The sequence below is a fragment of the Duganella sp. sic0402 genome (genome assembly GCF_019219065.1).
GTDB lineage: Bacteria > Pseudomonadota > Gammaproteobacteria > Burkholderiales > Burkholderiaceae_D > Rugamonas.
In genome coordinates, this window is record NZ_JAHUWK010000016.1 from 1 (window position 1) to 54,634 (window position 54,634).

A 54,634-nucleotide genomic window follows, 5' to 3' on the forward strand; every position below is an offset into this window, starting at 1 on the left:
AGGCAGGGGTACCAATCTGACCCACGGGCTCAATGGCCCAAATTCCGATCGGCATCACCCTGCCTGGCCGCCTCTACCACTTTATCCGATGATGGGGCGGTATGCTCAATATACGAGTTCTGCCAAATGTACATGAGTTCGTGTACGTTTGGCGGAACTGACCCCGGATTGGTATCTGATTCCAACTTGGTGCAAAGACGGTTGAAATGTTTCTAAAAGCGTCTCATTCGTGCACTAAACGCTCTGCTGCGGTGCAGCATGTTTGACGTGATACATGAAAGACACATATAATCACGCGTCTTTTGAGGTTTAATCGGTTTTTAAGGAGGCTCGCAGTGAGTAATTCGACGAGCATCTCGAAGCCGGTGTACCGCATCGTCGCCCTCCAGTTCGCCATCGCCACTGGATTCGCCTTGCTCGCCTGGAATATCGGCGGAGTAAACAAAGCTTGGTCGGCCGCCTATGGCGGAGCAATCGCAGTCATCGGGAGCCTGATGTACGCGATGATTGTTGCGGGCGGAACAAATGATGCCAAAAAAGCCTTTCGCGCGCATGTGCGCGCCGAAGTGACAAAGATTTTTATCACGGTAGTGCTGTTCATTGTCGCACTAGCGTTGTTTCAGTCGGCCGCATGGTTATGGCTGATCTTGGGTTTCGCGGTGTCGACCTTCGCTTATTGGCTGGCATTGCTCGCAGTTTAATCACCAAAATCTTATACTTTTATGACCACTGAACACGTAGGGCACGAAGCGCCCACAAATATTGAGTATATTCAGCACCACTTGAGCCACCTGAAGTCGGCCGACGGCATGTTTAACCTGGACACGTTCTGGGTTTCGGCCATTCTGGGCCTGGTTTTCCTCGGTGTGTTCTACATGGCATCGCGCCGCGCCACCGCCGGCGTACCGGGCAAGCTGCAAAACTTCGTCGAAGCCGTGATGGAACTGGTCAACGACGTGGTCAACTCGGCGTTCCACGCCAAGAGCAAGGTGATCGCCCCGCTGGCGATCACCATCTTCTGCTGGGTCTGGCTGCTGAACGCCATGGACTTCCTGCCAGTCGACCTGCTGCCTAAAATCCTGAGCTTCTTTGGCGTCCACAAGCTGCGCGTCGTCCCGACCGCCGACGTCAACCACACTTTCGGCATGTCGTTCGGCGTCATGCTGTGCATTATTGGTTTCTCGATCAAAGCCAAGGGTCTGGGCGGCTGGGGTAAAGAGCTGCTGACCGCGCCGTTCCATGCGCATGGCTTCATGGCCATCATCCTGGCGCCGGTCAACCTGGCCTTCCAGTTGATCGAGTTGCTGGCCAAGCCACTGTCGCTGTCGCTGCGTTTGTTCGGCAATATGTATGCCGGCGAACTGCTGTTCATCCTGATCGCTCTGCTGCCATGGTGGGCACAGTGGCTGCTCGGTGGTCCGTGGGTGATCTTCCACATTCTGGTGGTGACCCTGCAAGCGTTTGTATTCATGGCGCTGACGGTTGTGTATCTGGCCATTGCGGTTGAGAAGCACTAATTATTTCGTTTTTAACCTTTTAGTATCTGTAGTCTTTTTTAAATCTTAGGAGAAATTTCAATGCAAGCTCTGATCGCACAAGTACAAAGCATGACCGTTCTGGCAGCCGCTATCATCATCGGCCTGGCCGCTATCGGTACCGCTCTGGGTTTCGCCATTCTGGGCGGTAAATTCCTGGAAGCTTCGGCTCGTCAACCAGAACTGATGCCACAACTGCAAACCAAACTGTTCGTTATCGCTGGTCTGCTGGACGCGATCTCGATGATCGGCGTTGGTATCGCTCTGCTGTACACCTTCAGCAACCCATTCCTGGCCGCTCTGCAAACCGTCGCTCAGTAATCTGCTCCACCCTAGGAGAAACTTTTAGTTAGGAGCATAGGTATGGACATCAATATGTCTCTTCTCGGCCAGATGATCACCTTCGCGGTGTTGGTCTGGGTCTCGATGAAGTTCGTATTTCCATCGCTGAACGCAGCGCTGGATGAGCGTGCCAAGCGCATCGCCGATGGTCTGGCCGCTGCCGACCAGGGCCAGCAAGCCATGGTGGTCGCTGAAAAGCGCGCCGCCGAAGCGCTGTCCGGTGCACGCGAAGAAGCTTCGCAACGCGTTGCCGACGCTGAAAAGCGCGCGCAACTGGTAGCGGAAGAAATCAAAGCGAATGCACAAGCAGAAGCCGGTCGCATCATTGCGCAAGCTAAAGCTGAAGCCGAGCAGCAACTGGCGACGGCGCGCGAAGCGCTGCGCGCTCAGGTGGCTGACCTGGCTGTGAAGGGCGCCGAGCAAATCCTCAAGCGCGAAGTCAACGCCTCGGCCCACGCCGAACTGTTGTCGCGCCTGTCTGTCGAGCTGTAATCATGGCAGAAAACGCAACCGTCGCCCGTCCCTACGCGGAAGCCCTCTTCCGCGTAGCCCAAGCAGGTAAGGAATCGTTCACCCTCGCGGCGTGGTCCGAGCTGGTCGCCGAACTGGCGCAGATCGGTGCCCACCCCGAGGTGCAAGCATTTGCCCGCAACCCGAAAGCGTCGGACAGCGATATCGTCGCCGCCTTCAAGGCCCTGGTGAAAACGCCAGTCAACCAGGAAGCCAATAACTTCCTGGCGATGCTGATCGAAAACGGTCGTATCAGTTTGCTGCCGGAAATCGGCGCGCAATTCCTGGCGTTGAAAAACGCTGCGGAAGGCGCTGCGGATGCCGAGATCACCAGTGCCTTCGAGCTGGACGCTGCGCAAGTGAGCGCGCTGATCGCGACGCTGGAAAAGAAATTCAGCCGCAAGCTGAACCCGGTAGTGACCGTGGACCCAGCCCTGATCGGTGGCGTGCGCGTGGTGGTCGGCGACGAAGTGCTGGACACTTCGGTGCGCGCCAAGCTGCAGCAAATGCGTGTTGCACTGGTCGCGTAATCAGCGGCCGGCTTAGAACAGATTCTTCATCTCGCGCAAGCTGAGAGAAACCCTATTTAGGAGTTAGTTAGTATGCAACTCAACCCATCTGAAATCAGCGAGCTGATCAAGAGCCGTATTCAAGGCCTTGATGGTGGCGCTGAAGTACGTAACCAAGGCACGGTGATTTCCGTGGCCGACGGTATCGTCCGCATTCACGGCCTGTCGGAAGTGATGCAGGGCGAGATGCTGGAATTCCCAGGCAACACCTTCGGTCTGGCAATGAACCTGGAGCGCGACTCGGTCGGCGCCGTTATTCTGGGTGCTTACGAGCACATCTCGGAAGGCGACACCGTCAAAACCACCGGCCGCATCCTGGAAGTGCCAGTCGGTCCAGAACTGCGTGGCCGCGTGGTCAACGCACTGGGCCAGCCGATCGACGGCAAAGGCGCGATTGACGCCAAGCTGACCTCGCCTATCGAAAAGATCGCTCCAGGCGTTATCGCCCGTGAGTCCGTGTCGCAGCCTATGCAGACCGGCCTGAAGTCGATCGACGCGATGGTGCCAATTGGCCGTGGCCAGCGTGAGCTGATCATTGGCGACCGCCAGACTGGTAAGTCGGCGGTAGCGGTTGATGCGATCATCAACCAAAAAGGCCAGGGCATGACTTGCATCTACGTTGCAATCGGCCAAAAAGCTTCGACCATCAAGAACATCGTGCGCTCGCTGGAAGAGCACGGCGCGCTGGAGTACACCATCGTGGTGGCTGCTTCCGCGTCGGAATCGGCTGCGATGCAGTACATCTCGGCCTACTCCGGCTGCACCATGGGCGAATACTTCCGCGACCGCGGCGAAGACGCACTGATCGTCTACGATGACCTGTCGAAGCAAGCTGTTGCTTACCGTCAGATCTCGCTGCTGCTGCGCCGCCCACCAGGCCGCGAAGCTTACCCAGGCGACGTGTTCTACCTGCACAGCCGTCTGCTGGAACGCGCAGCGCGCGTGAACGCCGACTACGTGTCCGCCTTCACCAACGGCGCCGTCACCGGCAAGACCGGTTCGCTGACCGCACTGCCGATCATCGAAACCCAGGCAGGCGACGTGTCGGCATTCGTGCCAACCAACGTGATTTCGATTACCGACGGCCAGATCTTCCTGGAAACCTCGCTGTTCAACGCTGGTATCCGTCCTGCGATTAACGCCGGTATCTCGGTGTCGCGCGTTGGTGGTGCTGCTCAGACCAAGGTCATCAAAAACCTGTCCGGCGGTATCCGTACCGACTTGGCGCAGTACCGTGAGCTGGCTGCGTTCGCGCAGTTCGCATCGGACCTGGACGAATCGACCCGCAAACAGCTGGACCGCGGTGCACGCGTGACCGAACTGCTGAAACAGAAGCAGTATTCGCCACTGTCGATCTCGCTGATGGCCGCTTCGCTGTTCGCAGTGAACAAGGGCTACCTGGACGACGTCGAAGTCAAGAAAGTACTGTCGTTCGAAGCCGGCCTGCATGCGTACCTGAAGACCAAACAAGCTGACCTGCTGTCGAAGATTGAATCGTCGAAGCAACTGGACAAAGACGGCGAAGCAACGCTGTCGGCCGCCATTGCCGACTTCAAGAAATCCGGCGCATTTTAAGTTAGCTTGGCGACCTGGGGGTAACCCTGGGTCGCCTTCAGCGCAGAAGGAGTAAGGACTCATGGCAGTAGGCAAAGAGATACGTGGCAAGATCAAAAGCGTAGAAAATACGAAGAAGATCACCAAGGCGATGGAAATGGTTGCCGCATCGAAAATGCGCAAAGCGCAGGATCGCATGCGCGCCGCCCGTCCCTACAGTGAGAAGATTCGTAACATCGCTGCTAATCTGGCCAACGCAAACCCAGAGTACACGCACCCATTCCTGGCCGATGAAGCCAAGGATGCGGCCAAGGCGATTGGTTTCATCGTGGTCACGACCGATAAAGGTCTGTGCGGCGGCATGAACACCAATATCCTGCGTCTGGTGACGAACAAATCGCGCGAGCTGGAAGCAGCCGGCAACAAGATTGCTGCTGTTGCGATTGGTAACAAAGGTTTGGGTTTCCTGAATCGCGTCGGCGTTCCGGTGGTTGCGCAAGTAACCCAGATCGGCGACACCCCGCACCTGGAAAAACTGATTGGCCCCGTCAAAGTCATGCTGGAAAAATTCCAGAGCGGCGAGGTGGATGCGGTTTACCTGTGCTACACCAAGTTCATCAACACGATGAAACAGGAGCCAGTGGTTGAACAACTGCTGCCGCTGCCTGCTGCGAAGAAACAGGCTGACGCAGGTAATCACAACTGGGATTACATCTACGAGCCAGACGCAGCAACCGTGATTGACGAACTGCTGGAGCGCTATGTAGAAGCGCTGGTGTACCAGTCGGTAGCGGAAAACCTGGCGTCCGAGCAATCGGCGCGGATGGTGGCGATGAAGGCGGCAAGCGACAACGCAGGTAGTGTGATCGGTGAATTGAAACTGATCTACAACAAGACCCGCCAAGCCGCGATTACCAAAGAACTCTCCGAAATCGTCGCCGGTGCGGCAGCGGTTTAAACGAATTTAACTATATTTGAAGGAACGAACATGGCTGATGGCAAAATCGTTCAGTGTATCGGCGCGGTGGTTGACGTTGAGTTTCCACGCAACGCAATGCCCAAGGTATTTGATGCCTTGAAGATGGAAGGCTCCGAGCTGACGCTGGAAGTACAACAACAATTGGGTGACGGTATTGTGCGTACCATTGCTCTGGGTTCGTCGGACGGTCTGCGTCGCGGCATGCAAATCCAGAACACCGGCAAGCCAATTATGGTGCCAGTGGGCAAAGCTACCCTGGGCCGCATCATGGACGTGCTGGGTAACCCGATCGACGAATGCGGTCCGGTCGCTCACGACCAGATCGCTTCGATCCACCGCGCGCCACCTGCATACGACGAGCTGTCGCCATCGCAGGATCTGCTGGAAACCGGTATCAAGGTGATTGACCTGGTTTGCCCGTTCGCTAAAGGCGGTAAAGTCGGTCTGTTCGGCGGTGCAGGTGTAGGCAAGACCGTGAACATGATGGAACTGATCAACAACATCGCTAAAGCACACTCGGGTCTGTCCGTGTTTGCCGGTGTTGGTGAGCGTACCCGTGAAGGTAACGACTTCTACCACGAAATGGCTGACGCCAAAGTGGTTGACCTGGAAAACCCAGCCAACTCGAAAGTGGCGATGGTCTACGGTCAGATGAATGAACCACCAGGCAACCGTCTGCGCGTCGCGCTGACCGGTCTGACCATGGCGGAAGCGTTCCGTGATGAAGGCAAAGACGTTCTGTTCTTCGTCGACAACATCTACCGCTTCACCCTGGCCGGTACCGAAGTATCCGCACTGCTGGGCCGTATGCCTTCCGCAGTGGGTTACCAGCCTACCCTGGCCGAAGAAATGGGCCGTCTGCAAGAGCGTATCACCTCGACCAAAACCGGTTCGATCACCTCGATCCAGGCCGTTTACGTGCCAGCGGATGACTTGACCGACCCATCGCCAGCGACCACCTTCGGTCACCTGGATTCGACCGTGGTGCTGTCGCGTGACATCGCCTCGCTGGGTATCTACCCTGCGGTGGACCCGCTGGACTCGACCTCGCGTCAGCTGGACCCGCTGGTCGTTGGCCAAGAGCACTACGATACCGCGCGCGCTGTTCAGGGCACCCTGCAGCGCTACAAAGAACTGCGTGACATCATCGCGATTCTGGGTATGGACGAGCTGGCTCCGGAAGACAAACTGCTGGTCGCGCGTGCACGTAAGATGCAGCGTTTCCTGTCGCAGCCATTCCACGTTGCTGAAGTGTTCACCGGCGCGCCTGGTAAGTACGTGTCGCTGAAAGACACCATCAAGGGCTTCAAGATGATCGCCTCGGGCGAACTGGATCACCTGCCAGAGCAAGCGTTCTACATGGTCGGCACGATCGAAGAAGCTATCGAAAAAGCCAAGAAGCTCAACTAATTAGTTGAGTTGTTCGCCCCGGTCGCAAGGCCGGGGCGTTCCACCCGATAGGACACACATGGCAAACACTATTCACGTTGACGTGGTATCGGCAGAGGAGTTGATCTACTCTGGCGAAGCCGAATTCGTCGCGTTGCCGGGTGAGCAGGGCGAGCTGGGTATCTACCCTAAGCACACGCCGCTGATTACCCGTATCCGTCCGGGCGCGGTGCGCATCCAGATCCCAGGCAAGTCGGAAGAAGAGTTCGTCTTCGTCGCCGGCGGCCTGCTGGAAGTGCAGCCGGGCACGGTAACGGTGTTGGCAGATACCGCGATTCGCGGTGCGGATCTGGACGAAGCCAAAGCGGCAGCGGCCAAGAAACGCGCTGAAGAAACGCTGGCCAACAACAGCTCCGGCATCGACTACGCGAAAGCGCAAGCCGAACTGGCAGCGGCCATCGGCCAGCTGGCAGCAATCGCCAAGCTGCGCGACAAGCGCTAAGCAACGCAGCAAGCAACACAGCAAAAAAGGCAGCTTCGGCTGCCTTTTTTTATGCTCAGACGTTTTCGCACTGCTGTGACAATTGGTTAGTTTTATTGCGATGTCAATATGCAATAATTTCCGAAAATAAATTAATATCTGCCGGAAATTTTTACGGTTCATCCGAAATTTTCACTCTGCAGAGCTGTATTTCGGAGAGTTTCATTGGCCTATCGTCGCGCTGTTGTCCATCGTACCTGCCTTGCATTGCTTTTTTCCCTGACGTCGCTTCTAGCCGCACCCGTGTGGGCGCAAGCGATCACGTTTGCCGGTTTCTCGTTTGCCGGCGACTATGCCACCGTGGGCGAGCGCTTCCCTAACGCTGCTCGCATCGAGAAGGCGATGAAAGCGGCCGATCCGGCCCAGTCGCTGTCACGTATCACCATCGAGCGCGCTTACGCGGCCGAGCATCCGGCGCTGGAATACGCACCGCGCGATACGTTGATCAATCTGAAAAGCGCCGATCAGGCGCTGATGGCGGTGCTGGTGTTGACCGGAGAAACGGTCTCCACCGAGCACATTGGCAACTACTACAAGACCTTTGTCAGTTTGCGTGCCGACACGCTGATCTTTGACTACAAGAGCAAAAGCGTGGTGCGCAGCTATCCGGTCAGCGTAGTGGTCTTTGACGCCAGCGCGCAGCCACCGACGCCAGCCATGGTGGAGAACTATGTCAAAGACTTGCTGCTGCGTACCGATAATGGCGGCTTGCTGACGCAGTTTACCCGCCGTCTGGCGGCAGCGCGCCTGCCTGCGCCTGGCACCAAGACCATCCAGGTACGCCACGCGAAGCTGACGCCGGAAGCGATGAGCGTTATGCCGGCCGCGATCCGTGGCAATCCGGAACTGGCAGGACAGATGGTGTCAGATGCGTTCGGCTCGATTCTGACTGCACGCCTGGGCGTGTCGCTGCTGCCAACCGGCATGGGACATGCGCTGGGTTCGATGTCGTTCCGCCTGGATAACGGCGACGCACTGGATCTGAAAGTCGGTGAGGGCGATTACCTGTTCGATGTCGCGCTGAACAAGTTCGCCAAAATCAAAACCGGTGAAAACAATGTCGGCGCCTCGTATGTCTACGGCGTGTACGGCAATATTCGCTTCTTCGAGCCGGCGCTGAATACCGACTTTGTTCATTCCGATCTGAAAAATGGCGAGGTCAAAGTGGTGCCTGCCAATCAGCTCGACCTCGATGACTTTCCTGCTTACGAAGCCGCGTTACGTGGCCTGTTCCTGAAGTTTTCCGATGCGCTTGGACAGGGCGACCTGAAATGGATCACTACGGCGGCAGCAGCCAAGGACATCACCAAGCAAGTCGAAGCATCCCGTGCAATTTTAAAGGCTACTAAATAATGAAAAAAATTCTGCTGTTGCTGATTACCTCGCTGCTGTCATTGTCGTCGCAAGCGCAAGTTGTGAACGCAAAAGGCGTGGGCACCGTCAGTTATGCCAACGTGGTCAGCCAGGCTGACAAGGATCGCGCCTACCGCTCGGCCCAAGTGGCATCGATCGAGCGCTACTTCGCCGAAGCCGGTGAAGCCGAAGCGGAAAACTTCGATGCCATCCAGTCCAAGATTGAGGAGAACCTCGACAAATTCATCATGAGCACCACGGTGCTGAATGAACAGGATCAGCCTGGTATGCGCAAATATTCAGTGGCTGTCCGCACCGAGCTGAATGTGGCCAAGCTGCGCATCGCTTTGCGTAGCGCCAGCAAAGCTAGTCAAGCTGGTCCGGCGGGCAATTCGCCGATGGTATATGTGTTCCTGGGCCGTGAAGTGGCGGCCGTCAAATCGTTCGATGATCGCGTCGTCAAGCGTGCCGAGGTCAAGCTCGACAGTGATGTCAAAGCCAGCGGCACCACGCGTGGCAGCGAGGGTGAAAATATCCAGGGTAACAATATCTCCACCAGCGCATCGAAGCAAAAAACCAGCAAGGTGTCGGTCAATCAGAGCATCAATGTGGAAACGGGTGGCAGCACCAATCGCAAGTCGGATGAGACTTCCTACCGCATGCTGTCGATGGCGAGCCACAAGACCGCTGTGACCAGCGTGTTCTCGCAATCCGGCTTCCAGGTGGCCGATCCGGACTTCGTGCTGGCTGATGGCGACATGAAATCGGTCAACGCCGACTTTTCCAAGGGCAGCGACCTGACCCCGTCGACCATGCGCGCGCTGGTGCTGTCGTTGCGCAAGGCCGGTGTGCCATTGTTCGTGCTGGCGACCTTTGATGTTGGCGTCGCCGCACAAGACCCATCCACCGGCTTGCAACGTGTGGCAGTCACGGTAACTGGCCGTGTGCTCGATGTCAGCGGCGCGCTGCCGCGTGAAGTGGCGTCGGTGCCGCCAGTGCAGTACTTTGCCGTCGCGCCTGACAACGCCATTGCCACGACCAAGGCACTCAAAGATGCATCGCTGCTGGCTGCCAAGGAAATCGTCAGCCGCCTGAACGCCGGTGGCATTCACTAACGACGCTGTTGTTGCAGGCAGCTGACTGTCGATACGCTGCCTGCCTGTTTGATCGACCATCTCTCTAAATAAGAAAAGGCACTCTTTATGAAAAGTTCTTACGTCAAAGCCATCGCTGGCGTCACCCTGGTACTGGTCTCCGGCATCGCCTCGGCGCAACTGGGCGGTTTGGGCAAGAGTCTCGGCATTGGCGGCGGCAGTAGCGGTGGTGCGACTGCGGAGCAGATCGTCGCCAAGTACGTTGGCGGTACGCAAAGCGTGATGCGCGCTGACGCCAATATGCTGGCGGCAGTCGGCTTGAAGGATGAGGCGGAGAAAGCCTCGGTGCAAGCCAAGAATCTGACGGAAGGCGCCACGAAAAATTCGCTGGAAGAAGCCAACGCGGTACAGACTGCCAGCAGCAAAGCGCTGGAAGAAAAACTGAGTGGCAAGAAAATCGAAATGGATGCGGCCAGCAAGAAGCAGTTTGCTGACGGTCTGGTTGACCTGGCCAAGGGTTTGGTGCAATACGTCGGCATGAGCAAAGATGTCTCCGGTTTCAAGCCTAGTGTGTCGTCTATCGGTAACGCGGCCGGTTCCGCGCTGTACGTGGTTAAGGGTCTGCCGGACTCCGTCAAGAATCTCGGCCATACGCTGAAAATGGCAATCGACTTTGCCAAAGCTAACAACATTCCCGTACCTAAAGAAGCCAACGACGCAACTGCGTTGCTGTAATCGCTGGTGTTCATGGAGCAGGGCGCTTGGCGCCTTGCTCTTTTTTATTTTGAGGAAACGTACCGCCGATGAAAAAATTAGCGATGGTTAGTCTGTTGTGCCTGGGTTTGGTGGCATGTGGAAAAAAAGAAGAAGCAGCACCGGTTAAGGAAACACCTGCCGCCGGTCCTAATCTGACCCAGGTGCCGGACGTGGGCAAGGTCGAGCAGGTGGATGTCAGCGCCAGCGGCAGCGGCATGACGCCGGGTGCTGCGATTAACGATGCGCTGAAAACCGCGATCATGCAGGTCAATGGCACGACGGTCAACGCCAGCTCCGCCAACCTGAACACCTTCTCACAGGTGACCGCCAATTTGGACGTGGAAACCTCGGATGGTAGCGATAGCCTGAAGGCCACGGCTACCGTGCAGGGCAGCCACTTTGCAGAACAGATCGTTACGCAATCGAAAGGGCTGGTGTCGTCGTTCAAGGTGGTGAAGGTGACTGCGCCTGCCAGCAAAGGCGGCCTGTACACGGTGGATATCGCAGCCAAGATTGCCAAGTTTAAAGCACCGGCGGACAGCGGCAAGATCAAGATTGTCGTGGCGCCATTGCGCTCTGACCGTAGCAGTTTCAATATCGGTGGCCGCAATGTGCCTGCATCCGAGGTGTTGAATGGCCTGCGCCAGCAGATCATCGATAGCTTGTCGCAGAGCGGTCGTTTCACCGTGCTGGATCGTCAGTTTGAAGGCGAATTGCAAAGTGAACTGGACATGATCAGTTCTGGTCAGACCGTGAATACCGACTTTGCCAAGCTGGGCCAGGCGTTGAGCGCCGATCTGGTGTGGGTTGGTGTGATCAATAATCTGAGCTACGAGAAACACGCGCGCAAGTTGCAAACCTCGGATCGTGAATTGGTCAGCTACTCCGGCGGCTGGTCGGTCTCGCAGCGTATGATCAACCTGGCGACACGCCAGATTCTGCAATCGGCGACGTTGCAAGGTACTGCGCCATCGATCGCACCGACCACCTTGAGCCAAGGTATCGATGAAGGCGCAACGCTGCGCAATATGCAGGCCGAGATCGTCAAACGTTCGTCGGAAGCGATTCTGTTGCAGACTTTCCCGATTAGCGTCGTGGAACGCGACGGCATCAATGTCGTGCTGAGCCAGGGGGGTAGCTCGGTGGTGGAAGGTGCACGCTATAAGATCTATTTGCAGGGCAAGGAGATCAAGGACCCGCAGACTGGCCAGTCGCTGGGAAACATGGAATCGGTCTGCTGCGAAGTGGTGATTAATCGGGTGACGCCTAAGCTGTCCTACGGCGTGCTGGAAAACGTTGGCGCCAAACTGGATGGCGTAGCGCCCGGTGCTTTGCAGCTGCGCGAAGTAGTGACTGTTAAGCCGGTCGCAGCCAAGGTAGAAGCTGATACTCCGGCAGCAGCTGACAAGCCGAAGGCTGTAGCAAAAGCTGCTGCTGCTAAAGCTGCGCCGGCAGCCAGCAGTGAGCCGAAGAAAGAAGACTGGTAGTTCTTAATTTTGCCCCGTTGTGGAAAAGGCAGCTGCGGCTGCCTTTTTTGTGGCCCTATCCCATACTCATCAAAATAATGAAAAAATTACTCTCTTATGCAGCACTCACGCTGATATTGGCTGGTTGCGCTTCCAGCGGTCCGATTGCAACCGGCAAGGATACCTATATGTTGACGAAGACCAGTGCTGGAGGCGTATTCGTGAGCGGCGCTACCATCAAGGCCGATTTACTGAAAGAGGCAAATGAATTTTGCGATCAGAAAGGTGGCGCACTGGCTTTGCTGAGTAGTGACGCCAAGAACGCGATCCCGTTTGCCCGTATGCCATCTTCCGAAATTCATTTCGAATGTGCGAAAAAATAGCAACGTAATAGCACTACTTGAATGTGATCGCCGGCACATCTTAAGAGAGGTGGCGCTTCTATAATCTGCGTCCATTTAATCAAAACAATAAGAAGATGAATCGTGCGCTTGCCATTATTTTTGCCACCGTCGTATTGAGTGCGGTGGGGATCGGGCTGACCATGCCCATCATTCCGCAGCTGATGCGCGAGGTTGGTCATACTACCGATCTGGGCTGGAAGTTCGGTGCTTTCACCGGACTGTATGCGCTGATGCAGTTTATTTTCTCGCCGATACTCGGCGTGCTGAGTGACCGCTTTGGCCGTCGTCCGATACTGTTGCTGTCGCTTGCTGGCGCGGTGGTGGATTATCTGTTCATGGCGATGGCGCCGTCGTTGGCGTTGCTGTTTGCCGGCCGGGCGATTGCCGGCATCACCGGCGCCAGCATGGCTGTCACCTCCGCCTACATTGCCGACGTCACGCCGGAAGATCAACGCGCGCGCCGCTACGGCCAGCTGGGTGCGTGCTTTGGTATCGGCTTCATCATCGGCCCGGTGATCGGCGGACTGCTCGGCGCCTATTGGTTGCGTGCGCCATTTCTGGCCGCCGCTGCGATGAATGCGATCAATCTGCTGCTGACCTGGTGGCTGGTGAAGGAGTCGCATACGCGTAGTACGGACGCGACTCCGGCTTCTTACAACCCACTGGCTAATCTGCGCTGGGCCGCCAGCTTCAAGGCGCTGCTGCCACTACTGGGAGTCTACGTGATATTGGTGCTGGTCGGCGAAATCGGCGGGACCATCTGGGTGCTGTATGGCGAAGACAAATTCTCCTGGGATGCACTGACGATCGGCATCTCACTGGCCGGCTTCGGGGCGTTTCACGCCTTGGCGCAAGCCTTTGTCGCCGGCCCGATCGCGGAGCGTTGGGGCGAACGCCGCGCGATGTTGATCGGCATCGTCTCCGACGGCACAGCGTATGTGCTGCTGGCGCTTGCCACCAGCGGCTGGGTGGCGTTTGCCTTGATGCCTTTGTTCTGCGTTGGCGGGATTGGCCTGCCGGCCTTGCAGTCACTGGTGTCGGGCAGCGTTGGATCTGATCAACAGGGAAAATTGCAGGGTGTGCTGGCAAGCTGCGCCAGCATTGCGTCGGTGATCGGACCGGTCGGCATCAGCGCGCTGTACTTTGCCTCACGCGGTGCTTTCCCTGGCCTGGTGTGGCTGGTCGGCGCCGGCTTGTACACACTGTGCCTGCCGGTGCTGTGGCGTAAAGCGACGACCGCCCCAAACTCTGCTATTCCTGAGTAGCGCTTAGTACGACCACTGCGTCAATCCCCGGACGCCAGCGTGCCGTCGATGACCGTGACGGAGTGACCGCCTATCCACGGCTCGCCATCGAGATAGCGTACCGTCACCCGGCCATCACGGCCCAGCGCCGTGCCCTGGCGGGCGCGATAGTCTTCTGGTGGCAGCAGGCGTGCGATGCAGGCGTTGGCGCTGCCGGTGACCGGATCTTCGATCTGGATGCCGTTCTCGAGGAACAGCGCGCGGACTTCGTAGTCCGCCGGGCCGCCGGCAGGGTGTGGTGCATAGACTGCGACGCCATTGCTGGCGGTACGCCGCATCAGCTCATCCAGCGCGAGCGCGTCAGGTATCACGGCCAGGCAGTCCGCCGCCGTCTCCAGCCGCACCACCAGCCAGCAGATGCCCATGTTGGCGACCACCGGCGGATGAGCATCGTCCAAGGCGGGCGAACCCAAGGTTTTCCGCAGCAGCGGCAGCAGCTCGCTGTCCATCGCATCGAGCCGGGCTGATGGTGCGCGGAAGGCCAGGCCGCCATCGTCAGCGATCCGCACGGTGACCAGGCCGACGCCGCATTCCTGCACCAGCACGCCCGGCGTTTTCGCTTTCAGTCCCGCCTCCAGCAAGGCATGCGCGGTGCCCAAGGTTGGATGGCCGGCGAAGGGGAACTCTTCCTGCGTGGTGAAGATGCGCACGCGATAGTCGGCGTTGGTATCGGTGGCCGGCAGCACGAAGGTCGTTTCAGACAAATTGGTCCAGCGCGCGATGGCTTGCATCTGTTCTGTGCTGAGTCCTTCCGCATCCAGCACCACGGCCAAAGGATTGCCTTTGAACGGCGTGGTGGTGAAAACGTCGACTTGTTTGAAGCGGCGCATCATATCGGGTCCTTGCAGCTGCGGCGGTAGTCGGCGGGGGGCTTGCCGACCAGCTTTTCAAAGTCGGTGGTGAAGTGGGCCTGATCGTAGTAGCCCAGTTGCTGGGCCAGCGCGGCCAGGTCGATGTCGCTGCCTTTGGCCAGCAGGTCGGAGGCGTCCAGCAGGCGGTTGCGGCGGATGACCCATTTGGGCGTGGCGCCGACGTAGTCCTTGAACAGCATCTGTAGCTTGCGTACGCCGATGCCGACGTGGTCGGCCAACTGCTGCACCTGCGTGATATCGGCATTGTGCTGGATCGCGTCCAGGATGAAAGCAATGCGTTCGGTCTGCGGATCAACCGCCGGCAGGGCGGTGCGGATGATGGCGCTGGCGGCAGCCACCATGCCCGCGTCGTCAGGCGCGCCGAGCACGCGCTGTTCGGCCTCGGCGTCATCGCAATCAAAGATGGCGGACAGCGGCAGCTCGCGGTTGGTGGCGGTCTGCACCGGCTGCCGCAGGAAGCCGCGAAACGCGCCCGGCCGGAAGCGCAGGCCCAGCACACGGCCGCTGCCGCGCAGCGTGTATTCAAACGCCCCCGTCACCACGCCGAACACCGCCGTGCGGCCGGCGTCGAACACCACATGGATGCAAGGCGAGGGCAGGGTACGCTGCACATGCGTCACGCCATCCGGCAGCGTCCACGCCACCAGCCAGAAGTGCTCTACAAAAGGCGCCAGGTCAGCCTCCGGCAGATAGCGTTCCAGCCGGAATATCTTCTCCCCAGCCGCCGGATTAACCACACCGCGGGTAGGACGAGGTACACTTTGCGGCGTTGTCTGCAGGGTTGTCATAAGGCGTTCGCGTTTTTACAAGACCCCCATCTTAGCAAGAGTTATCGTGAGTTTTTCACCACCACCCAGGAGAAACGCATGAATCAGCAACTGACCTTGTTCCACTGCCCGTACTCGCGCTCGACCGGCGTGCTGACCTTGCTGGAAGAACTGCACGCGCCTTACCAGCTGCATGTGATGAACATGAAGAAAGGCGAGAACCGCGAAGCCGCTTACCTGGCCGTCAACCCGATGGGCAAGGTGCCGGCGATTCGCCACGGCGACGCTGTCGTCACTGAGCAGGTGGCGATCTATCTGTACCTGGCTGACCTGTTCCCCGAGGCGAAGCTGGCGCCGCCGCTCGGCGATCCGCTGCGCGGCCCCTACCTGCGCTGGATGGCCTTCTACGGCAGTTGTTTCGAGCCAGCTATCGTTGACCAGTGGATGAAGAATAAGCCGGCCGACAAGCAAGCCTGCCACTACGGCGATTTCGACACCATGTTCAACACGCTGGTCGAACAGCTGGGCAAAGGCCCTTATCTGCTGGGCGAACAGTTCAGCGCGCTGGACGTGTTGTGGGGCACTGCTTTCGGCTGGATGCTGATGTTCGGCATCCTTCCCAAGCTGCCGGTGATCGAACAGTACGTGGCGCGCGTGAACAGCCGGCCAGCCGCCATTGCCGCCGCCGAAAAAGACGCGGCGCTGGCCGCGCAACAGGCCGCCGCATGATCGCAGCCATCGCCGGTCTGCTGTTGGCGATGGGCTTGACGTCGCTGTTTGCCTTTCTCAAGCGTGGCCGGCCCGGCCCCATCGAACCGCGTTCGCACTTGCTCAAGGCCTGGGGCGGCTGCCTGGCCGTGCTGGCGGTGCTGCTGCTGTGGGAGCAGCGCACGCTGGCCAGCATCGGCATCGTGTGGGGGAATTATCTGGCGTGGCTGATCGGCGCGGCACTGGGGATGACGATTTTAAGCACCTCGGTGATATCGGTGATCCAGGCCAGCAAGGGCGGCAAGGCGGCTGTGCCGGCCGACTCGGAGGCGGGTCTGATGCGCTTGCTGGCCACACCTGCGTGGTTCCGCTGGGCGGTGGTCATCACCGCCGGGGTCACTGAGGAAATCATGTTCCGTGGCTATCCGATCGAACGCCTGTATGAACTGACCGGCAGCCTGTGGATCGCCGCACTGGTCCCGCTGACGGTGTTCACGCTGGCACACCTGGGCGGCTGGTCATGGGGGCATCTGATCGGCGTGATGTTCGGCGGCAGCCTGCTGACTGGCTTATATCTGTGGCAGCGCGACCTGGTCGCCTGCATGATCGCGCATGTGCTGATCGACGCGCTGATTATCTTCCTGCCTGCGCTGCTCAGGAAACTGGCGGCCCGCGCCGTGCCGTATGCACATGAGCAGACTGAGGCTGCAAAGCCTTCTTGATGATAGCGAGCGCTAACTCAGGCTGCGCGCTGCCGCACATGAAGATATCGGCCGCAGCAAAGCTGCATTCCGGCCAAGTGTGTATCGTAATGTGCGATTCGGCCAGCAGCACCACGCCGGTCACGCCCTGGCCTTCGCCAAACGCATGAAAATGACTGAACAGCACACGCGCGCCCGCAGTTTCGGCGGCGCCGCGCAGCAGGCTTTCCAGCGCCGCGCAGTCGCTTAATTTTTCGGCAGCGATGCCATTCAGGTCGGCCAGCACATGCGTGCCGGACGGCGCGTGCGCCACCGGCGCCGCCGCATCGGCCGGCAGGGATTCACGCTTCACTTGTGGCCTCCGCCGCCCGAACCGCCGCCCCAGCTGCCACCGCCACCGCCGGTGTGCGAACTCCAGGCGCTGCCGCGAAGGCCGCTGCCCGAGCTGCTGCCGCCCGCCATGCGCGTCCAGCTGCTGCCGGCGCTGAACAGCACGACGATGATGGCGTAGATAAAAAATCTATTCATGCTTGGTCATTATTATCAAGGAAGGTCGCCGGCAGGTAGATGGCCAGCGCGGCGATCGCGCTCAGGAACCAGGTATTGGAAAAATTAAACAGCAGCGGAATCGCATTCACGGCCAGCATGAACCAGATGATGTATTTGGCGGCGGTGCGATGGCGGTTGTTGGCAAATGGCTTGTTCTTTGACGGCGATTTCACGCGGCCCTTGAAGGCCGCGCCAAACCACTGCGCCAGCTGGTCGGCCGACACCGGCGCGGAGCGCGACCAGGTCATTTCCTGCGGCGTGGTTTCCGCCGCCAGGCGCAGCTGGCCGGCCTGGAATTCCTCCACCTGGGTTTTGTCGCCGACGCTGACGCGCCAGTTGAACGCCCCCACCGCGTAGGTCACCACCGCGCCGTAATCGTACAGGCGCGAAAACTGCACTTTATCCACAAGCACCGTGGCGGCGCCCGGCGTGTACGTCAATGGCCAATCCGACAGCACATTGGCGCCGGACCAGCCTTCGTCCGTCTCCACCAGCCAGGAGAAGCCGGCGCGCGGACCATACATCAGGTATTCGTTCCATTGCGTGCCCTCGTCGTCGGCACGGCGCATCATGCCGATGATGGTGAAGTCCTGGTTGTTGATTTTGGCGGTGGCGCCCAGTTCGATGGTCAACGGCACAGCGGCTACGCGCTCACCGGCGGCCACCACTTGCGCCTCCGGGCTGGCGGCGTCGATTTGCGTGGCGCAGGCGGGGCAGACCAGGTTGGCGGTCACGCCGGGCAGGTATTTGATCGGACTGCCGCAGGACGGGCAGTCGAGCGCATCGAGCTTGCCGCGATAACGGCCGGCCGCGCGCTGGATGGTGTCGTCGTCGCGCAGCAGCTGGCATTGCAGGCTGTCCAGCGTGACCGCAATGCCGGTGTAGACCACCGGCTGCGGGCCATCCGAATAATCGAGGGTGATGAATTCCGCACCACGGCGGAAATCCGCCACGCGCGCCTGATAGCCATCGCCGACCTTGAAGGGCAGCTCGCCCTGACCGCCGACGCAATCGGCCACGCGCACTTCGGCTGCCGTGTACAGGCCATTGCCGATCTGGTAGCTGCGGCCCGGCACCAGGTCGTCAAAAGGCAGGGGCTGCGGCTCGCCCTGGTATTCGGCGGTGATGGTGTACATGCCGGACGAATCGCCCAGCCACGAGGTTTTGCCGTCGTCAAAGAACAGGAACCACTCGTTCCACATGCCGGCGGAATAGCGTAGCTGGATGCGCCCGACCACTGTGAACGGCCGGCCGCCCAGCACGCCGGCGGTGCCGATCTGGATCGGCGAATAGTCCTCCAGCACGGACGACATCTTGCCCAGGTCTTTGACGGCGTCGGCGTCCTTGAGCACGCGCGTGCTGCAATACTCGCACACCGCCATGACCGAGGCGTGCGAGCGGAATTTGACTTCCGCACCGCAGCTGGGACAGGAAACGATTTGCATGCAGTGTTAGCCGATCAGTTTTTTCAGTAGTTCTGCCTTGCTGCTGTCGTAGTCGGCGGCCGAGATCAAGCCTTTGTCGAGCAGTCCTTTGAGTTTTTCCAGGCGCGCTTCGATGGAGTCCTCGGCCGCTGCTGCTGCAGGGGCGGCGGCTTGCGGCGCCAGCGTGCTGCCCAGCGTCTGACCGATCACCTGGCCGACCGTCATGCCCGCGCCCAGACCGGCGCCGATGCCTGCCAGGCCGCCTTCATTGCCGGCCGCCAGCGGAATCGAACTGGCCACCTGGTACTTGGTGAAGCCAGCCATCTTGTCCGCGCTCATGCCGCCCTTCATGCCGGCCGAGATGCGCTCGTCCAGCGCCGCTTGCAGTTCTTCCGGCAGGCTGACGCTGGCCACGTTGAATTCATCCAGCGCGATACCGTAGCGCGCGAATGCGGTGGTCAGGTCGCCCTTGACCTGCTGCGCCATCAAGGCCTGGTTGGCGGCCATATCGAGGAAGGGCACTTGCGACGCGCCCAGCGAGCTGGCCATGGTCGCCATCAGGATGCCGCGCAGCTGGTCTTCCACCTCGTCGCGGGTATAGATTTCGCGGGTGCCGCTGATTTCGGTGAAGAAGGCGCGCGCATTGGTCACGCGGTAGGAATACATGCCGAAGGCACGCACCCGCACCATGTCGAAGTCCTTGTCGCGGATGGTGATCGGCTGCGCCGTGCCCCATTTGCGGCCGGTCTGCACGCGGGTGCTGAAGAAGTAGACATCCGACTTGAACGGTGAGTCGAACAGCTTGTCCCAGTTTTTCAGGTTGGTCAGCACTGGCAGCGTGCGCGTGGTCAGCGTGTGGGTGCCGGGGCCGAACACGTCGGCCACCTGGCCTTCGTTGACGAACACCGCCACCTGCGATTCACGCACCACCAGCTGGCCGCCGTTCTGGATCTCCTGGTCCGCCATCGGATAGCGCCAGGCCAGCACGCCTTCGCTGTCCTCGTTCCATTGCAATACATCGATAAACTGCTTCTTGATAAAGCTGCCGATACCCATGATGGTCCTCGCTTAGGAAATGCAGGCGCCGTTGATCACGCCGATGGAAATGGAAATCGCGCTCAGCAGGCCGCCGAACGCCGTGTTGTTGGCTTCAATCTGGTCTTTGGACATATTTAGCACGCGCGTGGTGATCGCATACGCCAGTCCCTGTATCACCATGGCGCCGAACGCCCAGGCGAGGAACTGCTGGTAATCCAGTGTATGCATCAGCGCCGAACCGATGGTGATGGAAAAACCTATCAGCGCCCCGCCCAGCGATAGCGCCGCCGCCTGATTGCCGGCGCGGATCAGCTTTACCTCGTCGTAAGGCGTCATCCAGGTGTAGGCTTTAAAGAACACCGCCAGCAGCAAAGCAGCCAGTAACAGGTGTATCAGATAGTTTAGGATGGCGGGCACGGCGCACCTTCAGGTAAAGTTATTACTTGATAATAATGCAAACGAGCTAAATGAACAAAAAGATTCTCATCCTGTCCGTGTTTGTGGTGGCGTCCTGTGGCCTGGCGTATGAATTGATCGCCGGCGCCTTGTCCAGCTATCTGCTGGGCGACTCGGTGCTGCAGTTCTCCACCATTATCGGATGCTACCTGTTTGCGATGGGCGTGGGCGCGCATTTCTCCAAGTACGTAAAGGACGAAGACGTGCTGGCGCGCTTTGTCGATATCGAGCTGGCGGTAGGCCTGGTCGGCGGCCTGTCGGCGGCGATTTTGTTCATGACGTTCTCGTGGATGGCGGCGCCGTTCCGCACCATGCTGTACACCATGGTGTTCCTGGTTGGCGCCTTTGTCGGCATGGAAGTGCCGCTGGTGATGCGCGCGCTGAACCAGCGCCAGACCGCCTTCAATGAATTGGTCAGCAAGGTGCTGACGTTTGATTATCTGGGCGCGCTTGCGGTGTCGGTGCTGTTCCCGCTGGTGCTGGCGCCGACGCTGGGCCTGGTGCGTACCGGTTTCCTGTTCGGCATGCTGAATGTGGGCGTGGCCCTGTGGACAATCAGCGTGTTTCGCACAGAACTGAAAAATGTCACCGGCCGCATGCTGCGCGCCAGCGCGGTGCTGTGTGTGCTGGTGGTCGGTTTTTCATTTGCCGACAAGCTGACGCACTGGGGCGAGCATGGGCTGTTTGGCGATGAAATCGTCTACGCCACCACCACGCCGTATCAGCGGCTGGTGATCACTCGCTGGAAAGACGACACGCGGTTGTACATCAACGGCAATCTGCAATTCTCCTCGCGTGATGAATACCGCTATCACGAGGCGCTGGTGCATCCGGTGCTGGAGACGCTGCCGTGGGCGAAGCGGGTGCTGGTGCTGGGTGGCGGCGACGGCCTGGCGCTGCGCGAGATCCTGCGCTATCAGCATATCGAACACGTTACGCTGGTCGACCTGGACCCGGCCATGACCACCGCCTTCACGCAGCGCGAAGAATTGGTCAAGCTGAATAACGCTTCCTTCAGCGACAAGCGCGTGCGCGTGGTTAACGCCGATGCGGCGCAGTGGCTACAGCATAACGACGATATGTTCGATGCGGTCATCGTCGACTTTCCCGATCCCTCCAGCTTCGCTCTGGGCAAGCTGTACTCGGTGCCGTTCTACGGCATGGTGCGCAAGCATCTGGCGGCGAATGGCCTGATGGTGGTGCAGTCGACGTCGCCGTTCTTTGCACCGCACGCTTACTGGACTATCGATGCGACGCTGCGCGAGGTGGGCATGAAGACTTATCCTTATCACGCCTATGTGCCTTCGTTCGGCGAGTGGGGCTTTATTCTTGCCACGCCGCAGGCCACGTACACGCCGCCGGTCAGCTATCGTCTGCCAATGCGCTACCTGAATGCCGACACCACGCGCGAGATGTTCATCTTCCCGCCGGATATGAAGCCGCTGCCGATGCAGCCGAACCGGCTCAACACCCAGTCGCTCGTGCATGAATTCGAGCAGGACTGGCGCCGGGTGATACGCTGATGCTGCGCCGTTCTTTCCTGGTCTGGGCTGGCGCCACTGGCGCCACGGTGGCTGGCAGCGGGCTGGCGTTCCAGCGCTGGCAGGAGATTACGCCGACACTGCATTACGTCGGCCGTGACGAGGGCCACTTCCTGCGCGACAAGCGTGCGTTGCCGCCGCCATCGCAAGTTATCCACACCGATGTCGCGATTCTCGGCTCCGGCGTGGCCGGCCTTACCGCCGCGTGGAAGCTGAAAAAACTGGACAAGACCGATGTGCTGATGATCGATGGCCCGCAGCCATATGGCAACGCGGCTGGCGGCGCTTTTGGCGAATACGAATACCCGACCGGTGCGCACTATCTGCCGCTGCCGTCGCCCGAATCCACGCATGTGCGCGAGATTCTGGCGGACCTGGGCATCATCCAGAAGGATGCGTATGCAGAGAAGCCTTATTACGACGAGCGCTTCATCCTGCACGCGCCGGAAGAGCGTCTACTGTTCAATGGCCAATGGCAGGAAGGCTTTATTCCCACCGACGGCGTGGCGCAGTGGGAGCTGGATGAGCACAGGCGCTTCTTCGAGGAAGTGCGGCGACTGCGGCAGATGCATGGCGCGGATGGCCGTCGGGTGTTCGTATTCCCGACCGTGATGTCGTCGGAAGATCCGCAATGGCAGGCGCTGGACCGCATCACGCTGAAGCAGTGGATGGATCAAAACGGCTACAAGTCGCCAACGCTGCACTGGTATCTGAATTACTGCTGCCGTGATGATTACGGCACGCGCTATGACAAGGTGTCGGCGTGGGCCGGTCTGCATTACTACTGTAGCCGCTGGGGGCAGGCCGCGAATGCGGGCGATGGCGCCTGGCTGACCTGGCCGGGCGGCTTGCAGCCGCTGGCTGCCGGTATCGAGAAGCTGGCAGCGGTCAAGCGCATGGCGGGCACCACGGTGTCGCTGAAAAAAACGGCAGACGGTGTCGAGGCGCTGTGCTTCAAGCTGGAAAACGGCCAGCCGACCAGCTATCTGGTGCGCGCGCGCAAAGCTATCTGCGCGATGCCGGCTTATGTGGCGGCGCGGGTTGTGGATAACATCGGCGAATACGGTTTCGACGCGGCGAAGCATGCGCCGGAATATGCGCCGTGGATGGTGGCGAATTTCCTGCTCAAACGCTTTCCGGAAGAATTGCAGGGTGGCGTCAACCCGCAGCCGCTGTCGTGGGATAACGTGGTGTACAGCGAGCCGGGACTGGGCTATGTGGTGTCGACGCACCAGGATATCCGTGTGCAGCCGCCGCAGAAGACCGTGTTCAGCGCCTATGTTGCGCTGTCCGACCGCAAGGCCAGCAGCGCGCGCGGGTGGATGGCATCGGCCAAGCCGGAAGAACTGCTGGCGCTGGCCAGCGCCGATTTGAAGACCGCCTACGGAGGCCAGCTTGCGTCCTGCATCGAGCGGGTCGACATTACCTTGCGCGGTCATGCGATGGCGGTCCCGTGGCCCAATTTCCGCAGCAACGCCGGCATGAAGGCGCTGCGCGAGGTGGATGGCCCTATCCTGTTCGCGCATGCCGATCTTTCAGGCTTCTCGGTATTCGAGGAAGCCGCCTGGTGGGGCATCCGCGCGGCACAGCTGGCGGCAAAGTGATATGCTAAAACCATGACCCATAACGCCCGCGAGCGCTTCCGCGCCACCCCCAAACTCAAGCTGCGCGACAAGGATGCAGACGACACCACCTTCTCGACGCGCGCCGCCAATCCCAAGCTTGGCAAGTCGCGCGCCAAGACGCTGGACCTTGAACGTACCGCCGGCCTGATCGAACGCATCTCGGCCTTGCAGGACAAGCTGTACGCGCAGCACAAGCAGAAGGTGCTGCTGGTCCTGCAAGGCACGGATACCGCCGGCAAGGATGGCGCGGTGCGTGCACTGTTCAAGGGGATCAATCCCATGGGCTTGCGCGCGGTGGCCTTCAAGGCGCCAACCGCCAGCGACCTCGCGCATGATTACCTGTGGCGCATCCACCAGCATGTACCGATGGACGGGGAGATCGCCATCTTCAACCGCAGCCATTACGAAGACGTGCTGATCACCCGGGTACAAGGCTGGATCGATGACGAGGAATGCAAGCGCCGTTACGCGCAGATCCGCGACTTCGAACGCATGTTGGCGGAAACGGGCACGGTCATCATCAAGGTGTTCCTGCATATCTCCAAGGAAGAACAGCGCGAGCGTTTGCAGGAGCGACTGGACGACCCGGACAAGCAGTGGAAATTCAATCCGGAAGACATCAAGCAACGCGAAAAGTGGGACGACTATCAGCGCGCGTATGAAAAAGCGATCCGCGAGACGGACGCGCCGCACGCGCCGTGGTATGTGGTGCCGGCCAACTCCAAAACCCATCGCAACCTGGTGATCGCCAGCCTGCTGCTGGAGACGCTGGAAGGTATGGAGCTGAGTTATCCACCACCACATCCCGATCTGTCGTCATTCACCGTGGAGTAAGGAGAATGACTTATGCTGCAAACAAAGCTGCAACTGAAAGATCCAAGCCTGCTGCGCCAGCAGGCCTATATCAACGGCGAGTGGACTGACGCCGACAGCGGCAAGACGCTGCCCGTCACCAATCCGGCCACCGGCGAACAAATCGGCGCCGTGCCGGTGATGGGCGCGGCCGAAACCAGACGCGCCATCGACGCCGCCAACGCCGCCTGGCCGGCCTGGCGCAAGAAGACCGCCGGCGAGCGCGCCCGCATTCTGCGCAAGTGGAATGACCTGATCCTGGAAAACACCGACGACCTGGCGCTGCTGATGACGGCGGAACAAGGCAAGCCGCTGAGCGAATCGCGCGGCGAGGTGGCGTACGGCGCTTCTTTTATCGAATGGTTTGGCGAGGAAGCCAAGCGCGTGTCCGGCGAAACGCTGGCGTCGCCATGGACGGACCGCCGCCTGCTGGTCACCAAGGAACCGATAGGCGTATGCGCCGCCATCACGCCATGGAATTTTCCGATTGCGATGATCACCCGCAAAGCTGGCCCCGCGCTGGCGGCCGGCTGCCCGATGGTGCTCAAGCCCGCCGAAGCGACGCCGTTCTGCGCGCTGGCGCTGGCGGAATTGGCCGGGCGCGCCGGTGTGCCGCCGGGTGTGTTCAGCGTGGTGACGGGCAAATCCAAAGACATCGGTGGCGAAATGACTTCCAATCCGATTGTGCGCAAGCTGAGCTTCACCGGCTCCACAGCGGTGGGGCGCCTGTTGATGGAGCAGAGTGCGCCGACCATCAAGAAGCTGTCGCTGGAACTGGGCGGCAATGCGCCGTTTATCGTCTTCGATGACGCGGATTTGGACGCGGCCGTCGAAGGCGCCATCGCCTCGAAGTTCCGCAACGCCGGCCAGACCTGCGTGTGCGCCAACCGCATCTATGTGCAGGACGGCGTGTACGAAGCGTTCGCGCAAAAGCTGGTGGCGGCAGTACAAAAGCTCAAGGTCGGCAACGGTGTGGAGGAGGGCGTCACGCAAGGCCCGCTGATCGATGAGAAGGCGGTGCAAAAGGTGGAGCAACATATCGCCGATGCCTTGTCCAAAGGCGGACGGCTGCTACTGGGCGGCCAGCGTCACGTACTGGGGCACAGTTTTTTTCAGCCAACCGTGATTGCCGATATCAGCAACGACATGCTGGTCGCTGGTGAAGAAACCTTCGGCCCGCTGGCGCCGCTGTTCCGCTTCAAGACCGATGAAGAAGCCGTCGCCTTGGCCAACGATACCGAGTTCGGCCTGGCCAGCTATTTTTATTCGCGCGACGTGGGGCGCATCTGGCGTGTGGCGGAAGGGCTGGAAAGCGGCATCGTCGGCATCAACACCGGTCTGATCTCCACGGAAGCGGCGCCGTTCGGCGGCGTCAAGCAATCCGGTCTGGGGCGCGAAGGTTCGCACCTCGGCATCGACGACTACCTGGTGGTCAAGTACATCTGCCTCGGCGGCATATAAGCAGGACAGTGGGACTGCCGCCCAGGCGGTCCAGCATGCGTTTGATGGCGGCCATCTGGCGGCCGGTTTTCTGCGCATAGCGCGTGTCGTCGTGCGCCCGCCAGTCCCAGCATGCGTTGGGATTGGCGTAGGTGGCGGTGGTTTGCGGATACAGGATCAGCAGGCGGTTATTGTCGGCCCAGGCGTTGTAGCCGGCGTGGCGCACGAACAGCATGCCGATATTGTCCTGGCTTTGCTGGCAGCCATGGAAGGCCACATGCAGGCGGCAGCCACCAGCTTCGCAGGCCGGCGGAATGTACAGATAGCCGGTGTCCGACATGCCATGCCAGCTGGGCGCGGCGATGAATTCCGATTGATCGAAAGCCACGAAGCGGCCGGCCGGTGCGTTGCTGCGCGCGGCCAGCGGACCGTAGATCCACGCCAGCAGCGCGCCAGCCGCGTCGTAGTTGCAGTTGTTGATGTAGGGTGAGCCCAGCGCCGAGCACGCGCGTCCATAAGTGTTGGTGGGGAAGGCGTGTTGCGCAGCGAGCTTGCGCTGGTAGCTGATGTTGCCGGCGCCGATGTAGTGGCGGTAGTAGCTGAACAGGTCGTTCATCACCGCTTGCGGCACGACCGAATCGAGGCTGCCGGACAGCATCCAGATGCGGTGTCCGGCCAGCGCGCTGGTGGGGTCGATGCTGCGCGTGGCGGCGAACCAGTCGGTGATGGCGATCAGCTCCGGCACGCGCGTCCCACCGGAGCGCACCTGGCAGTTGTTCAATTCACTGGTGCAGCTGCAACGGGTGGTGGCGGTCAGCACATTGCCTTGCGCGCAGAAGTAAGGACCGCCAGCAATGACGCCAGCGCCGATCACGGTGCGCGAGAAAGCCACCTCGAACTGCACCGCCATGAAGGCGCCGGATGACAGTCCCGACACGCTCACCTCGCCAGCGCGCAGCGCCGGCAAAGACATCACCTGCGCTTGCGTGATGCCGACAACCAGTAGTAACAGCAAGCACAAAATACGCATGATCGTTCTCCTGTGCGTGGGATGGACGATATGCCGCTGGCCGCTATTCTGCTTAATCCGGATCAATCGTGCGAGGGGAACTAATTTGGACTAGAATGGTTTTTTTCCTATTCTTTCAGGCCCGACACCATGTCCAAGACCTTCGCCCAATTGTGCCTCGTTTCCTCGCTGGCCATGCTGGCCAGCGCCTCCGCGTTTGCGCAAGCGCCAGCAGCAGCTCCTGCCGCCGCTGCGGCGACGGCGCCGACCAGCTGCCCAGCCATTCTCAAGCAAACCTTCAAGCGTTTGCAGGACGAGGCGCCGCAGGACCTGTGCCAGTATTCCGGCAAGGTGATCCTGGTGGTCAACACGGCCAGCTACTGCGGTTTCACCAATCAGTACGAAGGCCTGGAAGGCCTGTACGCCAAGTACGGCAGCAAGGGCCTGGTGGTGCTGGGCTTCCCGTCGAACGACTTCGGCCAGCAGGAACCGGGCAGCAGCAAGGAAATCGCCGATTTCTGCTACAACACTTATGGCGTGAAATTCCCGATGTTCGCCAAGTCAGTGGTGTCCGGCAAGGAGCCTAACCCGCTGTTCGCCAATCTGATCAAGGCCACCGGTAAGGCGCCGGCATGGAACTTCCACAAATACCTGATCGACCGCCACGGCAATGTGGTCAACAACTTTGGCAGCAAGACTACGCCTAACGACAAGCAGCTGGTCAGCGCCGTCGAAAAAGCGCTGGGCTCCTGATGCAGTAATCAGCGCGCTGCTTTGCGCAGGCCGGGAGGCAGCTCCCGGATCGGGCAATAGTGATACGTCGTCATATTGCCCGCGATGCTTTGCTTGAAGCTCAGCGCGTTTTCCACTGTGACCTGCTGGTGCTGGGTCTGGCGCGACGTGGTGCGCGTGCCAGCATCCATGCAGGACTGCGCCACCGTGTATTGATTGCCCCGGCGTTTGCGCACCGTGGCCTTGCAGGCCTTGGTGTGCGCCGTGGAGATGCCCTTGCCGTCATAGCGGCGGATCGCGGCATTGGCCGGCGAGCTGCACGCCGAACCTTCCGCAACATAGATGCCAGGTTTCAGGCGATAGACGCCACCGGGCTTGGGCGTTCTGTCCGCGCTGGCCATGGCCATGCCGGCGACGGCCATCAGCATGGCGAATGCGGCCCATAGGCTGCGTGTCTTGTGCATTACTCATCCTTCCGCTCAATGGCAAACAGCCGCAGTCTATAGCGCTGTCGCCTGATTGTCGCGTACGTTTGCTGCAGTGGCGAGGGTAAAGCCCTCGTCGAGCCAGCCGGTAACGCCTCCGGTCATCAGTTTGACCGGGCGGCCCAACTGCGCCAGCCGCACGGCGGCGCGGGCAGCGCCGTTGCAATGCGGTCCGGCACAATACACGACAAACAGCGTGTCGGCAGGGAACTCGGCGATCTTCGAGCCGATGATTTTGCGGTGCGCCAGGTCGAGCGCGCCCGGCACATGGCCGGCCGCGTACTTTTCCGTTCCGCGCACATCGAGCAGCACAAAGTCCTGCTGGCCGCTGCTGATGGCGTCGTGCACGTCCCAGCAATCGGTTTCGTAGTGGAAGCTGGCTTCAAAATGGGCCAGCGCGGCGGCGCTGCCGGCGGCGGGAATGGCGGTGACGAGGGACATCGGGTTCTCCTTTGAAGTTGAGCATCTATTGTGCTGGCGCACCGTCATGGCAAGAAGTGGCGCATATGCCGATCTACGGTAAGATTGCGCCATGAAAAAACATCTGGTGGTGGCGCTGGCGTATGACCGCCTGTGCACTTTCGAGTTCGGCTGCACGGTCGAACTGTTCGCGCTGGAACGCCCGGAGCTTGGCGTGGACTGGTATGAGTTTGCCGTCTGCGCGATTGAAGAGGGGCCGATCCGCGCTGCTGGCGGCATCACCGTGCAAGCGCCGTACACGCCGGAATTGCTGGCGCGCGCCGACACCATCATCATCCCCGGCTGGCGCGATGCCGACGAGTTGCCGCTGCCGCAATTGCTGGACTGGATACGCACCGCCCACGCGCGTGGCGCGCGCCTGTGTTCGATCTGCTCGGGCGTGTTCGTGCTGGCCGCCGCCGGTGTGCTGGATGGCCAGCGCGCCACCACGCATTGGCGCTATGCCGACCGGCTGGCGCAACGTTATCCACGCATCGACGTGCAGCCGGACCATCTGTATGTGGATAACGGCCAAGTTATCACCGCCGCCGGCTCGGCCGCCGGGCTGGACATGCTGCTGCATCTGGTGCGGCGCGATCATGGCGCCAAGGTCGGCAACCTGGTGGCGCAGCGGCTGGTGGTGGCGCCGCATCGCGAAGGCGGCCAGGCGCAGTTCCTGCCGCGGCCGATGGCGCAGGGCGAGCAGGGGCGGCTGTCGCGGCTGATGGACTGGCTGCGCAGCCATCCGGCGCAAGCGCACACGGTGGCCAGCATGGCCCAACGCGCGGCCATGAGTCCGCGCACCTTGCAGCGGCAATTCCAGCAGGCCACCGGCCTCGGACCGGTCGAGTGGCTGATCCGCGAGCGGGTTGCCATCGTCAAGGATTTGCTGGAGGAGCCGGAGGTGCCGCTGGCGCAGATTGCCGAGCGCGCCGGCTTCGGCTCCGAGGAAACGCTGCGCCACCATTTCCGCCGTCTCACCGCCACTACACCGGGCGCTTACCGAAAACGCTTCGTGCTACGCTAGTCGCCTCACCTCTCAAGGAGACTGCCATGGCCTACGTAGACGGTTTTGTGACGCCTGTCCCACGGGACAAGCTTGATGATTACAAGAAAATGGCGCGCGAGTGCGGCGCCGTGTGGAAAGAACACGGCGCGCTGGAATTCCGCGAGTCGGTCGCCGACGACGTCAAGCCCGGCAAGCTGACCTCGTTTCCGCAAGCAGTCGATCTGAAGGAAAACGAGGTCGTGCTGTTCTCGTGGATCATCTACGAATCGCGCGCCAAGCGCGATGAAGTCAACGACAAGGTCATGAAAGATCCCCGCCTGGCCGCCTTTATGGAACCCGCCAACATGCCGTTTGACGGCAAGCGCCTGGTGTACGGCGGGTTCGAGATGATCGTCGACTTATAGGCGGCGCTGGCTCAGCTGGGAGGTGCCGAAAATCAGCTGCTGCGCCATTGGCCGGCCGATGAAGCGGTCCGGGAAGATCGGTGCCGGCGCGCTGGCGGCGTTCAGGCGCGCCAGCTGGTCTTCGCTGAGCACCACGTCCAGCGCGCCGAGGTTGTCTTCGGCCTGGGCTGCCGTGCGCGCACCGATAATCGGCGATACCACGGCCGGATGGGCCAGCGTCCAGGCGAGGGCAACTTGCGAGCGCGATACGCCCAGCTCATCGGCCACGCTGCCCACCACGTCGGCAATGTCCAGCGAGCGCTGGTTCAGATGGCCGGTGGAGGCGATCACGCCCTTGCGGTCGCTGGCGACGCCGGCGCCGTTGTCATCGGACAGATCCTTGCGGCTGTATTTGCCGGTCAGGATGCCGCCGCCCAGCGGCGACCATGGCAGCACGCCCAGGCCCATCGCCTGCGCCATCGGTAGCAGCTCGTGTTCGACGGTGCGCTCGACCAGGCTGTATTCGATTTGCAGCGCCACCAGCGGCGACCAGCCGCGCAGGTCGGCCAGCGTTTGCAGCTCGGCCACGCGCCAGGCCGGGGTATTGCAGATGCCGAGATACAGCACTTTGCCGGAGCGCACCAGATCATCCAGCGCGCGCATCACTTCATCGGGACGGGTGCTGAAGTCCCACGCGTGCACATACAGCAGGTCGATGCGGTCAGTGTCCAGCTGGCGCAAGCTGGTTTCCACCGAGCGCACCAGGTTGTAGCGGTGGTTGCCGCCGGAATTGATGTTGGACGCGTCGCGCGCCATGGTGTACTTGGTGGCCAGCACCAGGCGGTCGCGCTTGTCCTTGGCGAAGCTGCCGAGGATGCGTTCGGACGCGCCGTTGGTATAGTTGACCGAGGTGTCGATGAAATTGCCGCCACGGTCGACATAGGCGTCGAAGATGCGCCGTGCTTCGGCGTCGTCGGCGCCCCAGCCCCAGTCGGAACCGAAGGTCATGGTGCCCAGCGACAGCGGCGAAACGCGCAGGCCGGAACGGCCGAGCAGGCGGTATTGGTCAAGTTTGGTCGTCATGCTGAATCTCCTCAGGGGTGGTTGATGACGACTATTGTCGGGATTTCGGCCAGGCCAGCGGTAGCAGGATTTTCCGCAATGCTTGCACGATTGTCCGGAGCTGCACATAATGCGTCATGCACCAGCTTTTATCATTCCGCGATGCCATCGCCCGCCATGCGCCGGAAGACGGCACGTTTGCCTGCGCCATTCCCGGCCTGAAGCTTATCCGATGCTCCGCGCCGACCATGCCGATGCCGGTGGTGTACGAGCCGACCGCATGCTTCGTCGCGCAGGGCCGCAAGCGCGCCACGCTGGGCGCCAGCGTGTTCCACTACGATCCGAGCAGCTATCTGGTGGCATCGGTCGGCCTGCCGGTGATGGGTGCGGTGATCGAGGCGAGCGAAGCGCATCCGTATATGAGCATTCAGCTGGACCTGGATGCGGCGGAACTGGCCGAGCTGGCGCTGAAAACCCCGCAGCCGCCGCAAAACGTTACGGCGGCCGGCCTGACGCTCAACCAGATGAACTCCGGATTGCTGGATGCGGCCACGCGGCTGGTGGCGCTGCTGGACACGCCGGACGACATCGGCGCCCTGGCGCCGCTGGCGGTGCGCGAAATTCTGTACCGGCTGCTGACCGGCCCGAATGGCGGCGCCATTCAGGCGATCACGCAGGCCGATAGCCGGCAGAGTCAGATCGCGCGCGTGATTGTGTGGATACGCTCGCACTTCAAGGATGGCTGGCGGATCGAAGACCTGGCCGGCATTGCCGGTATGAGCCGCTCGGCCTTCCATGTACACTTCAAGGCAATGACGGCAATGAGCCCGCTGGAATTCCGCACGCAGCTGCGCATGCAGGAGGCGCGCCGGCTGATGGTCAGCGATGGCCTGGATGCCGCCAACGCGGGTTATCACGTCGGCTACGACAGCCCGTCGCAATTCAGCCGTGATTATTCGCGCCTGTTTGGCGCGCCGCCGGCCAAGGACGCCAGCCGCTTGCGCTTTGCCGGTTAGGCGAGCGTCGCCCGCAGTGCGCCGCGCAGTGCGTTGCAGAGAATGATTTCGTCGGCGCTTTCCAGCATCGCGCGGGTGATGACGGCTTCCGTTGCTTGCCAGTCCGGATCGTCGAGCAGCACGCTGCGCATCACGCCCGGCAGCAGACCGGCGCTGAGCGGTGGCGTCAGCCATTTGCCCTCAATGCGCACCAAGACGTTGCTGCGGCCGCCCTCGGTCAGCTCGCCGCGCTCATTGAAGAACAGAGTGTCGAATGCGCCTTGCGCTTCGGCGTCGCGCCAGGCTGCGTCGTAGCGCTGGCGGATGCTGGTTTTGTGGCGCAGGAACAGGTCGGTGCTATGCGTATTATCGGCAGCCAGCAATGCGCGCACCGGTTCGGCCAGCGGCGTCAGTGGCGCATGCTGCACCGAGAAGGCGCCGGAAGGGCTGAGTGCGAGGCGCAGCCGGTAGGCCGCATGCTGCGGTTCCAGCATGGCGCAGGCGGTGTCCAGATAGGCATCCGCCGCTTTCGCATCCCAGGGGAAGCCGAAGTAGTCCGCCGAAGCGGCCAGCCGCCGCAGGTGGCGGTCGCGGTGGCGCACGCCGCCGTCTGGCGTGGCGCGCATGGTTTCGAAGATTTCAATCTCGTTTTGCAGGCCGGTGAGGAAGCGCGCCTTGAGTTTGCACTCGGCGTATTCCTGGTTCGCGTCGCTGTCGAAAACGATGCCGGCGCCGACGCCCATTTCACCATGGCGCACGCCGTCCGCGCCGGGTGGCTGCAAGGTCAGCGTGCGGATCGGCACCGACATGCAGAAGTCGCCCACCTTGCCGTCGCCGCATGGATCGAACCAGCCGATGGCGCCGGTGTAGATGCCGCGTGGGTCCGGCTCCAGTTCGCGGATGATTTCCATGGTGCGGCGCTTGGGCGCGCCGGTGATGGAGCCGCAGGGATAGAGCGCGTCGAAGATGTCGTGCAGTGTGGCGTCATCGCGCAGCTGCGCGGTGATGGTGGAGGTCATTTGCAGCACGCTGGCGTAGCGGTGCACCTCGAACAGCGCCGGCACCTCGACGCTGCCGGTGGTGGCGACGCGGGCGATGTCGTTGCGCAGCAGGTCGACGATCATCAGGTTCTCGGCGCGGTTCTTCGGATCGGCGGCGAGGTTGGTGGCGCGCAGGATGTTTTCCGCCTGCTGGTTCGGCGGTGCGGCGGGCGCAGTGCCTTTCATCGGGCGCGCTGTCAGTTCGCCCCCGCTGTGGCGCACGAACAGTTCGGGCGACAGCGACAGCACGGCGCTGCCGTCGTCCAGCGCGATCAGCGCGCCATATGGGACTGGCTGGCGGCCGCGCAGGCGGGCGTACAAAGCGTGGATGCCGCCAAACGCGTCAAAACGCAGCCTGTAGGTGTAATTGACCTGGTAGGTGTCGCCGGCAGCGATGTAGTCGTGTATGCGCGCCAGGGCGGCGCTAAACACTTCCTGATTGATGTTCGCGCGGATGTTGGCCACGCCGGCCGGTTGTTCGATCGGAAAGGAACGGGCAGCCAGCCAGTTGCCTACTTCGGCGGACGACAGCCGCGCGCAGTCGCGGAACAGCAGGACTTGCGCCAACGGCGGCGCCAGCGGCGGCGCGGCAGCAGGCGCAGACGCGCTGTGTGATGCGGCCGGTGGCGTCAGCGCCAGCAGCGCCTCGCCCAACTCGTAGCTGCATACGGTGACGGCGTATTCGCCGCGCGCCAGCGCCGCCTGCAGCTGCTCCAGCAGTTGCGGCCATGCCGCGATGTCGTCGCAGCGCAGCGTGCCGGTGTGGCCGGTGTACAGGCGCGAACGGTTGCCGGTCGCTGCGGCTTCCGGGCTGGCGTCGTCCAGCAGGGCGAATACTCCGGTGTTCATGCTTACGCCAACAGCAGGGTGATATGCAGCGCCGCGTCCTGCGACGGATTGTTTTTGAAACCGCTCTTGGCGTAACGGTGCCAGCGGCCGATGACGAAGCTGGTCAGCATCGCTGCGCGCGCGGCGGTATCCGCCTCATGCGCCTGGCCTTCGCTGGCGGCGAGGCGCAAAGCCTGCTTCAGCGCCAGCTCGACGCGGTCGTAAAACTGGTTCATGCGCAGTTGCAGGCGCTCGTCCTCGTTGACCAGCGCGTCGCCGATCAGCACCCGCGTCATGCCCGGATTCTGGCTGGCGAAGTTGAGCAGCATGCCGACGATGTCGCGCGCCTGCGCCAGGCCGTCGCTCTGGCGATCGGCGATCTGGTTAATCAGGCCAAACACGGTCGATTCGATGAACTCGATGAGTCCTTCGAACATTTGCGCCTTGCTGGCGAAATGCCGGTACAGCGCGGCTTCGGAAAACGCCAGCTTGCGCGCCAGCGCAGCGGTGGTGATCTTGTCGCCCTTGGGCTGTTCCAGCATCTCCGCCAGCGCTTGCAGAATCTGCAGCCGGCGCTGGCCTGGCGGTGTGCTTGCCATATGATCTCGCGGTTAAAAAGTGTGGGTCAGCGCAGCTGGTGCAGGCGTGACGGCAGGTTCCTGACAGATTTTACTTTGACATCGACATAAGCGGGGCGAATCAGTCGTTTTTGCGGATGCGCCAGGCCGGCGGTGTCGCCGATGGTCAGGTATTGGGTGATCCACGCGGTGCGCATGCCGAGCTGGCGCGCGCTGCGCAGATTGGCCAGCGTGTCTTCCACCAGGATGCAGCGGCGCGGCGTCAGCTGGTGACGGCGCATCAGCTTGCGCAGCATCAGCTTCGATGGCTTGGGGCGCATGTGGCGGTGCACCGTCATCGCTTCCACCGCAACATGCTGATGGAAGTGGCGTTGCAGGCCCAGATGTTTCAGCACCTGGGTCGAATAGCGGTGCGGCGCATTGGTCAGCAGGATTTTGCGGCCGGGCAGGCGGCGCAGCAGCTGGCGCAGTCCGCGTTCGGCGCGGATCATCGCGGTCAGGTCATCGAAGCGGTGGGTTTCATCGAGAAAGTGCGCAGCCTTGACGCCGTGGTGCTTGACCACGCCCAGCGTGGTGGCGCCGTAGCGCTGCCAGTACAGCGTGCGGGTGGCGTTCACCAGTTCCTCGCCGGCGGGCGTGACGCCGTCTCCCAGCAGGCGCGCGAGATAGGTGTTCATGCCCGCCATGATCGCGGGGAAAATGGCGTGCGAAGCGTTGTGCAGCGTGTTATCAAGATCAAACAGCCACACGGGCGAGGAGCGGGTAATATTCACGTCATCTCTACCAACAAAGGAAATCATGCAGCGCCAGATTATAGTGATGTTCTGCAGTTTGTTCTTGTTTGCCTTCGGTCCCGCCTTGGCCGCCGATCAGGACGCCGCGCCAAATCGCGGCGCGCTGTTCAAGGTGCAGCAGAACGGCCGCACGCTGTATTTGTTCGGCACCATCCACGTCGGCGCCAAGGATTTCTATCCGCTGGAGCCGCGCCTGGCTGGTTTGCTGAAACAGGCGCCGGTGCTGGCGCTGGAGATCGATCCGCTGGCCGATCCGCAAAAGCTGGCGCGCGCCGTGCAGCAGCATGGCTTGAGCAAGCTGGGAGCCAGCGGTTTGACGCCGGCATGGCGCCAGCGCCTGGAGCGTTTGCTCAAGCAGTACAACATCGAACCGCAGGCGGTAGCGCCGATGAAGCCCTGGCTATTGGCCACCGTGCTGACCGTTAGCGAGTTTGCAGCGCAAGGCTATGACGCGTCGCTGGCGGTGGATGCGCATCTGTCGAAGCAGGCGCATGCCGCAGGCAAGAAAGTCGTCGAGCTGGAATCGGCAGAGGCCCAGATGGCGTTGTTCGATCAGAAGATGACGCCGGCCGAGCAGCTGCTGTTCCTGCAAGAGGCGATCGCCGGCATCGAGGACAAGGAACAGGCCGACCAGGCACGCCAGATCGCGCAGGCCTGGGGCAGTGCCGACGCGCAGGCACTGGAGGCGCTGGCGCTGAAAGCAGAACAGGACCAGACTTTTTCCGGCCGCTTTGTGCAGAAGGTGCTGCTGCACGGCCGTAATCCGGCGCTGGCCGACGGCATGCTCAAGCTGATGGCGCGTGAAAACAACAGTGTCGCGGCGATCGGCGTGTTGCACCTGGTCGGCAAAGACAGCGTACCGGAGCTGCTGCGCAATCACGGGCTGACGGTCGAACGTATTTACTGAATTGGGGAGGGTGCTGCAGAAGAGTGGTGCCCTTTACGTGGATTGAACACGTGGCCTCTCCCTTACCAAGGGAGTGCTCTACCACTGAGCTAAAAGGGCATACAAGTGTGGCGGTTTCACCGGCGTCCGGCGAGACCGCCTTTTTTTCAGTGAGACCGGATCATAGTGCCAAATGCCTGTTCGGTCAAGACTTCGAGCAACAAAGAATGCTCAATTCGGCCATCGATGATGTGAACCGTGTTCACGCCGGACTTGGCGGCGTCCAGGGCTGATGAAATTTTAGGCAGCATGCCGCCCGAAATCGTGCCATCAGCGAACATCTCGTCGATTTCGCGTGCCGACAGATCGGTCACCAGATTGCCCTGCTTGTCCTGCACGCCGGCGATATTGGTCATCATGATCAATTTTTCGGCTTTCAGGATTTCCGCGATCTTGCCGGCGACCACGTCGGCGTTGATGTTGTAGGCCTGGCCATCCTGGCCGAAGCCGATCGGCGAGATGATCGGAATGAAGGCGTCATCCTGCAGCGCCTTGACCACGGCCGGGTTGATCGCTTCGATTTCGCCGACGAAGCCGATGTCCAGCGTCTGGCCCGGGTTTTCCTTGTCCGGCATGGCCATTTTGCGGGCGCGGATCAGGCCGCCGTCCTTGCCGGTCAGGCCGACTGCCTGGCCGCCGTAGTGATTAATCAACATCACGATGTCCTGCTGCACTTCGCCGCCCAGCACCCATTCGACGACTTCCATGGTTTCTTCGTCAGTGATGCGCATGCCTTGCACGAAAGTGCCTTGCTTGCCGATTTTCTTCAGCGCGTTGTCGATTTGCGGACCGCCGCCGTGCACGACTACCGGGTTCATGCCGACCAGTTTGAGCAAAATGACATCACGGGCAAAGCCGTGTTTCAGGCGTTCGTCGGTCATGGCGTTGCCGCCGTATTTGATGACGATGGTTTTGCCGTGGTAATTACGAATGTAAGGGAGCGCTTCAGCCAGAATTTGCGCCTTGATCCGTGGTTCAACGGAAGTCAGGTCGTCGGCGTCATTGCCTAGGTTCAGATTGGTCAGTTGGGTCATGGCGATTCCGGTAAATAGATTTTTGGGCGCATTTTACAGCCTGTGGCTGCACTCAAGCACGCATTATAGGGCCATCCTGTTGTATTTTCCCGGAAGCTCCGATACGCTGAAGTGATGAGTACTTGTTCCCGCTGCGGCACGCAGTTCTCCTGCGCAATGACGGATGCCGATCCTGCCGTCCCGGCGCAGCCGTGCTGGTGCACTTTGCTGCCGCCTTCGCTGCCCGTCCCGTCCGCTCCCGGCGCCAGTTGCTGGTGCCCGCAATGCCTGAAGCAACACATCATTGAGCAGGCTCAAACTTCGTCGCGTCCGCCATCCGACAATAGCGCATAACCCGCCTGGGAGCGCGCAAAAATGAACCCGACCTCGCTTGACAAGCAAAGTGGCGCGGCGGACGATGGCAACATCGTCCGCATCGTGCGGCTGGAGACGCAAATGGACAACGTTAGCATTGCGCTGACATCCTTGCAGCGCACCGTCGAACAAAATCACCGCGAATCCATGATGCGGTTCGACGATATGCGCGGCCATATGGAAGCGCTCCATCAGAAATCCATGGACCGTATGGATGGAATTCATCAGAAGTCCATGGACCGCATGGATGGACTTCATCAGAAATCGACAGACCGCATGGATAGCTATGTGCGCTGGATGGTAGGCATCATGGTGGCGCACATTATTGCCACCGCCGGCATATTGGTGCGGATGTTTATGTCCTGATCAACTCACGGTGCGGAAGAAGCGCAGCATTTCGCGGCTGGCGTCCGGCCCCTTGGCGTCGGTATAAGTGCCGAGCTCGCTACCGCCCGACCAGGCATGGCCCGCGCCATGCACTACCCAATGCTCGCCCACCGGTGCACCATCCGCCGTGGTGTGCGTGGTTTGCGTGTAGCGATAGCCGTTCGGCACCGCCTCCGACTGCACTGATGACCGCGCACCGCGATGATGGCGCAGCCGCTGCGCCATCACCTGCTCGCCGTTGCGCGGATTCACCGTGGTGTCGCTATCGCCATGGAACACGATGATCGGCTGCGAGTCATTACCTGCCTTGGCCGCCGTGTTCACACCGCGCTTCATCGCCGACAAGGCCGACGGCAAATCCTGCGCCGACGCAAACGGCAAGCCCGAGTGCACACCCACCGCCGCAAACAATTCCGGATACAAGGTGCCGACGATCACCGCCATCGCGCCGCCCGCCGACAGGCCGGCCACATACACCTGCCGCGCATGCACCGGATAATCCTCGATCACCTGGCGCGCAATGCCGGCAATGATGGATGGCTCGCCCTGGCCGCGCTGCTGGTCGATGGCGCTGAACCAGTTCCAGCACTTCGAGTGATTGGCGCTGGCGGTCTGTTCCGGATACACCACCAGCCAGCCCAGTTCCTCCGCCAGCTGGTTCATCTGCGTGCCAGCGGCAAAGTCATCCGGATTCTGCGTACAGCCATGCAGCATCACCAGCAGCGGCATGGGCTGGCCGCGATAGCTGGAGGGGATGTACAGCTTGTAGTTGCGCGTGCCCGCGTGATTGCTATGGCTGCCGGTGACAAATTGCGCGCCTGCGGGCAGCGGATGGGAGGGCGCCGGATGCAGCACCGAGCCGATGTCCATCGCGCGATCCAGATTGCTCTGCAAATCGACCTTGATGCCCATGCGGTTCAGCATGTCCTGGGCGAATTCCTCCGGCCGCTTGGCTGTATTCGGTCCCCGCTTGTGGAGATGCGTATTCTTGTCCAGAAAGTGCTGCGCTGCTTCGCGCATCTGCGTGAGAAAATTGAGCTTCATGGCGTTCCCTTAGTGGATGCGCGGCGCCAGCGCCGTCTTCAGAACGGCGCTGGCGTGCAGTGTACCGAGTACAACAATCGATTCGATGGTGGCCAGCGCCAGTTCCACCGATACATCACTGGCGATGCTGGCCATGCCGAGCACCTGGATTTGCAGCCGTTGTCCGGCCGCCTGCAGCGCTTCCAGGTCGGCGCGCGAATAATGCTGCAGGCCCAGCACCAGGCTTTTCCGCGCCACCGTCTGCTTGACCACGTCGGCGTGCAAATTCAGCTGATTGCGGATGGCGGTGCGGATCAGGTCGGTACGATTGGAGTAAAACCCTTCCTGCACCAGCAAGTCAACCTGGCCTAAATCGATAGGGCCCAGATTGATGGTAATTTTTTCTGATTCAGTTGCCATGCGAAAACTCCATCTGAGGACCATCTGTATGGATGGTAGTTTAGGACTGAATAGCAGCAAGTCAAGCCGCTTCGCGGCATAATGCGTCCATGAGTGAAGTCACTAACATTATCCCGTCGCCGGTGCCGTCGCCCTGCGTCAGCCTGTGCAAGATGGACATGGAGCGGCGCTATTGCATGGGCTGCTTGCGCAGCATTGAAGAAATCATCGCCTGGGGCAAGGCGGATGATGATTACAAGCGTGCTGTCTGGGCCGACTTGCCGCGCCGGCGCGCAACCCTGCATTTCGACGAGGAGCAATGAGCGTGCTGCCGGATTCCATCCAGGTGCTGGAGCGTGGTTGGCTGTCGTCCAATAACATCATGCTGCTGGGACGCCACGATACGGCGATCATCGATACCGGCTACCTCAGCCACGCGCCGCAGACGCTGGAACTGGTGCGCCATGTGTTGCACGGCCGCCACCTGGACCAGATCCTCAACACCCATCTGCATTCCGATCACTGCGGCGGCAACGCCATCTTGCAAGCCCATTTCGGCTGCAAGACCTCGATCCCGGCGGCCGAGGCAGACAAGGTGCGCCATTGGGACGTGGAGGCGCTCAGCTTCAAGGCCACCGGCCAGCGCTGCGACCGTTTCACTTTCGACGCCACGGTCGCGCCTGGCGATGTGCTGCAACTGGCCGATATGGAATGGCAGGCGCTGGCCGCGCCCGGCCACGATCCGCACTCGCTGATTTTTTACTGCCCCGCCGCAAGGGTGCTGGTGTCCGCCGACGCCTTGTGGGAAAACGGCTTTGGCGTGATCTTTCCTGAGCTGGACGGGCAATCCGGCTTTGCCGAGGAACGCGCGACGCTGGATCTGATCGCGGGGCTGGATGTCGCGGTCGTGATCCCGGGCCATGGCGCACCCTTCACCGATGTGGCCGGCGCGCTGGGCCGCGCCCGCTCTCGGCTGGACTACCTGGCCGCTGACCCGGTCCGCAACGCCCAGAACGCGTTGAAAGTATTGCTGAAGTTCCTGCTGCTGGAGCGCCAGCGCATCGCGCTGGCCGATGTGCCGGCGCTGCTGACATCGATGCCGGTGTTTGCCGCCGCCAATGACAACCATCTCAAGCAGCCGCCGGAGGCGCTGGGGCCGTGGGCAGTGGGACAGCTAGTGCGTGCAGCGGCGGCACGTGTCGAGGGTGAGTACTTACTTAATGAATAATATAGAGGGTTTGCCCTACTTTAGGCACGGTCGTACTATTTTCGATCTATAATCGTTTGAACCGATCAACTCACGTCAGCGAGCACGCCATGACCTTGCCTGCAGTCCTGCAAAACCTCTCCCTTCCCGTCATCGCTTCCCCGATGTTCATTGCCAGCGGCCCCAAGCTGGTGGCGGCCCAGTGCAAGGCCGGTATCGTCGGCTCTTTCCCGGCGCTGAATGCGCGTCCTGCGGAGCTGCTGGATGTGTGGCTGACCGATCTGCAGAAAGAACTGGCCGACTTCCAGGCAGCCAATCCTGGCCAGCGTGTCGGCCCGATTGCCGTCAACCAGATCGTCCACCAGTCGAACGACCGGCTGGCGCATGATGTGGAGGTCTGCGTGAAGCATCAGATTCCGATCATCATCTCCTCGCTGCGCGCGCCGCCAAAAGAGATGCTGGACGCGATCCACAGCTACGGCGGCATCGTGCTGCACGACGTGATTTCGATACGCCATGCGGAAAAAGCGCTGGAAGCGGGCGTCGATGGCTTGATTCTGGTCGCTGCGGGCGCTGGCGGCCATGCCGGTCCGCTGTCGCCGTTTGCGCTGGTCGGCGAGGTGCGCAAGTTCTTCAAAGGCCCGGTTGCCCTGTCCGGTTCGATCGCCACCGGCGATGCGATCCTGGCGGCGCAAGCAATGGGCGCGGACTTCGCCTACATCGGCTCGCGCTGGCTGGCCACGCAGGAATCGAACGTCAGCGATGGCTACCGCGAAGCGATTGTAGAATCGACCGCAGCGGATATCGTGTATTCGAACCTGTTCACCGGCGTTCACGGCAATTACCTGAAAAAATCCATCGTCGCTGCCGGCCTGGATCCCGACGCGCTGCCGAGCGCCGACAAGACCGCGATGAACTTCGGCTCCAGCAGCGCCAAAGCCTGGCGCGACATCTGGGGCGCCGGCCAGGGCGTCGGCCTGATGGACGATATCCCGACCACTGCCGAGATGGTAGCCCGTCTCAAGCAGGAGTACGACGCCGCCCGCGCCCGCCTGGCGCTGTAGTTACTGTCCGGCGGCCAGGCTATCCCGCGCCGCCGGCTTGCCGCGCACCCAGACCGTGTCGATCGTATCGTAGGCACGGACATCCTTCAGCGGTGATTCTTTCATCAATACCAGGTTGGCGACCTTGCCCGGCTCGATGGTGCCCAGGTCCTTGTCCAGATGGAAGGAGCGGGCATTGTTGATGGTGGCCGCCTTGAAAATTTGCTCCAGGGATAATCCGGCGCTGCGCAGGTTCTGCATTTCCAGGTAGCCGTTCAGGCCGGGAATGTTGCCGTAAGTCGGCGAAGAGGGCGTGTCGGTGGCGAACAGGAAATTTGCATTCTTGCTCGCCAAATAGGCAAGCACCTGGCGCTGCCGACGCAGTGGGGCCTCCATGCCCTGGCGGACTGCTTCATCGGTTTCGCCTTCTTCGGCCACTTCTTCCTTGAACCAGTTGCCCTCGGGTGTTTTAAGCCAGGCCAGCATGGCGGGCGGCAGCAGCTTGGCCAGTGCAGGCGAGTTCAGATAGTCCGGATCGACATAGGCGCGCAGGCCGTACAGCACTTGCATGGTGGGCTGGTAGCCGATCTTCTTTTCTATGACTTTGTCCAGCAATTGCTTCACTTCGTCTGGCAACTCCTTCGAATTGTTCAGCGCACCCCAGTGCCACATGCCGTGCGCCAGCACTTCCACATCGCCATTGACGGCGAATGTCTGCGATTCCAGCGAGTTGCCATGGGTGACCATTACCAGCCCGGCCTGTCTGGCCAGCTCACGCACCTCGGCATACATGGCCGGACTCATCACCGGCAGGTTGCGCTGGCTGCCAAAGCCGCGTTCATAGTGGGTTTTGAGACAGATCGCATGGTCGGCCTTGACCCGCGCCACGCCTTTGGCCGGCGTGTAGTCTTCCGGCTTGTACTCGGCAGGAATCTTGTCCTTCTGCGCGGGATCGTAGATAAAGTTGGTGAACATCTGGTAGCGCTTTACCGGCGCGATGAAGGCCGAGGGATAGCCGTTGGCGATGACCAGCGGCGTGCCGCAGTCGTAAATATCCGGGTGCAGCGGCATGGCCTTGACCCGGTCGATGAATTCGCGGCTGCCTGCGGCCAGGTCAATCACGGTGGTATAGCCGTAGTAGAGATAAGATCGCGGCATTTGCGTGAAGTAGGCATTCGCCATGTCCTGCATGTGCTCGGATTGCTCAAAACTCATGCCTGGCACGGCAAACAGGTGCACATGGGAGTCGATCAGGCCGGGCGTCAGGTAATAACCTTTGCCGTCCACGCGTACCGCCCCCTTGGGCGCGGCTTTGCCGGTACCGCGCTCGACCCGCACGATGCGGTCGTTTTCGATCAGCACGCTGCCGGCTTCGATGCGGTCGAGTTTTTCCGGCGATACCAGTTTGACGTTGGTGATCCAGGTCTGGCTGGCCATGGCTGGCGCGCAGATCAGCAAGCTGGCGAAAAGGCGGGTGAGTTTCATGCTGGGCTCCTTGTTGTGATGGGCCCAGTGTGCTGCGCCGTGACGTATTTGGCGTGCCGGATCATGATACGGCACGCGCTACGCGGCAGTTTTTGCCTGTTCGCGGAACTCGCCCGGCGTCATGCCGGTGATTTTCTTAAATGCCCGGTTCATCGCGCTTTTACTGTTAAATCCGGCGATCAATGAAAGGTCGAGGATGCTGGCGCTGGCCTGCTGCGGATCTTGCAGGGCGTTTTTCAGCGCTTCCACACGGTAGCGATTCAGAAAATCGGCGAAATTCGCGTCGCAATGCTGGTTGATCAGCTGCGATAGCTCGTGCGGCGTCATTGCCACTTGCGCCGCCAGGTCTTCCAGCTTGAGCGCGCCGTTGCGGTAGGGCTGTTGCTGTTCCATGCAGGCTGTCAGACGGGCCAGGAAAGCGTCACGGTCGGCTGTGGATAACTGTTTGTCGCCGTAGCGCGGCTTGGGTGGTGGCAGGGTTTGCGGCCGGTATCCCAGCGGCAGGCGCATCGCCGTGTAGGCGGTGGCGAAGACGAACAGCATCAGCGCCCCGCCGTCCACCGCCTCCACCGATAGCGGCAGCTCGGCATCGACCGCCGCCATGGCCACCGCCAGGACGCTGAGGCCGGCACTGAACAGCCAGACGCGCATCAGCCGGCGCAAATCGGTCACCAGCGCGGAATCGGCCGGCACGCGTTGCACTAGCCGGTAGCTGGCGCGCAGGTAAAAGAACAGGATGGCCATTTTGACCACCGCAAACAGCGCCAGATACCAGGGCCAGCCGTCATAGGCGCGCATCCAGGCCAGTTTTTCGTCAGCCGAACGCAAGTAGAAGGGCAGCATCGCGAGCGTGGCGACTGCAAAGGGCAGGAAATGCAGCAGCGCGCGCCGGCCGAGCGGCTGGTCGGACAGCATGGCGTGCAGATAGAGATACAGCAGCGGCCCCACTGCCAGCCCCAGCGTGACGATCGCCAGCGCGCTATGCGGATAGATGCGGTACAACTGATTGAGCCCGAGCCAGGCATGGCCGATGATTGCTGAAAAAATCAGCAGTAGTGCGGACAGCAGCCGGTTGGCGGTCCGCATCTCCGGCTGGCGCGGGTTGAGCAGGGCGATGCTGAGAAACACGGCCTGCGCGATGGCGGCAAGGAATAGCCAGGAGATAATCGTATCAACCATCCTGTAATCCTGCCATCATGCGCCGCGCCTGTCTCAGTTTTCGGTATTAATCGCCCACAGGCCCGGCAGGTTGCGCCAGTAGCCGTAGGCGTCCATGCCGAAGCCGACCACGAAGCGGTTTGGGATGGTGATGCCGACGATGTCCGCCACCACTGGCTTCGGCTTGCCGATGGCCTTGTCGCAGAACACGGCCAGGATCACTTCCTTGGCGCCCATGTCGAGCAGGCGCTGTTTGACGTGGGCCAGCGTTTCGCCTTCGTCGAGAATGTCGTCCAGCACGATCACGGTGCGGCCGGTGACGTTCGAGCGCGGCACGACTTTCCATACCACTTCGCCGCCACGGTCTTCGTCGCCGTAGCGGCTGACATGGATGTAGTCGAATTCGAGCGGGAAGGTCAGTTGCGGCAGCAGGTTGCCGGTAAAGACCACGGCACCGCCCATCACGCCCAGCACCAGCGGGAATTCTTCGCTGTCCGGTTGATCGTAGCGGGTGTTGAGGGTGTTGGCCATGGCGGTGACGGCGTTGTCGACGTCCTGCTTGGTGTACAGTTCTTCAGCGCTCTTCATCAGGGCGCGGGCGCGGTTGTGGTGGAAGTCTTGCATGATTTTTCTCTAATGCCTGAAGTGAAGTCCGTTATTATCCCTCAATTACGCATAATCCCGCACATCTGCGATCACCTTGCCGTCGTTGGGCAGGCTGCCTGGCGCAACAAACTGCACTTCGCCGCGTAGCTTGGTCAGCACGCGGATGGACTCGACGATGTCCGCGCCGCTGGCGCTGGCGGGATCGGCCACTTCGCAATGCAGGGTCATGGTCTCGTGCGCGATCTGGCCCGATACCACCAGCCGTGCCTTGATGATGTGCGGATGGCGGCGCGCAATCTCATGCACCTGCGACGGGTGGACGAACATGCCGCGTATCTTGGTGGTCTGGTCGGCGCGTCCCAGCCAGCCTTTGATGCGGGTATTGGTGCGGCCGCATGGCGAGGGCGGCGTGTCGGTCAGAATCGCCGACAGGTCGCCGGTGGCGAAACGTATCAAGGGATAGTCCGGATTGAATACCGTGACCACCACCTCGCCCACTTCGCCCGCCGGCACAGGCTCGCCGCTGCCGGGGCGGACGATTTCCAGTATCACTTCTTCATCCAGCACCATGCCGGGATCGCGTAGCTCGCCGCTGCGGGTTTCGTAGGCGATGCTGCCGATGTCGGCGGAGGCGTACACCTGTAGCACGCAGGGCACGCCATGCTCGGCCAGCCAGCTGCGCAGCGATTCCGGCAGCGCCTCGGCGCTGACCAGCGCGCGCCGGATGCTGCTGATGTCCACCGCCATCTCCTGCGCCTTTTCGATGATCAGCTTCAAAAAGGACGGCGTGCCGACATAGGTATCGGGCTGCAGCGCGTGTATCGCCTGCACCTGCATTTCGGTCTGGCCGCTGCCGGCCGGGATCACCGCGCAGCCGATCCGCGCGGCGCCGCCTTCGACCATGAAGGCCGCCGGCGTGAAGTGATAGGAAAAGCAGTTATGCAGCAGTCCGCCCCTGCGTACACCGGCAGCATGCAAGGGACGGGCGAAGCGCCACCAGTCCTGGCCACGGCCTTCTGGATCGAAAATGGGGCCGGGCGACATATAGATGCGCGCCAGCTGGCCGAGCGGCGTAGTGTTTAAGCCACCGAATGGCATTTGCTGTGTTTGCAGCGCCTGTAGTTCTGACTTGTGCGTGACCGGCAGCGTGGCCAGCGCCGCGCGGCTGTTGATGTCGGCCGCGTTGATATCCTTGAGAATGCGCGACCATCCGGCCGCCGCCTTGGCGTGCGCCACCAGCTGTGGCAGGCGCGCCATCAAATCGCGCTCGCGCCTGTCCTGTGCGCGGGTTTCCAGTGGGTCGAGTGCCTCTTCCATGGTCAGCCTCCTTGAATTTCGCGTTGCAGCTTCTTGGTCAGTTTGGCGAACACCAGTTGGTAGGACCGTTGCAACAGTCCGGCCAGCTCTGCATCGCTGATCGCTTTGGCGTCTTCGATATAGACCCATTTGGCGCGGGCCAAGTACGGCGCCGGAATGATGCCGGGGCGGTCGGTCAATTCCAGGAAGCGGTCATCATCGACTTTGAAACTGATGCCACGCTCGCTGCCATCGGCGCCAGTGACGGCAAACATCTTCGCGCCGACCGAGAACACCAGATTGCTTTCCCATTTGATGTCTTCGCTCGCGCCGGGCAGTTTGCGGCAGTAGGCTTTCGCCTTGTTGAGATTCATAGAATTCCTTAAGCCAGCCAGCGCTTGCGGCGCCGGTAGAATTTCATGTCGCGGAAGCTGGTGCGGCCTGCGCCGGATACGCCCAGGTAGAACTCTTTGACGTCCTCGTTGCAGGCCAGATCGCTGGCAGCACCTTCCATCACCACACGGCCGTTTTCCAGGATGTAGCCGAAGTCCGCGTAGCGCAAGGCGATGCTGGTGTTTTGCTCGGCCAGCAGGAAGGAGACATTTTCCGTGCTGTTCAAGTCCTTGACGATGCCGAAGATCTCTTCAACGATCTGCGGCGCGATGCCCATCGACGGTTCATCCAGCAAGATCATCGACGGCTTGGCCATCAGGGCGCGGCCGAGTGCGCACATCTGTTGTTCGCCGCCGGAGGTGTAGCCGGCCTGGCTGTGGCGGCGCGTCTTCAGGCGCGGGAAGTAGTGGTAGACCTTTTCCAGCGATTCCTTTAACTCCGCCCGCGAGGCGCTGCGGGTGTACGCGCCAGTCAGAAGATTTTCTTCGATGGTCAAATGGCCGAAGCAGTGGCGGCCTTCCATCACTTGCGACAGGCCGCGCTTGACCAACTCATTTGGCGTCAAATGGTCGATGCGTTCGCCTTTGAATTGCACTTCGCCCTTGGTGACATCGCCGCGCTCGCCGCGCAGCAGCGTGGAGATGGTTTTCAGCGTGGTGGACTTGCCGGCGCCGTTGGCGCCCAGCAGGGCCACGATTTTTCCCTGCGGGACTTGCAGCGACACGCCTTTCAGCACCAGGATGACGTGGTTGTAGATAACTTCAACGTTATTCACAGACAGATAAGGAACGCTGCTCATTTCGCGCACGCCGGCGTGATTTTTTTCTCGGCCGCGTAAGCCGCAGAGCTTTCTTCCAGCAGCTTGCGGGTCAGGGCCTTGTCGCCGACGATCCAGTTGGGCGTCACGGCGTTCCATTTTTTGCCATCCCATTGCTGCACTTTCACCGCACCGGAGCCTTCATGGTCGTCGCAGCTGGTCTTCACCACCGGCAGCATGCCTAAAGCGCCGATGGATTTTTGCCGCGCTTCGTCCACGTTCAGGTTTTCCAGGCCCCAGCGCAGTTGTTCTCCGCTGACGCGCTTACCCTTGCCGAATTTTTCCTGCGCCGTGCGCATCGCCTCTACCCACAGGATGGCCGCGCTGACGCCGCGCATGTGGTACACGCTGCCGATGCGCGATGCATCCGCCAGATTGCCTTTGCCCGCGCCGTAGAGTTTCTTGCGGATGTCATCCAGCACAGGATAATTGCCCGGCGTATTAAAGGTCATTGCGCTATAGCCTTTGGCGGCGTCGCCGGTTGGCACGGTGTCTTCTTCCGAGCCGGCCCACCAGACGCCGAGGATTTTCTCGCGCGGGAAGCCGTTGCGCTGCGCGGTCTTGATCGCCACCGCGTTCATGGATCCCCAGCCCCACAGGATCACATGGTCCGGCCTGGCCTGGCGTATCTGCAGCCATTGCGATTGCTGTTCGCTGCCCGGTGGCGTGACTGGAATTTTGACCAGATCAAAGCCGTGCAGTTTCGCCAGCGCTTCTAGCACCGGCAAGGGTTCTTTGCCGAACGCCGAGTCGTGATACAGGTGGACGATCTTTTTCCCTTTGAGCTTGGCCATGCCACCTTCCTTGTCGCCCAGGTACTTGATCATGCCTGCCGCCTGATTCCAGTAGCTGGTAATCAGCGGGAAGACATAAGGGAAGACTTTGCCGTTGGCGGCGTCAGAGCGGCCATAGCCGATCATCGTCATCGGGATTTTATCCACCGCCAGGCGGTCAAGAATGCCGTAGGCCACGCCGGTGGAGAGTGGTTCGACCAGTGTTGCGCCGCCGTTCCTGGTTTTCAGACGCTCATAGCATTCCACGCCGCGCGACGGGTTGTATTCAGTCTCGCACTCCTCCCATGCGATCTTCACACCATTGACGCCGCCCGACAGATTGACCAGGTTGAAGTAGTCGATAATGCCGCCATAAAATCCAGAACCGCCCGCTGCATAAGGGCCGACGCGATAAGAGGGGAGGGCGACGTACTGCTCCGCCGGCTGCGCGCTGGCGGCGCCGCTGGCGGCCAGCGTGATGCCGGCGATGAAGGACGTTAAGCGTTTCATAGTGTGTCTCCGCGATTGTTAATGGGGGAACGGCCACAGACGCAACTTCTCTTTACCAATTTGCCACAGGCGCGCAAGGCCGTGGGGTTCGACGATCAGGAAAAATATGATCAGCGCGCCAAATACCATGAGTTCGAGATTGGAGGCGACGCTGGTCGGCAGCGCAAGGCTGTGTGCCACCCTATTCAGCAGCACCGGCAGCAGCACGATGAAGGCCGCGCCGAGGAAGGAGCCCAGCACCGAGCCGACGCCACCAATGATAATCATGAACAGGATGCGGAACGACAGATCGAGGTTGTAGGCCTCTGGCTCTACCGTGCCGAGATAGGCATACGCATACAGCGCACCAGCCACGCCGCAATAAAAGGAACTGATGGCGAAGGCCAGCAGCTTGGTACGCATCAGGCGAAAGCCGATCACTTCGGCCGCCACATCCATGTCGCGCACCGCCATCCATGAACGGCCGATATTGGAGCGGATCATATTCTTGGCCAGCAGCGCCATGACCGCCACCACCGCCAGCACCAGCAGGTATTTGCGGCCAGGCGTGTCGAAGCCGTAGCCGAAAATGATGACAGGCTGCGCGGTGATCACGCCAGAGCTGCTGTAGTTGGTCAGGTAGGGAATCTTGGTCAGGCACCAGACCACGAAGAATTGCGTGGCCAGCGTGGCGGCGGCCAGGTAGAAACCACGGATGCGCAGCGATGGCAGGCCGAAGGCGACCCCCACCAGCGCCGCGCTCAAGCCACCCAGCGCAAACGCCGCCAGTACCGGCAGGCCGGGAATCCGCAGGATGAAGTTATACGACGCGAACGCGCCGACCGCCATGAAGGCCGCAGTGCCGAGTGACAGCTGGCCGGCATAGCCGGTCAGGATATTCAGGCCCAGCGCGGCCAGCGAGAAAATCAAAAACGGTATCAGGATCGCCGACAGCAGATAGGGCGACGCCAGCCAGGGCACCAGCAGCACCGCGACGCCCAGCAAGGCAAGCAGCGCGATGCGATCCTGCAGGATGGGGAAAATCTGACCATCGGCTTCATAGCTGGTTTTGAACTGTCCTGCTTCGCGGTAAAGCATGGCTAGGTCCCTTTAGATTCTGCGGATAATTTTTTCGCCGAACAGCCCTTCCGGCCGCACCAGCAGGAGCAACAAAGCCAGCACATACGGGAACCAGCCCTCGATGCCGCCGCCCACCATTGGGCCGATGTACACCTCGGCCAGTTTTTCAGACGCGCCGATGATCAGCCCACCGACAATCGCGCCTGGCATCGACGTAAAGCCGCCGAGTATCAGCACCGGCAGTGCCTTCAGCGCGACAAAGGTCAGCGCGAACTGTACGCCGTTGCGCGCGCCCCATAGCAGCCCCGCCACCAGCGCGACCACGCCGGCCACCGCCCACAGCACGGCCCAGATGCGCTGCAAAGGAATGCCGACCGCCAGCGCCGCCTGATGGTCATCGGCGACCGCGCGCAGCGCGCGGCCTACTTTGGTTTTGGAGAACAGCAGGGCCAGCGTGGTCACCAGCAGGCCGCATACCGCAGCGGCCATTATGTCGAACTGCGAAACCAGGATGTTGTAGTGGTCCAGCAGATACTGCGATGGCACGTCTTCCACCGGCAGTTCCAGCTTGCGTACCTGCGCCCCAAACAGCAGCTGCGCCAGGCCTTCGATGAAGAAGGCCAGGCCGATGGTCGCCATGAACAGCGTGATTTCCGGCTGATTGACCAGCGGGCGCAACACCACCCGTTCGATCGCGCTCCCAAGCAATATCATCACCGCGATGGTGACTGGCACTGCGATCCACAGCGAAACGTGCAGCAGGTCCATCACGCCGGCGCAGGTCAGCGCGGCGAAATAGACCATCGCGCCCTGGGCGAAATTGAACACGCCAGAGGCCTTGTAAATCAATACAAAACCGATCGCCACCAGCGCGTACATCACGCCGGAGAGCAGGCCGCCGATCAGCACTTCAAGGAAGAAGTTCATGCGCAGGATACTCCCAGATAGGCGTTGATGACATCCTGATTGCAGCGCACCTGCTCCGGCGTGCCGTCGGCGATTTTTTTGCCGTAGTCCAGCACCACCACGCGGTCGGAAAGATCCATCACCACGCTCATATCATGCTCGATCAGCACAATGGTGGTGCCGAATTGGTCGTTCACGTCGAGGATGAAGCGGCACATATCCTGTTTTTCCTCGACATTCATGCCGGCCATCGGCTCGTCCAGCAGCAGCACTTCCGGCTCGGCGGCCAGCGCGCGGCCCAGCTCCACGCGTTTTTGCAGCCCATACGGCAAGCGGCCGGCGGGCGTGTGGCGAATCGCCTGGATCTCCAGGAAGTCGATGATTTCCTCGGCCTTGATGCGGTGGGCGATTTCCTCGCGCCGCGCCGGGCCCCAGTGCAAGGCTTGCAGCAGGAAGCTGGATGTCATCTTCAGATTCCGGCCGGTCATGATGTTGTCCAGCACCGACATGCCCTTGAACAGTGCGATGTTCTGGAAGGTGCGCGCGATGCCGGACTTGGCGGCGGCATGGCAATCCATATTCTTGCGCATCTCGCCGCGATAAATGATCTGTCCCTGCTGTGGGCGGTACACGCCATTGATCACATTCAGCATGGAGCTTTTTCCCGCGCCGTTCGGGCCGATGATGGCGCGGATTTCATGCTGGCGCACGTCGAAGGAAATATCACTCAGCGCGCGCACGCCGCCGAAGGACAGCGAGATATTCCGCAAGTCGAGGATGACCGGCCCGGTTTGCCGCCGCGCTGCGCCGAAGTGCGCTTCTGGTACGTTCATCTGCATGGGCGCGCGCTCCGTCATGCGGCTGCCTGCACGGCAGGGAAGGTCTGACAGGAAGCGATCTGCAAGTTCGCCGCCACCGTGCCGCTGCGGCCGTCCTCGAATTTCACCTGCGTCTCTATGTATTGCGTGACCTTGTCTTGGTAAAGCGCCGCGATCAGCACTGCGTACTTCTCGGCGACGAAGGCGCGGCGTACTTTGCGCGTGCGGGTCAGCTCATCGTCGTCCGGGTCGAGTTCCTTGTGCAGCACGAGGTAGCGGTGGATTTGCGTGCCGCCCATGCCCGGTTCCGCAGCCAGGCTGGCGTTGACTTGTTCGATGCAGTCGCGCACCAGATCATAGACAGTGGCCTGCGCGGCCAGGTCGGTGTAGCCGGAGTAGGCGAGGCCACGGCGTTCCACCCAGTTACCCACAGCTTCGATGTCGATGTTGATGAAGGCGCACACCACGTCGCGCTGGTGGCCGAAAACCACGGCCTCTTTGATAAACGGGAAGAACTTGAGTTTGTTTTCGATGTAGTTGGGGGCAAAGATTGCGCCGCTGTTCATGCGCCCGACGTCGGCCGCGCGGTCGATAATCTTCAAGTGGCCGTCGCTGTCGAACAGGCCGGCGTCGCCGGTGTGGAAATAGCCCTGGGCGTCGATGGCGGCACTGGTGGCGTCGGGACGTTTGTAGTAGCAGTCCATCAAGGTTGGTGATTTCACCAATACTTCGCCATTATCGGCCAGTTTGACCTCCACGCCAGGTGCCGGCAGGCCGACGCTGTCGAACTTGATCTGGCCGTCCGGTTGCAAACAGATATAGGCGCATGTTTCGGTGGAGCCGTAAAACTGCTTCAGATTGATGCCGATAGAGCGATAGAAGCGGAACAGATCCGGCCCGATCGCGGCGCCGGCGGTGTAGGCGACGCGGATGCGCGACATGCCCAGCACGTTTTTCAGCGGTCCGTAGATCAGCACTTTGCCCACTGCGTAGCGCAGCCGGTCGGCCAGCGGCACCGGCTTGCTGTCTAAAATTTGCGCACCGCAGCGGCGCGCCACGTCCATAAAGTAGTGGAACAGGCGTCGCTTGATGGCGCCGGCGTCCTCCATCCGTATCATCACCATGGTCAGCATGTTCTCGAACACGCGCGGCGGAGCGAAGTAATAAGTGGGGCCGATTTCGCGCATATCGGTCATGACTGTTTCGCTGGATTCCGGACAATTGACGGTGAAACCGGCGCTCATCGCCTGCGCGAAGGAGAACAGGCAATCGCCCACCCAAGCCATGGGCAGATAGGAAAGAATATCTTCTTTATCAGTCAGGCGTTCGAAGCTGACGCCGCCGTCGCCGGCTGCCAGCAGTGCGGCGTGGGTCTGGCATACGCCTTTGGGTTTGCCGGTGGTGCCGGAGGTATACAGGATGACGGCGTTATCGCTGCCGCGCCCTTCCGCGATATTGGCTTCAAAAAAGCCCGGATGGGCTTTATCCCATGCGCTGCCGATTTCCTGCAGCCTGGTGAAAGAAATGAATTCTTGCTGACGATAATGCCGCATGCCGCGTTCGTCGTCATAAGCGATATGCCGCAGGTGTGGATAAATAGATTTTAATTCCAGTAATTTATCGACCTGTTCCTGATCTTCGACGATGGCGTATTGGATTTCAGCGTTTTCCAGTACATAAGCCATATCGGCGGCGGGTGCATCCTGATAAAGCGGTACAGGCACACCACCCAGACATTGTGCAGCCAGCATGGACCAATATAAGCGTGGACGGTTATCGCCGATAATTGCCAGATTCATTCCCCGCTGAAAACCGAGCGCAGCCAATCCACACGCCAGGAAGCGGACTTCGTTATTAACCTGTGCCCAATCCCAGCTTTGCCAAATACCCAGATGCTTTTCACGAAATGCAGGTTTCCCCGGCCTGGTCTGGCCGTGCGCAAGTAAGCGACGAGGAAAAGTCTCCTGCTCTATTTGCACCAGTGTCTCCGGTTGCGATTTTATTCAGCCATATTAGCGTGCTGCGGCTCAAAACAGGGATTTTTCCATGGTGCGTCGCAAAAACGTCTGATCGATGCAAACATCTTGCAACTAATTGATTAGCTAAACCAATCTGTTATGAAATCATGCTCATCCATGCTAAAAATTAGCATGGATAAGCCAAATTTCGGCGCAACCCTAGCTGTAGAGACAAGATTAGTTGGTGTGGCGTTTCATCAGAGTTACATGAGGACTTTGAATTTTAACTATGAGCTTTTTCCTAAAAAATCAGCCGAATATTTTTGTATGCATACTCAGATTTTATGCAAATTTTTACAGGGTTTCTTACTGCCATAAGCAAACAATACCAAATAATTTTTCTCATTAGATGAAACAACCTGGATGAAAAAAATAAAGGAAAAATTTCAATGGCAATAAATTCATGAACGTCATAGGTGATATTCTATTCTTTCCGATAATTGGAATCGTAAACCATGGGTAAGAAGCTGGCTTTGGATGAAAAGCGAACTACCAAAAAGGCTGCAATATTGATCGCCAGAAAGGCTATTTTTGTACTTCGATAAGGAATGGAAAAGGGGTTGCACTGGGATTTGTCATTGATGTGTCCCCTGAATATGCTGCAATTATGGAGAACGGCCGCAGCCGTTCCATACCCGTCAAAGATAAAGAGTTTTCTCAGCATGTGGCGGACAGCGTGCTTTCTGCGACTAGCAGGTAGCCCAATCGGAGTATCATACGGACAAGATATTGAGAACTTTTCCATGGATACTCCAACCTCATCCCAAGTCGCCGAGCGCCTGGCGCTGTTGCGGGCGGCGATGCGCCAGCATCACATCGATGCGCTGATGATCCCGTCAGCCGATCCGCATCTGTCCGAATACCTGCCCGAGCGCTGGCAGGGCCGCGAATGGGCGTCCGGATTTACCGGTTCGGTCGGCACCTTCGTCATCACGCCGGAATTCGCCGGCCTGTGGACCGACGCCCGTTACTGGACCCAGGCCGAACAGCAATTGCTGGAAACCGGCATCCAGCTGATGAAGCTGCCATCCGGCGCCAGCGTACAATATATAGACTGGCTGGCAAGCCACCTGAAATCCGGCCAGACGCTGGCAGTCGACGGCGCGGTGCTGGGCCTGGCCATCGCCCGCATGCTGCAAAGCGCGCTGGACGCGGCCGACGTCAAGCTGCGCACCGATTTCGATCTGCTGCAGCAAGTCTGGCAAGACCGCCCAGCGCTGCCGGTGGCGCCGATCTTCGAGCATCTGCCGCCGTATGCG

General features: G+C 60.6%; 60 protein-coding genes and 1 tRNA gene (1 of these 61 cut by a window edge). 32 read left to right on the forward strand and 29 right to left on the reverse strand.

Features of this window, described 5'->3' with window-relative positions; genetic code table 11:
• Positions 1–335 precede the first annotated feature (335 nt).
• From KW842_RS25520 to tet, 15 genes are all read left to right on the forward strand, one after another.
• On the forward strand, positions 336–701 hold the full coding sequence (locus KW842_RS25520; RefSeq protein WP_218306936.1) for an ATP synthase subunit I: 366 nt from the start codon (positions 336–338) through the stop codon (positions 699–701).
• Between the two features lie 21 nt (positions 702–722).
• The gene (gene atpB, locus KW842_RS25525; protein ID WP_218306937.1) at positions 723–1,517 is read left to right on the forward strand and encodes a F0F1 ATP synthase subunit A; all 795 of its coding nucleotides are present in this window, start codon (positions 723–725) and stop codon (positions 1,515–1,517) included.
• 60 nt (positions 1,518–1,577) lie between these two features.
• Positions 1,578–1,856 (forward strand): F0F1 ATP synthase subunit C, encoded by a 279-nt coding sequence (gene atpE / locus KW842_RS25530; protein ID WP_090188637.1) that lies wholly within the window; start codon positions 1,578–1,580, stop codon positions 1,854–1,856.
• Positions 1,857–1,898: 42 nt separating this feature from the next.
• A complete protein-coding gene (locus KW842_RS25535; RefSeq protein ID WP_090188640.1) occupies positions 1,899–2,369 on the forward strand; it encodes a F0F1 ATP synthase subunit B in 471 nt (156 codons plus the stop codon).
• Positions 2,370–2,371: 2 nt separating this feature from the next.
• The gene (locus KW842_RS25540) at positions 2,372–2,917 is read left to right on the forward strand and encodes a F0F1 ATP synthase subunit delta (protein ID WP_218306938.1); all 546 of its coding nucleotides are present in this window, start codon (positions 2,372–2,374) and stop codon (positions 2,915–2,917) included.
• Between the two features lie 72 nt (positions 2,918–2,989).
• On the forward strand, positions 2,990–4,531 hold the full coding sequence (atpA, locus tag KW842_RS25545) for a F0F1 ATP synthase subunit alpha (protein WP_218306940.1): 1,542 nt from the start codon (positions 2,990–2,992) through the stop codon (positions 4,529–4,531).
• 61 nt (positions 4,532–4,592) lie between these two features.
• Positions 4,593–5,468: a F0F1 ATP synthase subunit gamma gene (gene atpG / locus KW842_RS25550; RefSeq protein WP_218306941.1), complete on the forward strand. Its 876-nt coding sequence runs from the start codon at positions 4,593–4,595 to the stop codon at positions 5,466–5,468.
• Positions 5,469–5,498: 30 nt separating this feature from the next.
• Positions 5,499–6,899 carry a F0F1 ATP synthase subunit beta gene (gene atpD, locus KW842_RS25555; RefSeq protein ID WP_092280724.1) on the forward strand — a complete coding sequence of 467 codons (1,401 nt, stop codon included), beginning with the start codon at positions 5,499–5,501 and terminating at the stop codon, positions 6,897–6,899.
• 58 nt (positions 6,900–6,957) lie between these two features.
• Positions 6,958–7,380, forward strand: coding sequence for a F0F1 ATP synthase subunit epsilon (locus KW842_RS25560; protein ID WP_090188658.1), 423 nt, complete (start codon positions 6,958–6,960; stop codon positions 7,378–7,380).
• A gap of 282 nt (positions 7,381–7,662) precedes the next feature.
• Entirely contained in the window at positions 7,663–8,772 is a 1,110-nt protein-coding gene (locus KW842_RS25565) for a hypothetical protein (protein WP_218306942.1), read from the forward strand.
• Complete coding sequence (locus KW842_RS25570; RefSeq protein ID WP_218306943.1) at positions 8,772–9,887, forward strand: hypothetical protein; 1,116 nt, start codon at positions 8,772–8,774, stop codon at positions 9,885–9,887. The genes KW842_RS25565 and KW842_RS25570 overlap by 1 nt, the downstream gene beginning before the upstream one ends.
• An 87-nt stretch (positions 9,888–9,974) precedes the next feature.
• Positions 9,975–10,601 (forward strand): hypothetical protein, encoded by a 627-nt coding sequence (locus tag KW842_RS25575; RefSeq protein WP_218306944.1) that lies wholly within the window; start codon positions 9,975–9,977, stop codon positions 10,599–10,601.
• Between the two features lie 68 nt (positions 10,602–10,669).
• Positions 10,670–12,109 (forward strand): CsgG/HfaB family protein, encoded by a 1,440-nt coding sequence (locus tag KW842_RS25580; RefSeq protein WP_218306945.1) that lies wholly within the window; start codon positions 10,670–10,672, stop codon positions 12,107–12,109.
• 77 nt (positions 12,110–12,186) lie between these two features.
• Positions 12,187–12,471, forward strand: a complete 285-nt coding sequence (locus tag KW842_RS25585) for a hypothetical protein (RefSeq protein ID WP_218306946.1) — start codon at positions 12,187–12,189, stop codon at positions 12,469–12,471.
• A 95-nt stretch (positions 12,472–12,566) separates the two neighbouring features.
• On the forward strand, positions 12,567–13,757 hold the full coding sequence (gene tet / locus KW842_RS25590) for a Tet(A)/Tet(B)/Tet(C) family tetracycline efflux MFS transporter (RefSeq protein ID WP_218306947.1): 1,191 nt from the start codon (positions 12,567–12,569) through the stop codon (positions 13,755–13,757).
• Between the two features lie 20 nt (positions 13,758–13,777).
• Here the strand turns inward: tet and KW842_RS25595 are convergent, their stop codons facing one another.
• Positions 13,778–14,629: a PhzF family phenazine biosynthesis protein gene (locus KW842_RS25595; RefSeq protein ID WP_218306948.1), complete on the reverse strand. Its 852-nt coding sequence runs from the start codon at positions 14,627–14,629 to the stop codon at positions 13,778–13,780.
• A complete protein-coding gene (locus KW842_RS25600; protein WP_218306950.1) occupies positions 14,626–15,456 on the reverse strand; it encodes a helix-turn-helix domain-containing protein in 831 nt (276 codons plus the stop codon). The genes KW842_RS25595 and KW842_RS25600 overlap by 4 nt, the downstream gene beginning before the upstream one ends.
• A 78-nt stretch (positions 15,457–15,534) precedes the next feature.
• Here KW842_RS25600 and KW842_RS25605 point away from each other — a divergent pair, with 78 nt between their 5' ends.
• Together KW842_RS25605 and KW842_RS25610 are read left to right on the forward strand one after the other, a co-directional pair.
• On the forward strand, positions 15,535–16,164 hold the full coding sequence (locus KW842_RS25605; RefSeq protein ID WP_218306951.1) for a glutathione S-transferase family protein: 630 nt from the start codon (positions 15,535–15,537) through the stop codon (positions 16,162–16,164).
• Positions 16,161–16,865, forward strand: a complete 705-nt coding sequence (locus tag KW842_RS25610; RefSeq protein WP_218306952.1) for a CPBP family intramembrane glutamic endopeptidase — start codon at positions 16,161–16,163, stop codon at positions 16,863–16,865. Before KW842_RS25605 ends, KW842_RS25610 begins: the two co-directional genes overlap by 4 nt.
• On the opposite strand, the gene speD is transcribed toward KW842_RS25610, so the two are convergent.
• From speD to KW842_RS25635, 5 genes are read right to left on the reverse strand one after another with little or no spacing between them, the layout of a single operon-like run.
• Positions 16,798–17,196, reverse strand: a complete 399-nt coding sequence (gene speD, locus KW842_RS25615) for an adenosylmethionine decarboxylase (RefSeq protein ID WP_218306953.1) — start codon at positions 17,194–17,196, stop codon at positions 16,798–16,800. The genes KW842_RS25610 and speD overlap by 68 nt on opposite strands.
• Complete coding sequence (locus tag KW842_RS25620; protein ID WP_218306954.1) at positions 17,193–17,372, reverse strand: hypothetical protein; 180 nt, start codon at positions 17,370–17,372, stop codon at positions 17,193–17,195. Before KW842_RS25620 ends, speD begins: the two co-directional genes overlap by 4 nt.
• On the reverse strand, positions 17,369–18,838 hold the full coding sequence (locus tag KW842_RS25625; protein WP_218306955.1) for a DUF4178 domain-containing protein: 1,470 nt from the start codon (positions 18,836–18,838) through the stop codon (positions 17,369–17,371). The genes KW842_RS25620 and KW842_RS25625 overlap by 4 nt, the downstream gene beginning before the upstream one ends.
• A gap of 6 nt (positions 18,839–18,844) precedes the next feature.
• Complete coding sequence (locus KW842_RS25630; RefSeq protein ID WP_218306956.1) at positions 18,845–19,873, reverse strand: SPFH domain-containing protein; 1,029 nt, start codon at positions 19,871–19,873, stop codon at positions 18,845–18,847.
• Between the two features lie 12 nt (positions 19,874–19,885).
• Positions 19,886–20,272 carry a DUF350 domain-containing protein gene (locus KW842_RS25635; RefSeq protein ID WP_218306957.1) on the reverse strand — a complete coding sequence of 129 codons (387 nt, stop codon included), beginning with the start codon at positions 20,270–20,272 and terminating at the stop codon, positions 19,886–19,888.
• A gap of 50 nt (positions 20,273–20,322) precedes the next feature.
• Between KW842_RS25635 and KW842_RS25640 the strand changes: the two genes are divergently transcribed.
• Genes KW842_RS25640 through gabD form a run of 4 tightly spaced genes read left to right on the forward strand, consistent with a single transcriptional unit; the run spans position 20,323 to position 25,790 of the window.
• Complete coding sequence (locus KW842_RS25640; RefSeq protein WP_218306958.1) at positions 20,323–21,834, forward strand: polyamine aminopropyltransferase; 1,512 nt, start codon at positions 20,323–20,325, stop codon at positions 21,832–21,834.
• Positions 21,834–23,456 carry an NAD(P)/FAD-dependent oxidoreductase gene (locus KW842_RS25645; RefSeq protein WP_218306959.1) on the forward strand — a complete coding sequence of 541 codons (1,623 nt, stop codon included), beginning with the start codon at positions 21,834–21,836 and terminating at the stop codon, positions 23,454–23,456. The genes KW842_RS25640 and KW842_RS25645 overlap by 1 nt, the downstream gene beginning before the upstream one ends.
• Positions 23,457–23,468: 12 nt before the next feature.
• Complete coding sequence (locus KW842_RS25650) at positions 23,469–24,311, forward strand: polyphosphate kinase 2 family protein (protein ID WP_218306960.1); 843 nt, start codon at positions 23,469–23,471, stop codon at positions 24,309–24,311.
• Positions 24,312–24,323: 12 nt separating this feature from the next.
• Complete coding sequence (gabD, locus tag KW842_RS25655; protein ID WP_218306961.1) at positions 24,324–25,790, forward strand: NADP-dependent succinate-semialdehyde dehydrogenase; 1,467 nt, start codon at positions 24,324–24,326, stop codon at positions 25,788–25,790.
• On the opposite strand, the gene KW842_RS25660 is transcribed toward gabD, so the two are convergent.
• Positions 25,762–26,799 (reverse strand): PHB depolymerase family esterase, encoded by a 1,038-nt coding sequence (locus tag KW842_RS25660; protein WP_229223905.1) that lies wholly within the window; start codon positions 26,797–26,799, stop codon positions 25,762–25,764. The two genes, gabD and KW842_RS25660, sit on opposite strands and share 29 nt — an antisense overlap.
• A gap of 129 nt (positions 26,800–26,928) precedes the next feature.
• On the opposite strand from KW842_RS25660, the gene KW842_RS25665 reads away from it, so the two are divergent.
• Positions 26,929–27,531 (forward strand): glutathione peroxidase, encoded by a 603-nt coding sequence (locus tag KW842_RS25665; protein WP_229223906.1) that lies wholly within the window; start codon positions 26,929–26,931, stop codon positions 27,529–27,531.
• An 8-nt stretch (positions 27,532–27,539) separates the two neighbouring features.
• On the opposite strand, the gene KW842_RS25670 is transcribed toward KW842_RS25665, so the two are convergent.
• Together KW842_RS25670 and KW842_RS25675 are read right to left on the reverse strand one after the other, a co-directional pair.
• Positions 27,540–27,974, reverse strand: a complete 435-nt coding sequence (locus tag KW842_RS25670; RefSeq protein ID WP_218306962.1) for a hypothetical protein — start codon at positions 27,972–27,974, stop codon at positions 27,540–27,542.
• A gap of 36 nt (positions 27,975–28,010) precedes the next feature.
• Positions 28,011–28,436: a rhodanese-like domain-containing protein gene (locus KW842_RS25675; protein ID WP_218306963.1), complete on the reverse strand. Its 426-nt coding sequence runs from the start codon at positions 28,434–28,436 to the stop codon at positions 28,011–28,013.
• 91 nt (positions 28,437–28,527) lie between these two features.
• Between KW842_RS25675 and ftrA the strand changes: the two genes are divergently transcribed.
• Positions 28,528–29,481, forward strand: a complete 954-nt coding sequence (ftrA, locus tag KW842_RS25680) for a transcriptional regulator FtrA (protein WP_218306964.1) — start codon at positions 28,528–28,530, stop codon at positions 29,479–29,481.
• A 26-nt stretch (positions 29,482–29,507) separates the two neighbouring features.
• Positions 29,508–29,867, forward strand: coding sequence for a DUF1428 domain-containing protein (locus tag KW842_RS25685; protein WP_218306965.1), 360 nt, complete (start codon positions 29,508–29,510; stop codon positions 29,865–29,867).
• Here KW842_RS25685 and KW842_RS25690 read toward each other — a convergent pair.
• On the reverse strand, positions 29,862–30,929 hold the full coding sequence (locus tag KW842_RS25690; protein WP_218306966.1) for an aldo/keto reductase: 1,068 nt from the start codon (positions 30,927–30,929) through the stop codon (positions 29,862–29,864). The two genes, KW842_RS25685 and KW842_RS25690, sit on opposite strands and share 6 nt — an antisense overlap.
• A gap of 116 nt (positions 30,930–31,045) precedes the next feature.
• On the opposite strand from KW842_RS25690, the gene KW842_RS25695 reads away from it, so the two are divergent.
• The gene (locus tag KW842_RS25695) at positions 31,046–31,924 is read left to right on the forward strand and encodes an AraC family transcriptional regulator (RefSeq protein WP_218306967.1); all 879 of its coding nucleotides are present in this window, start codon (positions 31,046–31,048) and stop codon (positions 31,922–31,924) included.
• Here KW842_RS25695 and pabB read toward each other — a convergent pair.
• The 3 genes from pabB to KW842_RS25710 are packed head-to-tail and all read right to left on the reverse strand — an operon-like array spanning position 31,921 to position 35,149.
• Positions 31,921–33,792, reverse strand: a complete 1,872-nt coding sequence (pabB, locus tag KW842_RS25700; protein ID WP_218306968.1) for an aminodeoxychorismate synthase component I — start codon at positions 33,790–33,792, stop codon at positions 31,921–31,923. The two genes, KW842_RS25695 and pabB, sit on opposite strands and share 4 nt — an antisense overlap.
• A gap of 2 nt (positions 33,793–33,794) precedes the next feature.
• Positions 33,795–34,370 carry a nucleoid occlusion factor SlmA gene (slmA, locus tag KW842_RS25705; protein ID WP_218306969.1) on the reverse strand — a complete coding sequence of 192 codons (576 nt, stop codon included), beginning with the start codon at positions 34,368–34,370 and terminating at the stop codon, positions 33,795–33,797.
• 26 nt (positions 34,371–34,396) lie between these two features.
• Complete coding sequence (locus KW842_RS25710; RefSeq protein WP_218306970.1) at positions 34,397–35,149, reverse strand: HAD-IA family hydrolase; 753 nt, start codon at positions 35,147–35,149, stop codon at positions 34,397–34,399.
• Here KW842_RS25710 and KW842_RS25715 point away from each other — a divergent pair.
• Entirely contained in the window at positions 35,148–36,050 is a 903-nt protein-coding gene (locus KW842_RS25715; RefSeq protein ID WP_229223907.1) for a TraB/GumN family protein, read from the forward strand. The genes KW842_RS25710 and KW842_RS25715 overlap by 2 nt on opposite strands.
• 24 nt (positions 36,051–36,074) lie before the next feature.
• On the opposite strand, the gene KW842_RS25720 is transcribed toward KW842_RS25715, so the two are convergent.
• Positions 36,075–36,149, reverse strand: a tRNA-Thr gene (locus KW842_RS25720).
• A gap of 47 nt (positions 36,150–36,196) precedes the next feature.
• Positions 36,197–37,123 carry an acetylglutamate kinase gene (argB, locus tag KW842_RS25725; protein ID WP_218306971.1) on the reverse strand — a complete coding sequence of 309 codons (927 nt, stop codon included), beginning with the start codon at positions 37,121–37,123 and terminating at the stop codon, positions 36,197–36,199.
• 114 nt (positions 37,124–37,237) lie between these two features.
• Between argB and KW842_RS25730 the strand changes: the two genes are divergently transcribed.
• Together KW842_RS25730 and KW842_RS25735 are read left to right on the forward strand one after the other, a co-directional pair.
• Positions 37,238–37,456 (forward strand): cysteine-rich CWC family protein, encoded by a 219-nt coding sequence (locus KW842_RS25730; protein WP_218306972.1) that lies wholly within the window; start codon positions 37,238–37,240, stop codon positions 37,454–37,456.
• A 21-nt stretch (positions 37,457–37,477) separates the two neighbouring features.
• On the forward strand, positions 37,478–37,843 hold the full coding sequence (locus tag KW842_RS25735) for a hypothetical protein (protein ID WP_218306973.1): 366 nt from the start codon (positions 37,478–37,480) through the stop codon (positions 37,841–37,843).
• Here KW842_RS25735 and KW842_RS25740 read toward each other — a convergent pair whose 3' ends face one another.
• Together KW842_RS25740 and KW842_RS25745 are read right to left on the reverse strand one after the other, a co-directional pair.
• Positions 37,844–38,908, reverse strand: coding sequence for a PHB depolymerase family esterase (locus tag KW842_RS25740; protein ID WP_218306975.1), 1,065 nt, complete (start codon positions 38,906–38,908; stop codon positions 37,844–37,846).
• A 9-nt stretch (positions 38,909–38,917) separates the two neighbouring features.
• Entirely contained in the window at positions 38,918–39,307 is a 390-nt protein-coding gene (locus KW842_RS25745; protein WP_229223908.1) for a CopG family transcriptional regulator, read from the reverse strand.
• A gap of 89 nt (positions 39,308–39,396) precedes the next feature.
• Between KW842_RS25745 and KW842_RS25750 the strand changes: the two genes are divergently transcribed.
• From KW842_RS25750 to KW842_RS25760, 3 genes are all read left to right on the forward strand, one after another.
• Positions 39,397–39,609, forward strand: coding sequence for a DUF1289 domain-containing protein (locus tag KW842_RS25750; RefSeq protein WP_218306977.1), 213 nt, complete (start codon positions 39,397–39,399; stop codon positions 39,607–39,609).
• Positions 39,606–40,514, forward strand: a complete 909-nt coding sequence (locus tag KW842_RS25755) for an MBL fold metallo-hydrolase (RefSeq protein WP_218306978.1) — start codon at positions 39,606–39,608, stop codon at positions 40,512–40,514. Before KW842_RS25750 ends, KW842_RS25755 begins: the two co-directional genes overlap by 4 nt.
• An 89-nt stretch (positions 40,515–40,603) precedes the next feature.
• On the forward strand, positions 40,604–41,557 hold the full coding sequence (locus KW842_RS25760; RefSeq protein ID WP_218306980.1) for a nitronate monooxygenase family protein: 954 nt from the start codon (positions 40,604–40,606) through the stop codon (positions 41,555–41,557).
• Here the strand turns inward: KW842_RS25760 and KW842_RS25765 are convergent, their stop codons facing one another.
• The 11 genes from KW842_RS25765 to KW842_RS25815 all read right to left on the reverse strand — a co-directional run bounded on the left by KW842_RS25765 (position 41,558) and on the right by KW842_RS25815 (position 53,339).
• The gene (locus KW842_RS25765; RefSeq protein WP_218306981.1) at positions 41,558–43,021 is read right to left on the reverse strand and encodes an amidohydrolase family protein; all 1,464 of its coding nucleotides are present in this window, start codon (positions 43,019–43,021) and stop codon (positions 41,558–41,560) included.
• A gap of 78 nt (positions 43,022–43,099) precedes the next feature.
• Positions 43,100–44,200: a helix-turn-helix domain-containing protein gene (locus tag KW842_RS25770; RefSeq protein WP_218306982.1), complete on the reverse strand. Its 1,101-nt coding sequence runs from the start codon at positions 44,198–44,200 to the stop codon at positions 43,100–43,102.
• A 33-nt stretch (positions 44,201–44,233) separates the two neighbouring features.
• The gene (locus KW842_RS25775) at positions 44,234–44,803 is read right to left on the reverse strand and encodes a hypoxanthine-guanine phosphoribosyltransferase (RefSeq protein WP_218306983.1); all 570 of its coding nucleotides are present in this window, start codon (positions 44,801–44,803) and stop codon (positions 44,234–44,236) included.
• Positions 44,804–44,848: 45 nt separating this feature from the next.
• On the reverse strand, positions 44,849–46,102 hold the full coding sequence (locus tag KW842_RS25780; protein ID WP_218306984.1) for a phenylacetate--CoA ligase family protein: 1,254 nt from the start codon (positions 46,100–46,102) through the stop codon (positions 44,849–44,851).
• A 2-nt stretch (positions 46,103–46,104) separates the two neighbouring features.
• Positions 46,105–46,455 (reverse strand): MmcQ/YjbR family DNA-binding protein, encoded by a 351-nt coding sequence (locus tag KW842_RS25785; RefSeq protein ID WP_218306985.1) that lies wholly within the window; start codon positions 46,453–46,455, stop codon positions 46,105–46,107.
• An 8-nt stretch (positions 46,456–46,463) separates the two neighbouring features.
• Positions 46,464–47,273: an ABC transporter ATP-binding protein gene (locus KW842_RS25790; RefSeq protein WP_218306986.1), complete on the reverse strand. Its 810-nt coding sequence runs from the start codon at positions 47,271–47,273 to the stop codon at positions 46,464–46,466.
• Positions 47,270–48,574 carry an ABC transporter substrate-binding protein gene (locus KW842_RS25795; RefSeq protein WP_218306987.1) on the reverse strand — a complete coding sequence of 435 codons (1,305 nt, stop codon included), beginning with the start codon at positions 48,572–48,574 and terminating at the stop codon, positions 47,270–47,272. Before KW842_RS25795 ends, KW842_RS25790 begins: the two co-directional genes overlap by 4 nt.
• Before the next feature lie 18 nt (positions 48,575–48,592).
• Complete coding sequence (locus tag KW842_RS25800) at positions 48,593–49,651, reverse strand: branched-chain amino acid ABC transporter permease (RefSeq protein ID WP_218306989.1); 1,059 nt, start codon at positions 49,649–49,651, stop codon at positions 48,593–48,595.
• Positions 49,652–49,663: 12 nt separating this feature from the next.
• Positions 49,664–50,560, reverse strand: coding sequence for a branched-chain amino acid ABC transporter permease (locus tag KW842_RS25805; protein WP_218306990.1), 897 nt, complete (start codon positions 50,558–50,560; stop codon positions 49,664–49,666).
• Positions 50,557–51,378 (reverse strand): ABC transporter ATP-binding protein, encoded by an 822-nt coding sequence (locus KW842_RS25810; protein WP_229223909.1) that lies wholly within the window; start codon positions 51,376–51,378, stop codon positions 50,557–50,559. Before KW842_RS25810 ends, KW842_RS25805 begins: the two co-directional genes overlap by 4 nt.
• A 14-nt stretch (positions 51,379–51,392) precedes the next feature.
• A complete protein-coding gene (locus KW842_RS25815) occupies positions 51,393–53,339 on the reverse strand; it encodes an AMP-binding protein (protein WP_229223917.1) in 1,947 nt (648 codons plus the stop codon).
• 779 nt (positions 53,340–54,118) lie between these two features.
• Here KW842_RS25815 and KW842_RS25820 point away from each other — a divergent pair.
• A protein-coding gene (locus KW842_RS25820) for an aminopeptidase P family protein (protein WP_218306994.1) crosses the window boundary here: on the forward strand, positions 54,119–54,634 show its 5' end (the start). It continues 1,299 nt past the right edge of the window; only the first 516 of its 1,815 coding nucleotides appear in the window; its start codon is at positions 54,119–54,121; its stop codon lies off the right edge, out of view.

What these genes read in the sequence shown, in the direction of transcription:
- KW842_RS25620 (WP_218306954.1), bottom strand. Translation starts at nt 17,372, where the DNA reads ATGAATAGATTTTTTATCTACGCCATCATCGTCGTGCTGTTCAGCGCC.
- KW842_RS25585 (WP_218306946.1), top strand. Translation starts at nt 12,187, where the DNA reads ATGAAAAAATTACTCTCTTATGCAGCACTCACGCTGATATTGGCTGGT.
- KW842_RS25810 (WP_229223909.1), bottom strand. Translation starts at nt 51,378, where the DNA reads ATGCAGATGAACGTACCAGAAGCGCACTTCGGCGCAGCGCGGCGGCAA.
- KW842_RS25750 (WP_218306977.1), top strand. Translation starts at nt 39,397, where the DNA reads ATGAGTGAAGTCACTAACATTATCCCGTCGCCGGTGCCGTCGCCCTGC.
- KW842_RS25600 (WP_218306950.1), bottom strand. Translation starts at nt 15,456, where the DNA reads ATGACAACCCTGCAGACAACGCCGCAAAGTGTACCTCGTCCTACCCGC.
- KW842_RS25800 (WP_218306989.1), bottom strand. Translation starts at nt 49,651, where the DNA reads ATGCTTTACCGCGAAGCAGGACAGTTCAAAACCAGCTATGAAGCCGAT.
- atpE (WP_090188637.1), top strand. Translation starts at nt 1,578, where the DNA reads ATGCAAGCTCTGATCGCACAAGTACAAAGCATGACCGTTCTGGCAGCC.
- KW842_RS25625 (WP_218306955.1), bottom strand. Translation starts at nt 18,838, where the DNA reads ATGCAAATCGTTTCCTGTCCCAGCTGCGGTGCGGAAGTCAAATTCCGC.
- KW842_RS25575 (WP_218306944.1), top strand. Translation starts at nt 9,975, where the DNA reads ATGAAAAGTTCTTACGTCAAAGCCATCGCTGGCGTCACCCTGGTACTG.
- atpG (WP_218306941.1), top strand. Translation starts at nt 4,593, where the DNA reads ATGGCAGTAGGCAAAGAGATACGTGGCAAGATCAAAAGCGTAGAAAAT.
- KW842_RS25765 (WP_218306981.1), bottom strand. Translation starts at nt 43,021, where the DNA reads ATGAAACTCACCCGCCTTTTCGCCAGCTTGCTGATCTGCGCGCCAGCC.
- KW842_RS25605 (WP_218306951.1), top strand. Translation starts at nt 15,535, where the DNA reads ATGAATCAGCAACTGACCTTGTTCCACTGCCCGTACTCGCGCTCGACC.
- KW842_RS25595 (WP_218306948.1), bottom strand. Translation starts at nt 14,629, where the DNA reads ATGATGCGCCGCTTCAAACAAGTCGACGTTTTCACCACCACGCCGTTC.
- KW842_RS25610 (WP_218306952.1), top strand. Translation starts at nt 16,161, where the DNA reads ATGATCGCAGCCATCGCCGGTCTGCTGTTGGCGATGGGCTTGACGTCG.
- KW842_RS25630 (WP_218306956.1), bottom strand. Translation starts at nt 19,873, where the DNA reads ATGGGTATCGGCAGCTTTATCAAGAAGCAGTTTATCGATGTATTGCAA.
- slmA (WP_218306969.1), bottom strand. Translation starts at nt 34,370, where the DNA reads ATGGCAAGCACACCGCCAGGCCAGCGCCGGCTGCAGATTCTGCAAGCG.
- atpA (WP_218306940.1), top strand. Translation starts at nt 2,990, where the DNA reads ATGCAACTCAACCCATCTGAAATCAGCGAGCTGATCAAGAGCCGTATT.
- KW842_RS25665 (WP_229223906.1), top strand. Translation starts at nt 26,929, where the DNA reads ATGTCCAAGACCTTCGCCCAATTGTGCCTCGTTTCCTCGCTGGCCATG.
- KW842_RS25740 (WP_218306975.1), bottom strand. Translation starts at nt 38,908, where the DNA reads ATGAAGCTCAATTTTCTCACGCAGATGCGCGAAGCAGCGCAGCACTTT.
- KW842_RS25645 (WP_218306959.1), top strand. Translation starts at nt 21,834, where the DNA reads ATGCTGCGCCGTTCTTTCCTGGTCTGGGCTGGCGCCACTGGCGCCACG.
- KW842_RS25650 (WP_218306960.1), top strand. Translation starts at nt 23,469, where the DNA reads ATGACCCATAACGCCCGCGAGCGCTTCCGCGCCACCCCCAAACTCAAG.
- atpB (WP_218306937.1), top strand. Translation starts at nt 723, where the DNA reads ATGACCACTGAACACGTAGGGCACGAAGCGCCCACAAATATTGAGTAT.
- KW842_RS25560 (WP_090188658.1), top strand. Translation starts at nt 6,958, where the DNA reads ATGGCAAACACTATTCACGTTGACGTGGTATCGGCAGAGGAGTTGATC.
- KW842_RS25685 (WP_218306965.1), top strand. Translation starts at nt 29,508, where the DNA reads ATGGCCTACGTAGACGGTTTTGTGACGCCTGTCCCACGGGACAAGCTT.
- KW842_RS25795 (WP_218306987.1), bottom strand. Translation starts at nt 48,574, where the DNA reads ATGAAACGCTTAACGTCCTTCATCGCCGGCATCACGCTGGCCGCCAGC.
- KW842_RS25660 (WP_229223905.1), bottom strand. Translation starts at nt 26,799, where the DNA reads ATGCGTATTTTGTGCTTGCTGTTACTACTGGTTGTCGGCATCACGCAA.
- KW842_RS25775 (WP_218306983.1), bottom strand. Translation starts at nt 44,803, where the DNA reads ATGCAAGACTTCCACCACAACCGCGCCCGCGCCCTGATGAAGAGCGCT.
- pabB (WP_218306968.1), bottom strand. Translation starts at nt 33,792, where the DNA reads ATGAACACCGGAGTATTCGCCCTGCTGGACGACGCCAGCCCGGAAGCC.
- KW842_RS25580 (WP_218306945.1), top strand. Translation starts at nt 10,670, where the DNA reads ATGAAAAAATTAGCGATGGTTAGTCTGTTGTGCCTGGGTTTGGTGGCA.
- KW842_RS25730 (WP_218306972.1), top strand. Translation starts at nt 37,238, where the DNA reads ATGAGTACTTGTTCCCGCTGCGGCACGCAGTTCTCCTGCGCAATGACG.
- KW842_RS25770 (WP_218306982.1), bottom strand. Translation starts at nt 44,200, where the DNA reads ATGGTTGATACGATTATCTCCTGGCTATTCCTTGCCGCCATCGCGCAG.
- KW842_RS25780 (WP_218306984.1), bottom strand. Translation starts at nt 46,102, where the DNA reads ATGGAAGAGGCACTCGACCCACTGGAAACCCGCGCACAGGACAGGCGC.
- tet (WP_218306947.1), top strand. Translation starts at nt 12,567, where the DNA reads ATGAATCGTGCGCTTGCCATTATTTTTGCCACCGTCGTATTGAGTGCG.
- ftrA (WP_218306964.1), top strand. Translation starts at nt 28,528, where the DNA reads ATGAAAAAACATCTGGTGGTGGCGCTGGCGTATGACCGCCTGTGCACT.
- KW842_RS25570 (WP_218306943.1), top strand. Translation starts at nt 8,772, where the DNA reads ATGAAAAAAATTCTGCTGTTGCTGATTACCTCGCTGCTGTCATTGTCG.
- KW842_RS25640 (WP_218306958.1), top strand. Translation starts at nt 20,323, where the DNA reads ATGAACAAAAAGATTCTCATCCTGTCCGTGTTTGTGGTGGCGTCCTGT.
- KW842_RS25540 (WP_218306938.1), top strand. Translation starts at nt 2,372, where the DNA reads ATGGCAGAAAACGCAACCGTCGCCCGTCCCTACGCGGAAGCCCTCTTC.
- KW842_RS25805 (WP_218306990.1), bottom strand. Translation starts at nt 50,560, where the DNA reads ATGAACTTCTTCCTTGAAGTGCTGATCGGCGGCCTGCTCTCCGGCGTG.
- argB (WP_218306971.1), bottom strand. Translation starts at nt 37,123, where the DNA reads ATGACCCAACTGACCAATCTGAACCTAGGCAATGACGCCGACGACCTG.
- KW842_RS25690 (WP_218306966.1), bottom strand. Translation starts at nt 30,929, where the DNA reads ATGACGACCAAACTTGACCAATACCGCCTGCTCGGCCGTTCCGGCCTG.
- KW842_RS25755 (WP_218306978.1), top strand. Translation starts at nt 39,606, where the DNA reads ATGAGCGTGCTGCCGGATTCCATCCAGGTGCTGGAGCGTGGTTGGCTG.
- KW842_RS25710 (WP_218306970.1), bottom strand. Translation starts at nt 35,149, where the DNA reads ATGATTTCCTTTGTTGGTAGAGATGACGTGAATATTACCCGCTCCTCG.
- KW842_RS25790 (WP_218306986.1), bottom strand. Translation starts at nt 47,273, where the DNA reads ATGAGCAGCGTTCCTTATCTGTCTGTGAATAACGTTGAAGTTATCTAC.
- KW842_RS25535 (WP_090188640.1), top strand. Translation starts at nt 1,899, where the DNA reads ATGGACATCAATATGTCTCTTCTCGGCCAGATGATCACCTTCGCGGTG.
- KW842_RS25760 (WP_218306980.1), top strand. Translation starts at nt 40,604, where the DNA reads ATGACCTTGCCTGCAGTCCTGCAAAACCTCTCCCTTCCCGTCATCGCT.
- KW842_RS25785 (WP_218306985.1), bottom strand. Translation starts at nt 46,455, where the DNA reads ATGAATCTCAACAAGGCGAAAGCCTACTGCCGCAAACTGCCCGGCGCG.
- atpD (WP_092280724.1), top strand. Translation starts at nt 5,499, where the DNA reads ATGGCTGATGGCAAAATCGTTCAGTGTATCGGCGCGGTGGTTGACGTT.
- gabD (WP_218306961.1), top strand. Translation starts at nt 24,324, where the DNA reads ATGCTGCAAACAAAGCTGCAACTGAAAGATCCAAGCCTGCTGCGCCAG.
- KW842_RS25670 (WP_218306962.1), bottom strand. Translation starts at nt 27,974, where the DNA reads ATGCACAAGACACGCAGCCTATGGGCCGCATTCGCCATGCTGATGGCC.
- KW842_RS25735 (WP_218306973.1), top strand. Translation starts at nt 37,478, where the DNA reads ATGAACCCGACCTCGCTTGACAAGCAAAGTGGCGCGGCGGACGATGGC.
- KW842_RS25715 (WP_229223907.1), top strand. Translation starts at nt 35,148, where the DNA reads ATGCAGCGCCAGATTATAGTGATGTTCTGCAGTTTGTTCTTGTTTGCC.
- KW842_RS25695 (WP_218306967.1), top strand. Translation starts at nt 31,046, where the DNA reads ATGCACCAGCTTTTATCATTCCGCGATGCCATCGCCCGCCATGCGCCG.
- KW842_RS25675 (WP_218306963.1), bottom strand. Translation starts at nt 28,436, where the DNA reads ATGTCCCTCGTCACCGCCATTCCCGCCGCCGGCAGCGCCGCCGCGCTG.
- KW842_RS25745 (WP_229223908.1), bottom strand. Translation starts at nt 39,307, where the DNA reads ATGGCAACTGAATCAGAAAAAATTACCATCAATCTGGGCCCTATCGAT.